This is a genomic window from Luteibacter sp. NPDC104163 (assembly GCF_055584245.1).
Genome location: NZ_JBVJMK010000025.1, coordinates 1 through 48,093 on the forward strand (window position 1 = coordinate 1; position 48,093 = coordinate 48,093).

The window sequence follows — 48,093 nt, forward strand, 5'->3', positions numbered from 1 at the left end:
CAGAAGTGAAACGCGCATGCGCCGATGGTAGTGTGGCTCAAGCCATGCAAGAGTAGGTCACCGCCAGGGGCTTTATCCCAAAAACCCGGTCTCATTCGAGACCGGGTTTTTTCTTTGTCCAAAATCAGGCCGTTCGGCTACTCTAGGCCCATGTATCTACAGACCTTTGGGCTTCGCGAGCCGCCATTTGGCGACGCACCGGATCCGCGATTCGCGTGCCTGTTCACGCGCGAGCGTGAGATCCTGGCGCACGTCGAATACGAACTCGGCGCCAGCGACCACAGCGTCACGCTGATCACCGGTGAAGCCGGTATCGGCAAGTCCCTCCTCTGCATGTTGATCGAAGCCGATGCGCCCCAGCACGGCGTGCGTCCGGTGCGCCACGGTGCCGGCGATTACGCCCTGGAAACCGTCGCCTGGTTGCGCTCCATGTACGCTGGCTTTGGCCTGCCGCTGCCGCTCAGCGCGGAGGCGAATACCGAAGCCCATCTCGTCGACGGCCTGGCCGCGGGCCTCGGCCGTCTGGCCCACCACGTCAACCATCGTTTCCTCCTGATCCTCGATGACGCGGAGCAGCTCGACAACGAAGGACTGGCCATCGTGGAGCGGCTGCTCGTCGCGAGCGAGAAAGCCCAGGCACCGTTCCACCTGGTGCTGGCCGGGCGACCCGAGCTACGCGAACGCCTGACCGATCCGGGTGCACCGGCGCTGGCCCGCCACGTGCGCAGCCGCCTGCCGCTCGGTCCGCTGAATGAGGAAGAGAGCGAGCGTTACGTCCGCCACCGCCTGCATGTCGCCGGCAGCGCCCAGATGCCGTTCAGCCGGCTCGGCCTGCGCTCGCTCCGTGATGACGGCAAGGGCAATCCCGGGCGGCTGAATGCGCTCGCTCATCGCGCGCTCGAGCGAGCCGCCGAGCGTGGCGAGCAGAACATCGGCGAGCGCGCACTCGGCTTCGTCGCGCGCGAAGTGCTGCCGCAGCATGCCCGCTACTGGCTGCGCCGTTACCGCAAGCCGATCCTGGCGATCGGCGCGATGCTGGCCATCGTGTTTGTCGGCGGCTTCGCGGTCTGGGTCTTCACCGGGCACAGCCCATCGCGCCCGAAGAGTTTCGTGGCCGTCACGCCCGAGCAGGCACTGGCGAAACTCCAGGACGCGCTGCCACCGCCTGAGACCGGTGGTGTACGCGTATGGGGTGAGCTCCTGGCGCGCTGGCAGGTGACGTCCAAGGAGACATCGGTCGCCAACGCCATGAACTGCGACGCCCTGATCTTTCCCGGGTTCGCCTGTGTCAGCGGCCGCGGCTCGCTCGACCAGCTGCGTCGCTTCGACCGGCCGCTTGTGCTCGAGCTCGACGACGCGCACGCAAAACAGCAGGTGCTGCTCGTCGGTGCCGGTGACGAAGCCGTCCGCCTGTACCTGGGTGGCAAGTACGTCGAGCTGACCCGCGATGCCTTCGATCGCGTCTGGAACGGCCGGTTCTATGCCGTATTCCGCGTCGACCCGGCCATGCCCAGCAAGCTCTCGCGCGGTGACAGCGGCGAGGGCATGCACTGGCTCGTATCGCACCTTTCGCCGAGCGATCCCAAGGCGGCGGATACGACCACCTTCGATGCGGCGACCGAAGCCCGCGTGCGCAACGTGCAGCAGCGTTTCGGCATCGCCGCCGATGGCGTGGTCGGCCCGGAGACCATGTTCGCGCTCTCCTCACTCGAGACCGATGGCCCGCACCTCGCTCGCGGCGTTCCCTGAGCATGTTCGTCCGGGTCGATACGCGTCGCCGCTCGCGGCTTTGCTGGGCCACGATCCTCATCGTGGTCGTCTGCGTCGTCATCTTCGTGGGCCTTGCCCTGGCCGGTCACACCCAACGCCTGGCCATCATGTCCCAATGGGGCACCGTGCCCGCGCATTTGTTCGGTACGGGGCTGCCGCTCCTCGAGCAGGTGAGCGATCCGGCGCTCTTACGCCTGATCACGGCGATCTTCATCCATGGCGGCTGGCTGCACCTGATGAGCAACCTGCTCTTCCTGGTGATTTTCAGCCTCCCGGCAGAACGCAGCCTGGGCTCGCCACGATTCCTCCTGCTGTTCCTGCTCGGCGGCGTGGTCGCCAACGTGATTGGCGCGATCTCGCTGACCGGCTCGCGCATCCCGATCATCGGCTGTAGCGGCGCGGTGTCGGCGGTCGTCGGCGCTTATGTCACGCTGTTCCCGCGCGCCCGTCTCGGTTTGGTCGTACCGCTCGGCCTGTACCTGGAATTCGTCCGCGTGCCGGCCTTCGTGCTGATCGGCATCTGGGCGCTGGTGCAGTTGCTCTTCAGCTACGCCGGGCCAAGTTATGGCGCCGTCGTGTGGTGGACCCACATCGGCGGCTTCCTGTTCGGCATCGTGTTCGCGCTGTTCTCGCGCGGCGCGATCGTGCGCCGCTTACGCGGCTGAGGCTTCCCGCGCCGCAAGGATATGCGTGCGGACGAACCCGCGCAGCAGGGCGGTCGCATGCGGCGTCGCCACCACCGCATCCAACAGGCCGGCGGGCGGCGTCCCTTCGCTGGCCAGTACGTCATGCTTGCGGCGGATGTAGGCACGCATCACTTCGGCAGAGAACTCCGGATGGAATTGCGTGCTGATCGCATGCTTGCCGTAGCGCACGAGGTGGTGCGGATCGCGCACCGAATGCGCCAGCGTCACGGCACCGCGCGGCAGTTCCAGCACGCTCTGCTCATGCGTGGTATGCGCGTGGAACACGGCAGGCAGCGCCCCGCCCAGCGCGTCACTGGCGGCATGGCCATGCGTCGTCAGCGGAACCGTGCCCATCTCGCGGCCACCCGGCAGGTAGTCCACGCGGCCGCCCAAGGCATGCGACATCAGCTGGTGCCCGTAGCAAACGCCCAGCATGGGCAGGTCGATATCCATGGCATCGCGGATCCAGCCCGCCGTGCGTTCACTCCACGGCAGGCGTTCCGTCACCATGGACGCCGACCCGGTGAGGATCACACCGGACACGTCTTCGGGATCGGGCAACGCATCGCCGCGCTCGACATCCACGACCTGCAGCCGTGGCGTGCGCAGCCGCAGGCCGAGCTGGAACCAGCGCGGAAAATCACCATGGCGTTCGCTGATGACTTCCGGTGCGCGCCCGGTGCGGACGATAAGAACAGGCTTCATGTATTCGTGACTTCGTCGATATCGGTGGGCGGCAGCACGTTGAGTACTTCGCGCACCGTGGTGAGGCCGGCGGCGACCTGCGCCGCCGCGGAGATGCGCAACGGCTTCATGCCTTCGCGCAGCGCCATGTCATTGAACCGGGCCAGGTCCAGCTGGGCGGTGATCTGTGCGCGCAGGCGCGGCGAGAGCGGCATCATCTCGTACACGCCGGTACGGCCCATGAAGCCGGTCTTGCGACATTCGAGGCAGCCCACCGGCGCGAAGACGCGCTCCGGCATGGGCACGTCCCAGCCGTGGGTCAGCACGCGCCACTCGTCCGCATCCTGCTCGGCGGGCTCCTTGCAGTGCGGGCAGAGCGTGCGCACGAGGCGCTGGGCCACCACGCCGGCAAGCGTCGACTGGATGAGGTAATGCGGCACGCCCAGGTCGAGCAAGCGAGTGACCGCGCTGGGCGAGTCGTTGGTGTGCAGCGTGGAAAGCACCATGTGCCCGGTGAGCGACGCCTGCACCGCCATCTGCGCGGTCTCGAGGTCGCGGATCTCGCCGACCATGATGATGTCGGGGTCCTGGCGCAGCAGCGTACGCACGCCCGCCGCGAAATCCAGGTCGATCGACGGCTGCACCTGCATCTGGTTGAGTTCCGGAGAGACCATTTCGATCGGGTCTTCCACCGTGCACACGTTGAGCTCGGGCTTCGCGAGATGCTTCAACGTGGAGTAGAGCGTCGTCGTCTTGCCCGAACCGGTCGGACCGGTCACCAGCACGATGCCGTGCGGCCGCTCGACCATCGCGCGCCAGATCCGGTCTTCTTCCGGGGCGAAACCGAGCTGGCTGAAATCCTTCATCACCAGGTCGGGATCGAAGATACGCATCACCACTTTCTCGCCGAACGCGGTGGGCATCGTGGAGATACGCAGCTCCACTTCGCGTCCGGCCGCCGAACGGGTCTTGATGCGGCCATCCTGCGGGCGGCGCTTCTCGGCCACGTCCATGCGGGCGAGGATCTTGATGCGCGAGGTCACCGCGGTCATTACCGGCGGCGGCAGCTCGAACACCTTCTGCATCACGCCATCGATGCGGAAGCGCATCTGGCCTGCATCACGGCGCGGCTCTAGGTGGATATCCGATGCGCGTTGCTCGAACGCGTATTGCAGCAGCCAGTCCACGATATGGACGACATGCCGGTCGTCCGCGCCGAGCTCGCCGCCCTTGCCCAGTTCGAGCAGCTGCTCGAAGTTGATGATCTTGGCGGAGGTCGCATCCTGGCCCTTGGCATCCTGCGCGAGCTGGATGGAACGCTGCACGCCGTAGAACTCGAGCAGGTAGCGATTGATATCGACCGGGTTCGAGACCACCCGGCGGATCTCCCGCCGCAGCATGTGTCCAAGATCCTGCGCCCAGGCGGCATCGAACGGCTCGGCGGTGGCGAAAGTGACCTCGCCCGGCGACACCGCGACCGGCAGGATCCGGTGGCGCTGCGCATACGCATTGCTGACCACCTGGGTGACCTGGGCCACGTTGACCTTCATCGGGTCGATCTTCAGGTAGGGCAGGGACGCCTTGCCAGCCAGCCATTCCACCAGGAGCTCGAGGCTCAGCGGTCTGCCGTTCTCACGGCGGTTCTCCAGCTTGCTGTTGGCGATGAGCACCAGCGGATGCAGCTCCACCGCGCTTTTGCCCGATCGCGAGCCGCCACGGACGCGCTTCGCGTCCTCTCCGGTCAGGTACCCGTCCACCACCAGCGAGGCGAGGACTTCCTCCAGCTCCAGCCGGCCCCGGCGGCCCAGTACCGCAGCGTGTTGTGGATTGACTGCCATGTGCTCCAACCCTGTAAATAGGCTACGCCGTTATACTAGCCCGCTTTCTCAAGGACCCGGGAACCATGTCCGCGCCCACCTTCCAAGACGTGATCCAGACCCTGAACCGCTACTGGGCGGAGCAGGGCTGCGTGCTCATGCAGCCGCTCGATACCGAAGTCGGCGCAGGTACGTTCCACCCGGCCACTTTCCTCCGCTCGCTCGGACCGGAACCGTGGGCTGCCGCTTACGTGCAGCCCTGCCGCCGCCCGACGGATGGCCGCTACGGCGACAACCCGAACCGCCTGCAGCACTACTACCAGTACCAGGTGGTGCTCAAGCCGAATCCGGACAACATCCTGGAGCTGTACATCGGCTCGCTGAAGGCGCTGGGTATCGATCCGCTGGTCCATGACCTGCGCTTCGTCGAGGACAACTGGGAATCGCCCACGCTGGGCGCCTGGGGCCTCGGCTGGGAGGTGTGGCTGAACGGGATGGAAGTCACCCAGTTCACCTATTTCCAGCAGGCGGGCGGCCTCGAATGCCGTCCGGTCACGGGTGAGATCACCTACGGCCTCGAGCGCCTGGTGATGTACCTGCAGAACGTCGACAGCATCTACGACATCGTGTGGACCCACGCGCCGCACGGCGTGGTCACCTATGGCGATGTGTTCCACCAGAACGAGGTGGAGCAGAGCACGTACAACTTCGAATACGCCAACGTGGCCGAGCTGTTCCACTGGTTCGACGTGTGCGAAGCGGAAGCCGGCAAGCTGATCGCCGCGGGCCTGCCGCTGCCAGCCTATGAGCAGGTCTGCAAGGCCAGCCACTCGTTCAACCTGCTCGACGCCCGCCGCGCCATCAGCGTGACCGAGCGCCAGCGCTACATCCTGCGCGTGCGCACGCTGGCCCGCAGCGTGGCCGAAGCCTACGTGGCGCAGCGCGAGAAACTCGGCTTCCCCGGCCTGAAGAACGACAAGGAGGCCGTCCATGGCCGATAAGAGCCTGCCGCTCATCATTGAGCTCGGCACCGAAGAACTCCCGCCGAAGGCGCTCGATGATCTTGCCGGCGCTTTCGCGCGCGGGGTCGTCGAAGGCCTGGATAAGCGCGGCGTCGCGGGCGATTACGCCGCGGCAAAGACCTACGCATCGCCGCGCCGTCTCGCCGTCTACATCCCGGCGGTCGCGGTCGCCCAGCCGGAACAGAACGTCGAGCGTCGCGGTCCCGCGGTGAACGCGAGCATCGGCGCCGATGGCACGCCGTCGAAGGCGCTGGTCGGCTTCGCCCAGTCGTGCGGCGTGGACGTTTCGGCGCTGGAGAAGCTCGAGACCGACAAGGGCGCCTGGTTCGTGTTCCGCGCCGTGAAGCCCGGCCAGCCGACGGCCGCGTTGCTGCAGGAGATCGTGGTCGAGGCACTGAAGGCCCTGCCGATCCCGAAGGCGATGCGCTGGGGCAATCGCGAGGAATCGTTCGTGCGCCCGGCGCACACGTTGCTGATGCTGCACGGCACCGACGTGGTCGATGGTGAAGTGCTCGGCCTGAAGAGCGGGCGCAAGAGCCTGGGCCATCGCTTCCATCATCCGCAGGCCGTCGAGGTCGCCAGTGCCGATGCGTGGCTGGATACCCTGCGCGCCGCCCACGTCATCGCCGATCCGGCCGAACGCCGCGAGCGCGTGCGTGCCGAGGTGGCCCGCGTCGCCACCGGTGGCACGCCGAGCCTGGGCGATGGCCTGCTCAGCGAGATCGCCAACCTCACCGAATGGCCCGTGGGCATCGCCTGCACCTTCGAGCGCGCCTTCCTCGAGGTGCCGCCCGAGGCGCTGGTCACCACCATGGAGACGAACCAGAAGTTCGTCCCCGTATTCGATGCCGGCGGCAAGCTGACCGAACATTTCATCGGCGTGGCCAACGTCGAGAGCCGCGACCCGGCCGAGATCCGCAAGGGTTACGAGCGCGTCATCCGCCCGCGCTTCGCCGATGCCCGGTTCTTCTGGGACGAGGACCTGAAGACCCCGCTGGCCGACTACCAGGACGCGCTCAAGAACGTCACCTACCAGCAGTCGCTGGGCAGCCTGTGGGACAAGACCGTGCGCGTGGCCGAACTGGCCCGCGTCGTCGCCAACCGGGTCGGCGTCGATGCCGGCCAGGCCACCCATGCCGCCGCGCTGGCCAAGTGCGACCTGCTGACCCGCATGGTGGGCGAGTTCCCCGAGCTGCAGGGCGTCATGGGCCGTTACTACGCGACCCGCCAGGGCATCGCGGCGGACGTGGCCGATGCGCTGGACAGCTTCTACCAGCCGCGCTTCGGTGGCGACGCCATCGCCCCGGGCAAGGTCGGCCAGGTGCTCGCCGTGGCCGAGCGCCTCGACACGCTGGCCGGCATCTTCGCCGTGGGCATGAAGCCCAGCGGTAACAAGGATCCGTTCGCCCTGCGCCGCGCCGCGCTCGGCCTGGCCCGCACCCTGATCGAGGGCGGCCTGGACATCGACCTGCGCGCCGCGCTCACCGAGGCCTTCGAGCTCGTGCCCGAGGCCGCTTTCGTCGCCGGCGTGAAGCCGGGCAAGGACGGCAAGGTGCCGAACATCGATATCGGTGCGCGCCGTCGCGAACTGGGCGATGAAGTGAACAGCTTCGTGCTCGAGCGCCTGCGTGGCTACTACACGGAGCAGGGCTTCAGCACCGATCAGTTCGAATCGGTCCTCGCTGTCGCACCGGCGACCCTGCCGGACTTCGACCGCCGCCTTCGTGCCGTCGCCGGCTTCGCCCAGCGCCCCGAGGCTGCCAGCCTGGCCGCCGCGAACAAGCGCGTCGCGAACATCCTGCGCAAGCAGGCGGAAGAGCCGAACGCCGCGCCGATCCCGGCACAGGTCGATCCGGCCCATTTCGAGCTCGATGCCGAGCGCGACCTGCACGCCGCACTCGAGGCGGCCCGCGCGGATGCCCGCGACATGCTGGCTCGCGCGGACTACACCGGCACGCTGGAGCGCCTCGCGGTGCTGCAGTCGCCCGTGGATCGCTTCTTCGACGATGTGCTGGTGAACGCGGACAACCCGGCGGTGCGTTTCAACCGCCTGGCGTTGCTCGCCCAGCTAAAGGCGGCCTTCGGCGCGATCGCCGATATTTCCCGCCTCTGAAACCAGAAGCCCGGCCATATGGCCGGGCTTTCTTCTTTCAGGCCGCTGCCGCGTTCGGCTCGTCGCCGATGCGCGACATCACCGTGCGGCGGAACGCGATCACACGGTCAGCGTATTCCGGCTCGGACGAGCGGCCCAGGATCGCGTACATCTCGGCGACGAGGTCGGCGTGGCGCACCGGCGAGAAACGGTGGCCGGCCAGCTCGATGTCGGACTGCAACAGCTTCATGGCCGCGGCCAGCCGCGACGGATCCAGCGGGGCCGGAGCGGCGGACACTTCGTGGCGGTCATCGCGGCCGCGCATCGAATCCGAGCTTTCGGCCCGGCCGGTCGGTTCTTCCGACGACCCGTCCAGCATCATGGGGCCCTCGCCAGCGGCCAGCCACACCAGGGAAATCCCCAGCGTCCTCGCCATGGTCACGCAGCGGCCCCGCGAGGGGTCGGTGTTGCCATCGCGCCAGCTGCGCACCACGCCTTCGGAGAAGCCGCAGCGGCGGGCGATATCGCTGACGCTGCCGTTCAACTTGATGACCTGGCGGACCCGGCTCGCGAACGAGGACGCAGGCACTTCGCCACCGGCGCGCCCGCTCTCGAAGCCGCCCCCGGGCGCGTCCGCGCGGATGGATCCCCTCGAATTGTCGTTCATGCCTGTGCAACCTCTTCTATTTGGTTTAGCCGCCCCCCGGCGTCTTAGCGCAACAACGCGCGAGCGCCGTTACGGTGTACACGAAAATACCTTCGACGGCCTTTCGATTGAGAAGTTTCGTAGGTCGGAACTCAGCGCTTCTTCGTAAGAACTTTTCCTAGTTACGTAATAACACACGTGCCGGAAGTCATGCCCGGGCGAAGGTACAAGTGATTGATATGACGAAAGAAACATTGACATTCGGCCAAAACTACCCGCGCGACACTGCATGATGGCCGTCATGGTTCCGTTATTTTCCCGTTGTGAATCGCAAATTGCTGCGGTATACGTCCGTAACACGCGGCACCACGCGGTACGCGTGTGAGGGGTACGGCCCGGCACGGGCCCTGCGTTCCGAGGGGGAACGGCAGGCTGCCGCTGCAGGGGTAGGGGAACAAGACATCGTCGAAAAGCAACCTGGCCACAGGCCGGGGCAGGTAGATGCGCGTCATTTTTCGGGCCGCACCACGACGTGCGGCATCACTTGGGGAGATATTGATGAACGTCATGCATAACGGCCGCCAGCTGCGTCGCAGTGCGCTTGCTGTCGGACTAGGGCTGTGCCTGGCCGGCGGAGCCGTCCACGCGCAGTCGAACACCACCGGCGGTATCGCCGGTAACGTTGAAGGCGGGCAGGGCAACAAGGTGCTGGTCTCGAACCCGCAGACCGGTTTCAGCCGCGAAGTTCCGGTCGAGAGCGACGGCCGCTACCGCGTCACGTCGCTGCCGCCGGGCACCTACACGGTGACCCTGAAGAACAACGACACCGCCGTCAGCACCCGCGAGAATGTCGCGGTCACGATTTCGAGCAACACGGCCGTGCCGTTCGGCGCCGCTGCCAGCGCCGCCCAGGCCAGCACGCTCGAAGGCGTGTCGGTTACCGCGACCGCGCTGCCCTCGATCGACGTGTCGTCGGTCGATACCCGCACCGTGCTCACGGCCGAGCAGCTCAACAAGCTGCCGATCACCCGTGACGTGCTCGCCGCGGCGCTGCTGGCGCCGGGCGTCATCGCCAACTCGTCGTACAAGGATGCCCTGGGCAATCCGGTGCCGAGCTTCGGCGGTTCCGCTTCTTCGGAAAACGCATACTTCATCAACGGCTTCGCGGTCACCAACCCGCTGACCTCGATCGGCCTGACCCAGCTGCCGTTCGATGCGATCGACCAGCAGCAGGTGCTCACCGGCGGCTACGGCGCGGAATTCGGCCGTTCCACCGGCGGCGTCATCAACATCGTGACCAAGCGCGGTACCAATGAGTGGCACGGTGGCGTGTACACCATCTGGGAGCCGCAGGGCACGCGCGCCAGCCCGAAGAACTCGAACTACCCGGATACCGGCAATTTCCCGGCGACCGACGGCACGCTTTACCAGTATCAGAAGCGGAACAGCTACTGGCGTTCCACGGTTGGCGCATACGCCAGCGGCCCGCTGATCAAGGACACCCTGTTCTTCTACGTCGATGCCGAAATGAACCGCCGTGAAGGCGAGGGCATCGCCACCTCCACCACCGCCGGTGCGATCACCTCGGCCAGCGTGGGCCAGAACGGCTGGAACGAATACAAGTACAAGATCCCCCGCTGGTTGGCGAAGATCGACTGGAACATCACCGACGATCACCACCTCGAACTCACCGGCGTCTCGGATAAGACCGAGTACAACTCCAAGACCTACGGCTTCAGCTACGCCGACCTCGGCCATGGCGACAAGCAGAACGGTGGTGTGTACACGAAGGACGGTGGTGACCTGTATGTCGGCAAGTACACCGGCTACATCACCGACGCGCTGACGGTCTCGGCCCTGTATGGCCAGCAGCGCCTCGACCACGTGCAGACGCCGTTCAACTACAACCCGAACTGCCCGCTCGTCGTGATCTCCACGGCCGCTTCGCGCGCACCGGGCATCAACTACGGCTCCTGCCAGACCACGTCGACCGCGGTCCGCGTCCCGGGCGCCGAAGACAAGACCGACGGCTACCGCTTCGACGTCGAATACCGCCTGGGTGACCATGACATCCGCGCTGGTATCGATCACCAGAAGGCCGAGTCGTTCACCGGCACCTCGCTGCCCGGCGGTTACAGCTGGACCTACAGCCAGCAGAACGGTGCGAACGCGCCGATCGATGCAGGCCACGGTGTCGGCGCACCGGGTGCCGCGGGCGGCCTCGGCACGCAGGGCTACTACGTCATCAAGACCTACACCACCACCTCGGCGAAGGTGAAGACGGTGCAGGAATCGCAGTACCTCGAAGATCACTGGCAGGTCACCGACCGCTGGATGGTTTACGCCGGCCTGCGTAACGAGCAGTTCAAGAACTACAACGGTGCCAACGAGGTGTACGCCAAGCAGCGTCACCAGCTCGCCCCGCGCCTGGGCGTGTCGTGGGACGTCTTCGGTGATTCGACGCTGAAGGTGTACGCCAACGCCGGCCGTTACCACCTGGCCATGCCGAACAACGTGGCCGTGCGCGCCGCGTCCGGTTCGCTCAACACCACCGAGTACTTCACCTACACCGGTGTCGATGGCCAGGGTAACCCGACCGGCCTGGCGTCCGTGCCGGTCAACCCGGGCCTCGGCTATACGTGTAACGGCACCAACGCCGTGTCCGCCAACCTGGAATGCGGCAATGCGCCGGATCCCCGTACGGTGGCCGCGAAGGGCCTCAAGTCCCACTACCAGGACGAGTACATCGCCGGCTTCGATCAGCAGATCACGCCGAACTGGAACTGGGGTGCGAAGGCCACGTGGCGCCAGCTGCGCAGCGCGATCGACGATACCTGTACGCCGGCCCTCGGCGGTGCCTGCTTCCTGTTCAATCCGGGCCAGGGCAACACGTTCCTGCAGGAGCAGGATGATGGCAGCTTCGTCGAGCGTCGTTACTCGAAGGATGAACTGGGCCTGGGCAACCTTAAGCGTAAGTACTACGCGCTGGACCTGTACCTCGAGCATCCGTTCGCCGACAAGTGGTACGGCCGCATCGACTACACCTGGTCGCGCAGCTACGGCAACACGGAAGGCCAGCTCGCTTCCGACCTGGATACCGGTAACGGTGGCCAGCCGGACGTGTCGGTCACGCAGGACTGGGATCTCCCGCAGCTGATGGTCGGCGCCAACGGCCGCCTGCCGAACGATCGCACCCACCAGCTGAAGTTCTTCGGCTACTACCAGGCCACGGATGACCTGCGTTTCGGCGTCAACGCGAACATCGCGTCGGGTCGCCCGAAGAACTGCACGAGCTTCTACCCGACCGCGGACAAGGGCCTCTACAACGGTTCGTTCTACTGGTTCTGCGGCCTGCCGGGCCAGCCGGGCTACGAGTTCTCGCCGCGCGGTTCGCATGGTTCGGCGCCGTACACGTACATCGTCAACCTCAACGCGGCCTACACCCCGTCGTGGTTCGATCGCCACCTGACCTTCCAGGTCGACGTGCTGAACGTGCTCAACAAGCAGGAACCGACGACGTACAACTTCCGCTATGCGGCAAGCCGTACGACGCCGAGCCCGACCTACCTGCGCGAACTCAACTACACCGATCCGCGCACGGTCCGCTTCACCGCCCGCTACGACTTCTAAGCAGGCGCGCAGTACAGGTAACGCTAAAACAAGAAAAAGCCAGGCGGTCGACACGGATGTCGGCCGCACGGCGGAAGGATTCACTCCCCAGATCGCCCCCGGTGCCCGCCGGGGGCATTTTTTTAGGAATTTTTCGTAGGGAAAAGTCCTAAAAAATGCCTGTCTTGTCAGTTAATTACGAAGTAAGACCTTGATATTCCTGAGGCATGGGTAGCCTTGTGAATAGTTGCTACGTAAGTAATTACCGAAATTGCGGTCTTTATGTGAAATTTTCATGTTGTATGTAGGGTTTTTCTTACGTATACATGACGCACGTCACGGACAGTGGCGTACTTCGGGGAGCGGCACCGTTTCGGCGATGTCGTTGTTTAAAGGGGATTTCTAACCGCCGATCCATTTAGAACCTGGTACGTACCGGGTCGGGGTCGGCTTGCCGCGATTTATTGCGGTAGTGATATTTCACTGGGGAGAGTATTTGATGAGTTCGCGTATTTCTCGCGCAGGCGTCCTGAGCCGCCGTTCCGCGCTGGCCCTTGCCATCGCCCTCGGCACTGCCGCGCCGGGCGTGGTCCTCGCGCAGGCCACCACCGGTACCATTTTCGGTTCGGCCACCGCCGGCCAGACCGTTACCGCCACCAGCGATACGGGCGTGACCCGTACCGTCAACGTCGACCAGTCGGGCCGTTACACCATCGGCCAGCTGCCGCTCGGTAACTACAAGGTCACCCTGAACCAGGGCGGCAACGCCGTGGACACCCGCTCGAACGTCACCCTGCGCGTCGGCGCCGGTACCGACGTTTCGTTCGTCGCCGCTGCCAGCGCCGCCAACGCTTCCAGCCTCGAAGGCGTCACCGTCTCGGCCAACTCGCTGCCCTCGATCGACGTCAGCGCGGTCGACTCGCGTACCGTCATCACCTCGCAGCAGCTGGACAAGCTGCCGCTGGCCCGCACCGCCGAAGCCATCGCGCTGCTGGCGCCGGGCGCCGTCGCCGGCAGCTCGTTCTTCACGGGCCCGACCGGTAACGCGCTGGTCTCGATCGCTGGTTCGGCCGTCACCGAGAACGCGTACTACATCAACGGCTTCAACACGACCGATCCGCTCAGCGGCTTCGGCGGTATCACCCTGCCGTACGGCGCCATCGACCAGCAGGAAATCCTGGCTGGCGGTTACGGCGCGGCTTACGGCCGTTCGTCGGGCGGCGTGATCTCGCAGGTCGGTAAGCGCGGCACGAACGATTGGCACTTCGGTGCGCAGGTCCTCTGGGAGCCGAAGGGCACCAAGGCCAGCCCGATGAACTACTACCAGCAGGTTGGCGCGAAGGCCGGCCAGCTGTATGACTACAACGCGAAGGACAAGCTGGACCGCCAGACGTACTCCGTCTACGCCGGTGGCCCGCTGATCAAGGACACCCTGTACATCTTCCTCGCTGCCGAACAGGAGCGTCGTTCGGGTGACCAGATCACCAGCTCGGCCGCACCGTTCCTCTACAGCCAGAGCTACCGCAACCCGAAGCTCTACGGCAAGATCGACTGGAACATCAACGACAGCAACATCCTCGAAGTCACCGGCGCGTCGAACAAGCAGAACTACGACGCTTCGATCTACGAGTATGACTACGCGACCAAGACCCGTGGTGATTACACCGGCAAGGACAACGCCGGCGCGCCGCTGAACAAGTCCGGTGCTGACCTCTACACCGCCAAGTTCACCAGCTACATCACCGACGACCTGACCCTGACGGCCCTGTACGGCAAGATGAAGGGCACGTACTACACCGCCCCGGGCGGTGACCAGTCGCTGCCGTCGATCATCCAGGCCAACCAGCAGAATCCGGCACTCGGCAATGGCATCACCAATGCCAACCCGGCCGCGACCACCGCGGATCCGAAGCACAAGTCGACCAACACCAACCTGCGCATCGACCTGAGCTGGCACATCGGCGACCACACCATCGTGGGCGGTATCGATAACCAGAAGGTGCTCGACAAGGACGATGGTGACTCCACCACCGGCCCGGGCTACGCCTGGGAATACACCGCCGGCAAGCCGAACACGCCGATCATTGGCCTGTCGCCGACCGACGCTGCCTACGTGGCGCCGCCGGGTGGCCAGGGCTACTACGTCGCGAAGTACATCTACCGCACCGCTTCGTCGGTGCGTACCACGCAGCGCGCCCAGTACCTGGAAGACACCTGGCAGGTCAACGACCGCTGGATGGTGAAGGTCGGTATCCGTAACGACCAGTTCACCAACTACAACCAGAACGGCGAGGCCTACCTCAAGCTGACCTCGCCGCAGTGGGCCCCGCGCCTCGGTGCGACCTGGGACGTGAACGGCGATTCGACCCTGAAGATCTACGCCAACGCGGGCCGTTACTTCCTCGCGCTGCCGGCTTCGGTCGCACTGCGTTCGGCAGGTTCGTCGCTCTACACCCGCGAGTACTACACCTACACCGGCATCGACGGTAACGGCATCCCGCAGGGCCTCACCCCGATCTTCAGCAGCACGGGTGGCGCCATCTCGGCCAACGGCGAATACGGCCAGCCGCGTGACCCGAAGACCGCGGCGTCGACCACGATCAAGTCGGAGTACCAGGATGAGTTCATCCTCGGTTTCGATGCGGCGCTGACCGACAAGTGGACCTACGGTGCGAAGGCCACGGTGCGCAAGCTGCGTAACGCGATCGACGACGTCGGCGACAGCGGCAAGATCCTGGAAAAGATGGAGCGCATGGGTATCGATCCGGACACGATCGGCACCGTCGAAGGTAGCTACCTCTTCAACCCGGGTCGCGCCAACTCCTTCAAGATCCCGAACGTCAACGGCGGTTACTACGACGTCCCGATGAACAACCAGGACTTCGGCTTCCCGCACTCCAAGCGTAACTACTACGGCCTTGAGCTGTACCTCGACCACGCGTGGGACGGCAAGTACCAGGTCCGCTTCGACTACGTCTATTCGAAGAGCTACGGCAACTCGGAAGGCCAGGTCCGCTCGGATATTCGCCAGGACAACGTCTCGGCGACGGTGGACTGGGATTACGCCGAAGTCATGCAGTACTCGAACGGCGAACTGGCTAACAGCCGTAAGCACAACTTCAAGATCTACGGCTCCTACCAGCTGGCTCCGGAGTGGATGGTCTCGGGCAACATCAACCTCGCCTCGGGCGCGCCGAAGAGCTGCCTTGGCTTCTACGGCCCGGACGAAACCAACCCGAACCTCGGTTACGGCTCGTACTACCACTGGTGCGATGGCCAGCCGTCGCCCCCGGGTGAAGCGGGTCACAACCCCTGGACCTACATCGTCACGGGTTCGGTCGAATACCGTCCGGAGTGGGCTGACAAGAAGCTTGCCTTCAACGTCACGGTCTTCAACCTGCTGAACCAGCGCAAGGAAACGCAGGTTTATCCGATCCACGGTGCTTCCGACGCGCTCAACCCGCGTTACAACGTGCCGCTGTACCAGACCACCCCGCGTTACGCCCGCTTCGGCATCAGCTACGACTTCTAAGTCGTAGCCGCCAAGGCGACCCCGGGCCTACGGGCCCGGGGAAATGCGAACCCATAACAAGTAGATCACCGCGGCCGGTCTATCCACCCGGCCGACGGAGCGAAAAGGCAACTCCCCAGATCGCCTCTCGTCCTACCCGGGATGGGAGGCGTTTTTTAGATCGAAACGATTGCAAAATAAGAAAAATCCAGCCTCTTCCGCGATTTGGGCGCACTCGTCTCAGTAATCACTGAGTCGTGGAAACGCCCACCCCGTGTAAATAATTTGTTGACACGGTGGACCGCGTCCGCCTAGATTCGGGTTCGGCGAAATCCGGGTTTGTTTTTCGTAGATGCGAAAGGCACCCCGGAGACCGTTGACGGACTTGTCGGGAGCAGGTCTCGAGGGGGCCGACCCACCACTCTGGGAGGAGCAAGGTGGGGCGGACGTAATACCCCCCGGAAACATGCACCCCAAGGCCGAACCTTTTTTCTGGCCTTTGGCTGGTTTTGCACGTTTTCAGGCCCGTTGGGCCGATCTGGGGAGATTTGCACATGAGTTCTCGCAGCACCCGGCAGGCTTCTGTCCTGCGTCATTCCGCGTTGGCGCTTGCCCTTGCACTCGGCATGGGCGCGACCGGCGCAGTTCTCGCTCAGTCCACCGCGGGTTACCTCTTCGGTACCGCCCAGCCGGGCGACACCATCGAAGTGAAGAGCGGCGGCGGTATCAACCGCGAAGTGCCGGTCGACGCCAATGGCCGTTTCCGCCTGGATAACCTCCCGGTCGGTTCCGCCTATGACGTGAACCTCAAGCGCAACGGCGCCGTCGTCGATTCGCGCAAGAACGTGAGCCTCACCGTCGGCAAGGGCACGGACGTTTCGTTCGCCGCCGCTGCCACGGCTGCCAGCGCCCAGTCGCTGGAATCGGTCACGGTCACGGCCAACTCGCTGCCGCCGGTCGACGTCTCCACGGTCGACTCGCGCACCGTCATCACGTCCGAACAGCTGGCCAAGCTCCCGCTGGGCCGCACCGCCGAAGCCATCGCGCTGCTGGCACCGGGCGCCGTGTCGGGCAGCGGTTACTTCCAGGGACCGACCGGTAACGCCCTCGTCTCGATCGGCGGCGGCTCGGTCACCGAGAACGCGTACTACATCAACGGCTTCAACACGACCGATCCGCTGTCGGGCTTCGGCGGCATCACCCTGCCGTACGGTGCGATCGACCAGCAGGAAGTGCTCGCCGGTGGTTACGGCGCCGCTTACGGCCGTTCGGCCGGTGGCGTGATCTCGCAGGTCGGCAAGCGCGGCACCAACGAGTGGCACTTCGGCGCCCAGGTGCTGTGGGAGCCGCGCGGCACCCGTTCGACCTCGCCGAATGATCTGTACCAGATCAACGGCAAGTCGACCCAGGCCGGCGAGATCTTCAACTACAACCGCAAAGACACCCAGATGCGCCAGGTCGAGTCGGCCTACGTGGGTGGCCCGCTGATCAAGGACAAGCTGTACATCTTCCTTGCCGCGGAACAGGAAAAGGTCAACTCCGACCGTTACACGTCGCAGGACTCCCCGGCTTACTACGATCGCTCGTACCGTAACCCGAAGTACTACGGCAAGATCGACTGGAACATCAACGACAGCAACATCCTCGAAGGCACGTACGCGTCGAACAAGCAGAACTACGACGCGAACATCTACAGCTTCGACTACGACACGCTGTCGCGCGGTAACTTTGTCGGCAAGGACAACGGTGGCGTGCCGCCGACCAAGTCCGGCGCTGAGCTGTACAGCTTCAAGTACACCAGCTACATCACCGATGACCTGACCCTCACGGCCACCTACGGCAAGATGAAGGGCACGTACTACACCCCGGTGCCGTCGTCGGAAAACCCGCACATCATCGGTCCGGCGAACCAGGATCCGGACGTCCTTGCTGGTCGCAGCCCGATCAACAACGACAACCCGAGCACCCGCGTTTACGATCCGCAGCACAAGTCGACCAACCGCAACCTGCGCATCGACCTGAGCTACCACGTTGGCGACCACACCATCACGGGTGGTATCGATAACCAGGACGTGAAGGACACGAAGGACGGCCAGAAGACGTCCGGTCCGGGTTATGCCTGGGAATACGGCCAGGTCGAGCCGGGCGCGGACATCCAGGGCGATGGCCCCGGCAGCTCGACGTACGTTGGCCCGGGTAATGCCAACGGTTACTACGTCGACCGCTACATCTACCAGGCCACGGCGTCGGTTCGCGTGAAGCAGCGCGCCCAGTACCTGGAAGATTCCTGGCAGGTCAACGACCGCTGGCTGGTGAAGGTCGGTATCCGTAACGACCAGTTCACCAACTACAACGGCCAGGGCCAGGCTTACCTCAAGCTCACCAGCCCGCAGTGGGCCCCGCGCCTCGGTGCCACCTGGGACGTCAACGGCGATTCGTCGCTGAAGGTCTATGCCAACGCCGGTCGTTACTACCTCGCCCTCCCGGCGAGCGTGGCACTGCGTTCCGCCGGTTCGTCGCTGTTCACCCGTGAGTACTACACCTACACGGGCATCGATGCGAACGGCATCCCGCAGAACCTGACCCCGATCGCGTCCGCCACGGGCGGCCCGATCTCGGGCAACCGCGAATACGGCCAGACCCGCGATCCGAACACGGCCGCCTCGCGCAGCCTGAAGTCGGAATACCAGGATGAGTTCATCCTCGGCTTCGACAAGACCCTGGGCGACAAGTGGGTCTACGGCGCCAAGGCGACCGTGCGCAAGCTGAAGAACGCCATCGATGACGTGGGCGATGCCGACACGATCCAGGCCGCGCTGATTCGTCAGGGCGTGGATCCGGCAACGATCGGCGACATCCAGGGCAGCTACCTGTTCAACCCGGGTCGCGCTTCGGACTTCCTGGTGCCGAACACCAACGGCGGCTACTACACCGCGCACGTGTCGAACGCCGATTTCGGCTTCCCGCACCTGAAGCGTAACTACTACGGCCTCGAGATGTACCTCGAGCATCCGTTCGATGGTAAGTGGTACGGCAAGGTCGACTACCTGTACTCGAAGAGCTACGGCAACTCCGAAGGCCAGGTCCGTTCGGACATCGGCCAGGAAGACGTGTCGGCCACGGTGGACTGGGACTTCCCGGCCCTCATGAGCTACTCGAACGGCGAACTGTCGAACAGCCGCCGCCACACGCTGAAGGCTTACGGTTCGTACCAGCTGACCGAAGAGTTCCTGCTTTCGGGTAACCTGACGATCCAGTCGGGCGCCCCGAAGGATTGCCTCGGCTTCTTCGGTCCGGACCAGACGGATCCGGTGGGTTACGGCTCCTACTACCACTGGTGCGATGGCCAGCCGTCGCCCCCGGGCAAGCAGGGCCACCTGCCGTTCACCTACCTGATGGACCTGAGCGCCGAGTACCGTCCGGTTTGGGCGGACAAGAAGCTCGCCTTCACGGTGTCGGTGTTCAACGTGTTCAACAAGCGCGAAAAGCTTGCGATCTACCCGCAGGCTGGCCAGACCAACGCGGTCGATCCGGATTACAAGACCACGCTGTTCCAGACCACCCCGCGTTACGCCCGCTTCGGCATCAGCTACGACTTCTAAGGAAGGGAGTCGGTGCCATGCCACCGCCCGCGAGGGCGGTGGCTGGGATAAAGACGCCACCTTCGGGTGGCGTTTTTTTTAGAAGCGCTTGGATCGATCTAATCGCGAATAGGTTTGAGATTTCCTAGGAATCAGTCACTTAGCGTTTTCGGCAGGATGCCTTCCCAAGTTGCGACCCCGGCCACGGATTTGAACCGACCGGACGGTGTTGCACTTGACTTTGCCAGCGGCCCATTTGCCGGTATGCTCCATCGTTCCCCCCGGAAGTCCTTGCGGGCCATGCGCTTGCGTATCTTCCGTGACCCACACACATTTCCGTTTCAAACGAGGCTCGACCATGCGCAGGATTCTCTTGTCGCTCGCATCCGCATCTGCCCTGGCGCTTGCCGGCTGCGGCGGCGGTTCGGACAACAACGGCCAGCAGGCCGCCGCTGGTGGCGACAGTGCTCCCGCCGCTCCCGCTAATGCCGTCACTGGCACCGTGACCCTGCGCGACGCTGGCGCCTCGCTGTCGCCGGACGCCAAGCTCGAGCTGAAGCTCGTCGACGTCTCGGCCGAGGGCTCGCAGCCGCTCGCCACCAAGTCGATCGCGCCGGTGACCCTGCCGCAGCAGTTCCAGCTCGACTTCAATGCGTCGGACGTGAACCCGAACGACATGTACATCGTCGAGGTCTCCCTGCAGGACGGCGAGCGCCACTACTCGTCGCCGCTGAAGACCCCGGTGCTGACCAAGGGCGCCAAGAACCAGGCCAACATCCAGCTCGTCGGTGAAGCCACCCCGGGTGAGAAGGAACTGGCTGGCTACGAGTCCGTCAAGAAGAACATCGGCGGCATGAAGATGACCCAGGGCACCGCGCTGAAGGAAGGCGAATCGCGCGGCTGGCAGATCTTCAAGAAGGGCAACGACGTCCTGTTCGTCATCGAGCTGGTCGACTACGGCGACAAGGGCTTCACCTCCACGAACTACGCTTACAAGAACGGTAAGCCGTGGGTTATCGTGCAGGAGAAGAAGCCGAGCAAGGATGCCAAGCCGACCTCGACCAAGCGTGCAGGCTGGAACGACGCCGGCGAACTCGTGCTGAAGCAGAACCAGGCTGGCAGCAAGGTCGATGAACTGAGCGAAGGCGATGCCAATACGCTCAAGAGCCAGGCGGAAGCCATGTACTCGAAGGCTGGCGGCAAGAAGTAAGCCGCAGCTTCATGGATAAAGAAAAACGCCGGCTTTCGCCGGCGTTTTTTTATGCCTCGAATGGGCTAGCCATATAGGCCAGCCCATGTCGGGCGGCCTTAGAGCGCGAGCTTCACGCCCACGCTAAGGCTGTTGAGGCGCTGGCTGTCGTCGCTGAAGCGGCCGCTGTAGCTGGCCCAGCCGCTCCAGCTCTTGCTGAAGTCGGCGGAGACGCCCACGTCGGCGGTGACCCAGGTCTTGTCGGGCGAGAAGCCCTGCAGCTCGAACTTGCCGCTCATGTTGGTCAGGCCAGCGGTGACGTAGCGATCTTCCGCGCGGCCATCGTGGTTGTAGGCGACTTCCGCGAACGGATGCACCGTGGTGTTACCCGCGGCCCACGAACCCTGCAGGCGCCAGCCGCCGGTTTCGATGCGCGCGTTGCGCACCTGTCGGCCGAAGGTCATGGCGGTGCTGGTGTTGTTGCGCTCGGAGTAACCGTCGACGCGCAGCTGCTCCACTTCCACCGTAACGAACGGACCGGTCTTCAGCGTTTCGGTACCGAACCACCAGCCGCCGGTGAGGCCGCCGCCGACATGCGAACCCTGGGTCTTGCCGGATTCAGTGCGGCGCGCGGCGCCGAGGTCGATGCGGCGATCGATATCGGTGAAGCTCAGCTGGCCGAAGCTCGCGAAGGCACCGACGTAGCCGCCACCCTGGTGATAGAAGGCGTAACCCGTGCCGGCGATGTCCTGCACCTTGTAGCCGCCACCGCCCTTGAAGTCCGCGTTGGCCTGGGTGAGACCCAGGGCGACGCCGGCGTTGAAGTTTTCGTTGATCTTCGCGTCGGCGCCGACGGTGAGGTTCACGTTGTCGCTGTCGGTCTTCGGCGAGGTGCCGGTGTCCTTGTACTTCTGCTGGCCGTAATCGACCGACGCGAAGAAGCGCGAATCGGCGCCCAGGTTGTCGGCCATCATTTCATTGCGCAGTGCGCGCATGTGCGCGGCATCGGACGCGAGGCCGGCTTCGCCAAGCAGCGAGATCTGGCGCGGGGCTTCCAGCACCGAGATCGCGTACTGGCTGAGCAGCGCGTGCGCGGCGGTGGTCGGGTGGATGCCGTCGGCGAACAGCCAGGTGGCCGCCGCGTTCGGATCGCGCAGCGTCGCCGGCGAGCAGGTGATCGAGCTGGCGGTGGTGCAGGCCGGCACGGTGACGTTGGTGAAGCCGTACGCCGACGGGTTGGCGATGACTTCGTTCAACAGGCTGTAGGTATCGATCGGGACGATGCCCTTGTTCGCCGAGGCCAGGCCGCCGGAGAGGACGCCGTTGTAGAGCTGCGCGAGAGAGGTCACGCCCGCGGCAGCCGCGGCGCCCTGAGACTGGGCGGCCGGCGTCTTGCCGATATCGGGCAGGTTGAAGACGACGATGGTCTTGGCGCCGGCAGCCTGCAGGGCCTTGATCTGGCCGACTTCCTGCTGGGCGGCGGTGCCCACGACGACCTGCGCGGTCGCCGGGTTGGCCGTGGCGGCGAGGATGTCGTTGGCGCCGATCCACATGGTGTACAGCGCGTTCGGGTTGGCCTTGCCGCCGTTGGCAGTGAGGTAGCCCTGGACCTGCGCTGACGTGGCCGGGACCGGGTTGGCGATGCCCGCGCGGGCGCCACCGAAGGCGTAGTCCGTGCCGCCCTGCAGGGAAGGCGTCAGGGAGAGGTTGAAGTACTTCGCGATGTTCTCGACCGCGACGGTACCCGGGTTCGTGGTGAAGCGGGTGATAACCGGCGAGCCGGAAAGGATCGCGACGTTGCCGTTATCGCTCAGGCTGTCACCGAACGAGACGACCTGCTGGAACCCGTCGGCGTGCGCCCCGGCACTGAACAGAAGGGCGGCACCGATGGCGCCTGCGAGTTGACGAATACGCATTTGGAATCACTCCGTGTGTGGGGCGTTAGAGAATCGTTACGGTAGCCGAAGCCATACGGCGGCGCATGCTGCGCCGCCGCAGGTTTTTGCAAATGGAGAAGGGCTATCGCGCGCAAGCGCGCTCTCACAGGAGAGCGCCCCCCGGACCTACGCGGTTGTGGGAGCGCGCTTGCGCGCGATCCCGGTTGCCTCAGCGCTTGAGCGCTTTCGAAAACGCGTCGGCGAACGCGCTGTTGGCGGGTGCGGGCGTCGCCTTCGGCGGCTGCGGCCCACGGCCGCCACCGCCGCCCGGACCGCGGCGGTTGCCGCCACCGGAAGCGTCATCACGCGCGCCGCCCGGACGGCCGGTGCGTGCTTCGCCCGGCACGTCATCCAGGCGCATGCTGAGCGCGATGCGCTTGCGCGGGAGGTCTACTTCCATGACCTTCACCTTGACGATGTCACCGGCCTTCACCGCATCGCGCGGGTCCTTGACGAAGGTGTGCGACAGCGCCGACACGTGGACCAGGCCATCCTGGTGCACGCCGATATCGACGAACGCGCCGAACGCGGCGACGTTGGTGACGCGGCCTTCCAGCACCATGCCGACCTTGAGGTCCTTCAGGTCTTCGACGCCCTCGGCGAAGCTGGGCGCAACGAATTCCGGACGCGGATCGCGGCCCGGCTTTTCCAGTTCCTTGAGGATGTCGCGCACTGTCGGCACGCCGAACGATTCGTCGGTGAAATCTTCTGCCTTCAGCCCGCGCAGGAACGACGTGTCGCCGATGATCTGCTTCACCTCGCGGCCGCACTGCTTGAGAATTCGCTCAACGACCGGGTAAGCCTCGGGATGCACCGAGCTCGCATCGAGCGGGTTCGTGCCGCCGGTGATGCGGAGGAAGCCGGCGCACTGTTCGAAGGCCTTGTCGCCAAGGCGCGGCACCTTGAGCAGGTCCTTGCGGCTGCCGAAGGCACCGTTGGCGTCACGGTGCTTCACCACGTTCTCGGCGACGCTGGCGGAGAGGCCGGCGACGCGGGCGAGCAGCGGGGCAGAGGCCGTGTTCACGTCGACGCCCACGGCGTTAACGCAGTCTTCCACGCGCGCATCGAGCGCGCGCGCCAGCTTCACCTGGTTCACGTCGTGCTGGTACTGGCCCACGCCGATCGCCTTGGGTTCGATCTTCACCAGCTCGGCCAGCGGATCCTGCAGGCGGCGCGCGATGGAAACGGCGCCACGGATCGACACGTCCAGCTCCGGGAATTCCTTCGCCGCGAGTTCGGACGCCGAATACACCGACGCGCCCGCTTCGCTCACCACCACCTTCGACAGGTTGAGGTCGGCGTGCTTGCGCATGACATCGCCGGTGAGCTTGTCGGTTTCGCGCGAGGCCGTGCCGTTACCGATCGCGACCAGGTTCACGCCGTGCTGCTTGCACAGCTGCGCGATGCGGGCGACGGACTGATCCCACTGGTTGCGCGGCTCGTGCGGATAGATGGTGTCGTATGCGAGCAGCTTGCCCGTGGCGTCCACGATGGCCAGCTTGCAACCCGTGCGGATGCCCGGGTCCAGACCCATCACGGTCTTCGCGCCGGCGGGCGCGGCGAGCATGAGGTCCTTCAGGTTTTCGCCGAACACGCGGATGGCTTCGTCCTCGGCGCCTTCGCGCACGCGGCCGAACAGGTCGAGCGTCAGGTGAAGGTGCAGCTTGACGCGCCAGGTGAGGCGCACGGTCTCGCGCAGCCATGCATCGGCGGGGCGGCCGCGGTCGCTGATGCCGGCGCGTGCGGCCACGCGGCCTTCGCCTTCGGCGTGGCCCTGGTCAGGGTCGAGCGCGGGATTCAGGTCGATCTCGAGGACGCCTTCGTTCCGCGCGCGCATGAGGGCGAGCAGGCGGTGCGAGGGGATCTTCGAGAGCGCTTCGGTGTGGTCGAAGTAGTCGCGGAACTTCGAGCCTTCGTTTTCCTTGCCGGGGACGACCACGGCGCGGATCTGGCCCTTGTCCCACAGCCAGTCGCGGAGTTCGCCCACGAGGGCGGCGTCTTCGGCGATGACTTCCATGAGGATGGCCCGGGCGCCGTCGAGGGCGGCCTTCACATCGGCGACGCCCTTTTCGGCGTCGACGAAGCCGGCGGCGACCGTTTCCGGATCCTGCGAAGGATCCTCGCGGAGACCGGTGGCCAGCGGCTCGAGCCCCGCCTCGCGGGCGATCTGCGCCTTGGTGCGGCGCTTGGGCTTGTAGGGCAGGTAAAGGTCTTCCAGGCGCGCCTTGGTGTCGGCGGAGAGGATGTCGGCCTTGAGGGCGTCGGTCATCTTGCCCTGCTCGACGATGCTCTCGACGATGGCCGCGCGGCGGTCTTCCAGCTCGCGCAGGTAGCGCAGGCGCTCTTCAAGCAGGCGCAGCTGGGTGTCGTCGAGGCCGCCGGTCACTTCCTTGCGGTAGCGGGCGATGAACGGCACGGTGGCGCCGCCGTCGAGGAGATCCACCGCCGCGCGCACCTGGTCGGGCTTGGCGGCGATGTCCTGGGCGATACGTTGTTCGATGCTCTGCATGTCTTTCCTGTGCTTGCTCGGCCGGCCGAAGCGAGGGCCGGGCCGCCGATGATAGCAAGCAGGGCCGCCCGGCCGACCCCCGGGGCCGGCCGGCGGCATGCGTCAGGCGTCGAAGCTGCCGCTCGCGCCGTTGCGTGGGGCCGGGGTGGCGCGGGTGTCGGCACGCCCCGACAGCACGTAGGTGCCCGCCAGCATGTCGTGGACGCCCTGCTTGCGCTCGGAGAACGCCGCCGTGACGTAGAACACCATGGGCAGCAGGACCGAGAGGAAGGGCACCGCGTTGGCCAGGCGGATGAGGTTGCGCCCGGCGGCCCGGGCCACGGTGAGGCGCTGGCCCGAGGTATCCGTGACGCGGATGCCCACGGCGAGCTTGCCGGGGGTCGCCTGCCACTTCGAGGCCTCGAAGAAGACGTAGTAGGCGAAGCCGATCAGCAGCACGACGTAGCTGATCGGGCGTGCCTGCTCGAGGTACGCGCTGACCGCGGCGGTCTGGTCGGTTTCCATCTGCGAGAACAGGGTGGTGATCGCGTGCTGGAAGCCCATGGCCATGGCCACGAAGGTGGCCGGGATGGTGATGAGGATGTAATCGATCACCCACGCGCCGAAGCGCAGCCAGAACCCGGCGTACTCCGGCGCCACCGCGTTCTCGGTGATGCCCATGAACGGCGGCGGGGGCGGCGGCACGGCACCTGGCGCGGCCTCGGCCGGGGCCGGGCGGTCCTCGGGGAAGAGCTCACCGAGCGGGCGCCAGTCGGTCATGCCTTCATACCAGCCCAGTTCCTCGGGACGGCAGGTGCCGTCGCGCAGCCACTGGCGGATTTCGTCATCGCGGTAAGGGCCGAAGCGTTCGCCGTTCCGTCCGATCCAGACTTGCATGGTGTGTCATCCGTTAAATCGCCAATCTCAACAGATGATGCCAGATGACCGCGGGCCCGCCGAGGGCCAGAGGTCAGGCGGCGCGGCGCTTGAGGTGGACCAGCAGCAGCGAGATGGCGGCGGGGGTGACGCCACTGATCCGCGAGGCCTGGCCGATGGTGGCCGGCAGCGAACGCTTCAGCTTGGTCAGCACCTCGGCCGATAGCCCGCGCACGCGGTCGTAGTCGAAATCCCCGGGGATGGCCGTGGTCTCGTGGCGGCGCTGGCGCTCGATCTCTTCGCGCTGGCGCTCCAGGTAACCCGAATACTTCGCCTGCACTTCGACCTGCGTGGCGACCTCGGCATCGGCGACCGCCGGGCCGAGTTCTTCCACGGCCATGAGCGCGGCGTAATCCAGTTCCGGCCGGCGCAGCAGGTCCAGCGCATGGGTTTCCCGGCTGACAGCGATGCCGAGCGCTCGCTCGACGGCGGCGCCAAGCGTGTTGGTCGGGGCGGCCCACAAGCCACGCAGGCGGGAGGTCTCGCGTTCGGCCGCTTCGCGCTTGGCTTCCAGGCGACGGAACTGCTCCTCCGGCACCACGCCGCGCGCGTAGCCGGCCGGCGTCAGGCGCAGGTCGGCGTTGTCTTCGCGCAGGTGCAGGCGGTACTCGGCGCGCGAGGTGAACATGCGGTACGGCTCGATCGTGCCGTTCGTGGTGAGGTCGTCGATCAGCACGCCTACGTAGGCTTCGTCGCGGCGCGGGTACCAGGGGCTTTCGCCACGTACGGCGAGCGCCGCATTCATGCCCGCGATAAGGCCCTGCGCACCGGCTTCCTCGTACCCCGTCGTACCGTTGATCTGCCCCGCGAAGTAAAGGCCCGGAATGCCCTTCGTTTCCAGCCACGGATGCAGGCCGCGCGGATCGAAATAGTCGTATTCGATGGCATAGCCGGGCCGCGTGATGTGCGCGTTCCCGAAACCGGGGATCGAGCGCACCAGGGCGTACTGCACGTCGAACGGCAGCGAGGTCGAGATGCCGTTCGGGTAGATCTCGAAGGTATCGAGTCCCTCGGGTTCCACGAAGATCTGGTGCGAAAGCTTGTCGGCGAAGCGCACCACCTTGTCCTCGATCGAGGGGCAGTAACGCGGGCCGACGCCTTCGATCTGACCGCTATAGAGCGGCGAGCGATCCAGCGAACCGCGGATGAGGTCGTGGGTGGCCTCGGTGGTATGCGTGATCCAGCAGCTCACCTGGCGCGGATGGTCCGCGGCCGAGCCCATGAACGAGAAGTGCGGCATCGGGTTATCCCCGGGCTGCTCCTCGAGCTTGCTGAAGTCGATGCTGCGACTGTCGATGCGCGGCGGCGTGCCGGTCTTCAGGCGGTCGGCGGCCACGGGCAGTTCGCGCAGCTTGGCCGCCAGCGTGGAGGCCGGCGGATCGCCCGCGCGACCACCAGCGTACTGCGCCGGGCCGATGTGGATCTTGCCGGCGAGGAACGTGCCGGCGGTGAGCACGACGGCGGGCGCATGGAAGTCCAGGCCCATCTGCGTACGCACGCCGATGACCCGCCCATTCTCAAGCAGCAGGTCGTCCACGGCCTGCTGGAAGAGCTGCAGGTTCGGCTGGGTCTCGACGATGTGGCGGATGGCTGCCTTGTACAGCGTGCGATCGGCCTGGCAGCGCGTGGCGCGCACGGCCGGGCCCTTCGATGCGTTCAGCGTGCGCCACTGGATCCCCGCCCGGTCCGCCGCGCGGCCCATGGCGCCTCCCAGCGCATCGATCTCCTTCACCAGGTGGCCCTTGCCGATGCCGCCGATGGCCGGGTTGCAGCTCATCTGGCCGATCGTCTCGATGTTGTGGCTGAGCAGCAGCGTGCGCGCGCCAGTACGCGCCGCGGCAAGCGCGGCCTCGGTACCGGCGTGACCGCCACCGACCACGATCACGTCGTAGGTTTCTTTATGCAGCATGGGAAGGGCTAGGGGCGAAGGACCAGGTTGGTCATTTTAGCGCCAGTTACAGTTGTAACGGTTGGCACGATCGGTGCTTTGCTTACAGCGCACTTCCACCGGGCAGACGCAGCGCGATATCCGCGCGCCGAGATCGAGCGACAGGGGCTTGATCGAGTGCCGGGGGAAGGAAGCGGGATGTGGGCAAGGATGCCCCATTCGGTTCTAAGAATGAGATCTGGCGCCCAGCGGTCTCAGGAACAGGGGGAATCCAGGATGACCGTGCTGCTGGGCGCCAGAAACCGAAGTGATTGGCACGAATAGCCGCGGCCCCTGCCGCGGCTTTCTTCGTTGAAACGTACACTACTCTGTTCCGATGAACCGTGTGTGACTTTTTCGTCAACGAATGACTCTAATTCGGCAATTGGTGACGCTGAGCGTCAGTTTTTGATAATCACGTCACCCCAGCGCAACTCGCGCCAGGATGTCCGTGAGGTCGCGCGAGAGATCTTTTCGCCCGGCCAGTTCAGCGACGACCGCGTGCGCGGCTTCCCGGCGGACCGGCTCGAGACGCTTCCAGCCATTGAACGCCGTGGCGACGCGCGCCGCGACCTGTGGATTCAGCGCATCGATGGCGACCAGGCGGTCGGCCAGCCAGCGATAGGCGGCACCGTCGGCGCGATGGAAACCGGTCGGGTTCATCCGCGCGAACGAACCAATGAGCGCCTGTACGCGGTTCGGGTTTTTCAGCGTGAACGCCGGATCGCCCTCGAGCGCCTGGACCCGGGCCAGCGCAGCGTCGCCCGGTAGCTGCGCCTGGGTCGCGAACCACTTGTCCAGGGCGAGCGCATTGCCGTCGTACTGCTGCCGGAAAGCGGCCAGCGGCGCGTCGGCAGCGGCGGGATCGGCGATCGCCAGCGTGGTCAATGCCGCCAGGCGGTCGGTCATCGAAGGCGCGCCGGCGTACTGCGCGGCGGCTAGCGCCACGGCGTCCTTCGTTACCGCGAGGGCGAGCAGGTCGAGCACCCGCCGCTTCAGCTGGCGCCGTGCCTGGTCGGCCGCGGTCAGGCCCGCATTCGCCTGCGCGCGCAAGGCGTCGTACCGCGTGCGCAAGGCATCGGCGCCGATGGCATTGGCCAGCGCGCGCAACATGCCCTGGCGGACGGCGCGGATGCGCTCGGGATCGCGCTCGGCCTGGCGCTCCACCAGTTCGATCTCGCCGGGCGGCGTGAGCAGTTCGGCGAGCAGCGCATCATCGATGCCGTCCTCGCTGAACAGCCCGGCCAGCGCGCCGGTCCATGCCTGGACGGCCGCGCCGTCCGGGTTGCCGTCACGGAATGCATCGTAAGCCAGGCCGGCGAGTTGCTGCCCGGCGTCCCAGCGATTGAAACCATCGGGGTCGTGGCGGAGCAGCAAGGCCAGCTCGGCCGGCGCGTACTCGCATTCCAGGATCACGGGTGCCGAGAAACCGCGCAGCAACGACGGGACGGGTGCGACGTCGACATCCTCGAACACGAAGGCCTGTTCCGTGCCGGTCAGCACGAGGGTGCGCTCGCTGGCGCCGGCGCTTTCCTCGCCCTCGAGGCGCAACGGCAGGGCCTTGCCGCTCGGGTCGAACAGCGAAAGGCGCACCGGCACGGGCAGGGCCTGCTTCTCCGGCTGGCCCGCACTGGCCGGCGTGCGCTGGCGCAGCAGCAGGCGGTAGCGGCGCTTCGCGGCGTCGTGGCGGCCCTCGGCGCTCAGTCGCGGCGTGCCGGCCTGGCCGTACCAGGCGAGGTACGGCGAGAGGTCCACGCCGTTCGCGTCGCCCAGCGCCTTCAGGTAGTGCTCGATCGTCGCCGCTTCACCATCGTGGCGCGAGAAATACAGGTCCATGCCCTTGCGGAAGCCCTCGCGGCCCAGGTGGCCGGCGATCATCCGCACGAGTTCGGAACCCTTCTCGTACACCGTGGCGGTGTAGAAGTTGTTGATCTCGGTGTACTGCGACGGCCGCACCGGATGCGACAGCGGGCCGGCGTCTTCCGGGAATTGCGCCCGGCGCAGCAGCGCGACGTCTTCGATGCGCTTCAACGGCGCCGAATTCATGTCAGCCGAGAAGCTCTGCTCGCGGAAGACGGTGAGGCCTTCCTTCAGGCTGAGCTGGAACCAGTCGCGGCAGGTGACGCGATTGCCGCTCCAGTTGTGGAAATACTCGTGCGCAACCACGGCTTCCACGTGGCGGTATTCGTCGTCGGTGCTCGAATCCGGGTCCGCCAGCAGGTACTTGGCGTTGAAGATGTTGAGACCCTTGTTCTCCATCGCGCCCATGTTGAAATCATGGGTGGCGACGACGTGGAACACATCCAGGTCGTAGTTGCGGCCATAGGCCTGCTCGTCCCAGCGCATGGAGCGCTCGAGCGAGTCCATCGCGTAGTCGCAACGGTCGATGACATCGGCTTCCGCCCAGATGTGCAGCGCCACCTTGCGCCCATCGGCGGTGGTGTAGTCCTTGCTGATCCGCTCCAGGCGGCCCGCCACCAGCGCGAACAGGTAGCTCGGCTTCGGGTGCGGATCGACGAAGCGCGCCCAATGCCGGCCGTCGGGCAGTTCGCCGGTGCCTTCGGGGTTGCCGCCCGCCAGCAGCACCGGGAAACGGGCCTTGTCGGCGCGCAGGGTCACGGTGAACTTCGAGAGGACATCCGGGCGGTCGGGGTACCACGTGATGTGGCGGAAACCTTCGGCCTCGCACTGCGTGAGCAGGAAGCCCTTGTCGCGGCTGCCGGAGAGGTACAGGCCCTCGAACGCGGTGTTCTCCGCCGGGCGGATGGCCACGCGCGTCGTCAGCGTGCAACGGTCGCCATCGACGCCGACCTCGAGCACGCCGTTTGCCAGGATGTATTCGCCATCGCCCAGCCGCCGGCCATCGACCTGGAGTTCCAGCAGTTCCAGCCCTTCGCCGTTCAGGCGGATCGGCTCATCCGCCTGGCGGACCATGGCGAGCGTCGCATGCACCTCCGTCCGATCGATGCCGAGATCGAACTCCAGCGCGACATGCTCGACGGCCCATGCCGGCGGGCGGTAATCGGCGAGGCGGATGACGGCGGTCGGGGTCTCGGAACGGTCGCTCATGGCTTCAGGAACTTCGTGGTGCGGGCTCAGGCAGGCTAACATGCGGCCTGATTCGTCAAAAGGAACCCTTTCCATGTCCCGTTTCACCGTGACACGTTCCTCGATGGGCACGCAGGAAGTGCTCGTCCTCCGCGATAGCCAGGCCCAGCGCGAGATCCACATCGCCCGCCGCGGCGCCACCGTGCTGTCGATCAGCCTCCCCACGGGCGGCGGTACGCGCAACATCGCGGATGCCTTTCTTAACGAACAGGAACTGGTGCCGCACAAGGGCTCGCGCTTCGCCGTGATGACGCCGTTCGCCAATCGCATCAACGACGCGCGTTACACGTTTGAAGGAACTTCCTACGATTTGCAGCCGGGTGTCACGGGTGCCGATCGCGCCATCCGTCATGGTTTCGTGCGTGGCGTCATGTTCGACGTGCCGCACGAGGAGGCGAATGACGATCACGCGCAGGTCACGTTCGCGACGCAGGCTATCCGCCCCGATGCTTATCCCGGCTACCCGTTCGCGCTGAACTTCAGCATCACGTTCACCCTTGATGCCAAGGGCCTGTCCATCGAGACCCATACGCGCAACGTGGGCGACCATGCGGCACCGGTGTTCTTCGGCTGGCACCCGTACTTCCGCATCTCGGATAACTCGATCGATACCTGGGAGTTGCAGGTGCCGGCGCAGACGGTGATCGCGACGGATCCCGGCTTCATTCCGCTGCCGGGTCGCGAAGCGTGGAAGTCGATCGACGACGTGGATGCGTCCCTCGATTTCCGCCAGACGCGCAGCATCGGTGCCACGGAACTCAACACCACCTACACCGATCTCCAGGTGGATGACGATGGCAAGGCGCGCACCTACCTGAGCGATCCGAAGACGGGCACGAAGATCGCGGTGTGGCAGCAGCGTGGCGTGATGCTGGCGTTCACTTCGGATACGAACGAGCGGGACCCGCGCAAGTCGGTCGCGCTGGAGCCGATGGAATGCATGGCCGATGCATTCAACCGCGAGGACTGCGCCGCGCAGCTCCGCCTTGCACCCGGTGAGGATCGTCGCTTCGTCTGCGGGGTGGAGTTCATCGCGTGATGCTTCCTTCGTTCGCTGATGTGCGTGACGCGGCGGCGCGCATCGCGCCGTATGCGCGAGTGACGCCGGTCATGCGCACCGACCTGATCGATGCGCGCACCGGGGCCACCGTCTGGTTCAAGTGTGAAAACCTGCAGCGTGGCGGTGCCTTCAAGTTTCGCGGGGCGACCAACGCCGTATGGTCGCTCAGCGAGGAAGAGGCCGCGAGCGGGGTGGTGACGCATTCCTCGGGTAACCATGGCAATGCGCTCGCCATGGCGGCGCGCACGCGGGGCATCGTGGCACACGTGGTGGTTCCCGATGGCGCGGTGAAGGCGAAGGTCGACGCGATCATCGCGGCTGGCGCGACCGTGCACCGTTGCGCGGCGACGACGCAGGCGCGCGAAGCGAAAGCGGCGGAAGTCATGGCGGCGACGGGTGCGAACCTGGTGCACCCATACGCCGATTCGCGCGTGATGGCCGGGCAGGGCACGCTCGTGCCGGAGCTGCTGAAGCAGGCGCCGGGCATCGATACGATCCTGTTCCCCGTCGGTGGGGGTGGCCTGGCCGCAGGTTGTTCCATTGCCGCGCACGGCATCGATCCGGGCATCAGGCTGTTTGGCGCCGAGCCCGAAGGCGCCGATGACGCCGCGCGTTCCCTGGAAGCGGACGAGCGCGTCGGCCCGTTCACGCCGGACACGATCTGCGACGGCCTGCGCACGCTGGTGGGTGAACCCAACTTCCATGCGCTGCGTGACCACCAGGTGCGCGTGCTGCGCGTGAGTGATGACGAGGTGGTCGCGGCCATGCGGCTCATGTGGTCGGAACTGCGGATCATCGTGGAACCCTCGAGCGCCACGACGCTGGCAGCGTTGCTGCGTTATCCGGATGAGTTCGCCGGGCGCACCGTGGGTGCCGTCATCACTGGCGGCAATGTCGATCTGGATGCCTTGCCCTGGTGAAGCAACGCGCGGGCGCCGCTGATCGACGTGTCAGCGGCGCACCGCCGCATGACGGCCTCGCCCGCGGCGTCGTCGACGGTTAGCCCCACGCTCTTCGCTTAGCTCCACGGACAGCGCTCCGCCTGTGCGGTTCCTAACCTAGTCGCCTATCCAAGACGACGAGGTGAGCCATGCGCTGTCCCTGGGCCGAGCAGACCGATATCGAGCGTGAATGGCACGACATGGAATGGGGGCGGGTGCTGCACGATGACCGCCAGCTGTTCGAACTACTTTCGCTGAAAGGCGCGCAGGCCGGCCTCGCCTGGCGTACCGTGCTGCGCAAGCGCGACGCCTACCGCCGGCTGTTCCACGACTTCGATATCGCGCGCGTGGCCGCCATGGATGACGACGAGCTGGCCCTGGCCACCTGCGACCGCGGCATCATTCGCCACCGCCTGAAGATCGCCTCGGTGCGTGCCAACGCGCGCATCATCGTGGCCATGGCGGGGAAGGGGGAGTCGTTCGCCGACCTGCTCTGGTCATTCACCGGAGGCAAGATTATCCGCAACACGCACGTCCTGCCGGCCGACGTGCCGATGCGGTCCGTCGAATCGGATGCGATGAGCCACGAATTGCAGCGCCGCGGCTTTCGCTTCGCCGGTACGGCGATCTGCTACGGCGTCATGCAGGCGGCGGGGATGGTCAACGACCACCTCGTCACCTGTGACTGCTACCGGCGTCCGCTCAGGTGAACGGATTCTTCCGGCGCGAACCGCGCAGCTTGTCGATCGAGAAGCTGGCGATCTCGCCCGAACCCTCGCGACGCGACTGGCCCTCCGGCGGGCCCCACGCGTGCGCGGTCACCACTTCCCAGGTGGAAGGAATGGTGCCTTCGGTGCGCAGCGCTTCATACGCATCGAGCATGCGCTTGTAGTGCTGCTTGCCGGTCAGGCCGCGCAGGCGGCCCGCGTCAGCATTGTTCGCACCGAGGCCGCGCAGCTCGTCGAGCAGCGCGCGTGGCGTCGGGTAGGTCAGCGTGTAGCGTTCGGCGAACAGCACGGGGTCCTTCAGGCCCTGGGCCAGCATCGCATCGCCCACATCATGCATGTCGAGGAAGCGGGCGACGTGGGCATGCTGGTCGGCGCTGGCCCAGGCGGCACGCAGTTCGCTGAGCGTGTCCGGGCCAAAGGTCGAGAACGTGAGCAGTCCGCCCGGCTTCAACACGCGTGCGCATTCGGCGAACAGCCGCTGCAGGTCCTCGCACCATTGGAAGCAAAGGTTGGAAAACAGGATGTCGACGCTGTTGTCCGGCACGGGCAGCGTGTACGCATCGGCCTGCACGCGCGCGAACGGCTTCAGCCAGCCGGCATGCTGCTTCGCCTGCTTCAGCATCGGCAAGGCGAGATCGACGGCGATCACCTGGGCCTTGGGGTATTTCTTCTTCAGTGCGGCGGTGCCGCGGCCGGTGCCGGCGCCGACATCCAGCACCACCTCCGGCACCTGCGGAAATACATCCAGGCGTTCGATCAGCGTGGCCTGCACTTCGCGCTGGAGTGCGTCGTGCTTTTCATAGGTGTCGGCGGCGCGCCCGAAATTGCGGCGGACCTGGCGGCGGTCGAAATGGAAATCGCTCATGCGTCGGAACCGGTGAACTGCGTGAGGACGGCCGCCAGTTCGGCGGCGTGTCCAATGAAAGGGGCGTGGCCGGCGTGTGCCAGCTCCACGAAACGTCCGCCCGCGGCCTCCGCCGCCGAGCGCATGGCCTCCGGGTGCACGATGCGGTCGCGCCGCCCCGCTATCCAGAGGCTTGGCATGGTCAGCTCGTGCAGGCGCGGGCGCAGGTCGGTCTCTTCGAGCAGGCGCAGGCCTTCGAGCAGCACGCGCGGGTCGGGCTCGCCGTGCTCATAGGCCTCGGCCATGAGCCGCCGGGTCTCGGCGCGCGGATCCTGGCTGCCCATGGCTTCGAGGGCGATGAAGCGATCGACCGTGGCCTTGTAGTCGGTCTCCAGGTCAGCCGCGAGCTTGCGCACCATGGCCGGATCGTTGCCGTGCGGCCAATCCTCGCTACGCACGAACTTCGGCGTGGAGCTCACCGGCACCAGGCGTTGCACGGCATCCGGGAAATCCAGCGCCGCTGTCGTTGCGACCAGCCCGCCCAGCGACCAGCCGAGCCAGTTGGCGGGCGGCGTCTCGCGGATGATCGCCTCGGCACAGGCGTGCGGATCGAACGGGATCGACGAGTTGCGCGAGTGGCCGTGCCCGGGTAGGTCCACCAGGTACATGTCGCAATGTGCCTCGAGCGCTTCGGCCAGCGGATGCAGGATGCCACCATGCATGGCCCAGCCGTGGAGCATCACCAGCGGCGTGCTGCCGCTGCCGCGTCGCTCGATGTAGAGGCCGCTCACGGCGCCTCGCTCGGGGCGAGGGCAGGATCCACCGCGCCACGGCCGTCGAACACGAAGCAGTCGCCGCGCCAGTGCGCGCCACCGACTTCCTCGAAATACTTGAGGATGCCGCCTTCCAGCTGGAACACGTGTTCGATGCCGATCTCGCGCATGTGGATAACGGCCTTTTCGCAGCGGATGCCGCCCGTGCAGAACGACACCACCGTCTTGCCGTCGAAGCGCTCGCGATCGGCGGCGACCGCGCCGGGGAAGCCGGTGAAGGAGGCGAGGCCGTATTCCACGGTGTTTTCAAACGTGCCCGCGGCGACTTCGTAGTCGTTGCGCGTATCGAGCAGCACGACTTCGCGGCCGGCATCGTCGTGGCCCTGGTCGAGCCAGCGGCGCAGGTCGGCCGGCAGCACATGCGGAGCGCGGCCTGCCTCGGGGCGGATCGCCGGCGCGTGCATGGTGATGATTTCTTTCTTCAGGCGCACGCGCATGCGGCCGAACGGTACGTCGTCCGACCAGCTTTCCTTCGGCGCGATGTCGGCGAAGCGCGGATCCTCATGCAGCCATGCCATGAAGGCATCGATGGCCTCGCGCGGCGCGGCGAGGAACAGGTTGATGCCCTCGGGCGCAAGAAGGATGGTGCCCTTCAGTGCCAGCGCCTCGCAGCGCGCCACGATCCGCTCGCGCAGGGCGGCGAGATCGTCGAGGCCGACGAACTTGTAGGCGGAAATGTTGAGGATGGACATGGGCATGGGGCGAAGCGCGGGGCCGCCCATTATACGGCGAGGGCCTGCGCTGGCAGGGGAACCCGGCCCAGGGCCTCCAGCAGGGCGTCGATCCGGGCCTCCGTATGGGCCGCCGAGAGGGTGATGCGCAGGCGGGCCGCGCCCCTCGGGACCGTCGGCGGGCGGATCGGCACCACCAGGAACCCGGCTCGCTCCAGCATCCGGGCGGCGGCCAGCGCCGCGCCGGCATCGCCCAGGACCAGCGGCTGGATGGCCGTCTGGCTCGGCAGCAGGGGCAGGCCCAGCTGGGCCGCGCCGGCGCGGAACCGGGCGATATGGGCGGCCAGCTGCTCGCGGCGCCCCTCGGTGTCTTCGCGCACCAGGCGCACCGCGGCGCGGGTGGCTGCGGCCAGCGCGGCGGGCATGGCGGTGGTGTAGATGTAGGGCCGGGCGAACTGGACGATGGCGTCGATCACGTCGGCGTCGCCCGCGACGAACGCGCCCGCGCAGCCCAGCGCCTTGCCCAGCGTGCCCATCAACACCGGGGCATCGGCGCTGCCGAGCCCTGCGGCGGCGAGGGAGCCGGCACCGTGCCGGCCGAGCACGCCCAGGCCGTGGGCGTCATCCACGTAAAGCATGGCGCCGCGGTCGCGGCAGAGCGACGCCAGCGCCGGCAACGGCGCGATGTCGCCATCCATGCTGAACACGCCATCGGTGGCGAGCAGGGCTGGCGCGTCGGGCTGCGCATCCAGCTGGCGCGCCGCCGCAGCCACGTCCGCATGTGGGTAACGGCTCAGCGCGGCACCCGCGAGCTGGGCGCCATCGATGAGGCTGGCGTGGTTGAGCTTGTCCTGCACGCACAGCGCGGTATCGCGCCCGGGCATGGCGCCGGCACCGAGCAGTGCCTGCAGCGCGCCGAGGTTGGCCATCACGCCGGTGGAAAAGAGCACCGCGCGTTCGCGGCCCGTCCAGTCCGCGAGCTCCTCCTCGAGCGCGGCATGCTCGCCGCGATGGCCGGAAACCAGATGGGCCGCGCCGGTGCCGACACCTTCGACGGCGGCAGCGCGCGTCAGCGCCGCCACCAGGTCGCGGTGGCTCGCCAGGCCCAGGTAATCATTACCGCAGAAGTCGGCCAGGACCCGTTTGCCAACGAGGCGTCGTCCGGCCGGCAGCACATCGCACGTACGCACGCGGCGAAGCAGGCCTTCGCGCTCACGTTGCGCGCGCGCGGCGGCGATCCGCGCGCGCAGGTCCGGCCGCGTGCTCACGCCGCGTCGGCGGGTTCGATGATGTCGGCGTGGACCGTGCCGGGTTCGACTTCGACCTCGAGCGGTTTCAGGCCGAGGCGCTCGAACAGGCGGCGGTCATGCTCGACGTCGGGGTTGCCGGTGGTGAGCAGCTTTTCCCCGTAGAAGATGGAGTTCGCGCCCGCGGCGAAACACAGCGCCTGCAGTGCGTCGTCCATGGTTTCGCGCCCAGCGGAGAGGCGCACGACGGAGGCCGGCATGAGGATGCGCGCAACCGCGATGCTGCGCACGAACTCAAACGGATCCAGCGCCTCGGTGCCATGCAGCGGCGTGCCCGCAACTTGCACGAGCCGGTTGATCGGCACCGACTCCGGGTGCTCCGGCAGGTTCGCCAGCGTGCGCAACAGCCCGGCGCGCTGCGCACGGGATTCGCCCATGCCGACGATGCCGCCGCAGCAGGTCTTCATGCCGGCGTGGCGCACGTTCTCGAGCGTATCCAGGCGGTCCTGGTACTCGCGCGTGTGGATGATCTCGCCGTAGAAATCCGGCGAGGTATCGAGGTTATGGTTGTAGAAATCGAGGCCGGCGCCTTTCAGCGTCTCGGCCTGCGACTGGCTCAGCATGCCGAGCGTCGCGCAGGTCTGCAGGCCCAGGCCCTTCACCGCGCTGACGATCTCGGCCACCTTGGCGACATCGCGATCCTTCGGCGCGCGCCAGGCGGCGCCCATGCAGAAGCGGCTCGCACCCGCGTCCTTCGCGGCCTGGGCGCGGGCCAGCACGGCCTCCACGCTCATCAGCTTCTCGGCCTTCACCCCGGTGGCGTAACGCGCCGCCTGCGGGCAATAGGCGCAATCCTCCGGGCAGCCGCCCGTCTTGATCGAGAGCAGGGTGGAAACCTGAACCGCATTCGGATCGTGGTGCTGGCGGTGGACCGACTGGGCCTGGAACAGCAAGTCGTTGAACGGCAACGAAAACAGGCGTTCGACCTCGTCGACGGTCCAGTCGTGGCGGAGGGCTGCGGTCATGGAAGGCTCCCGTGGCGAAGGCGCGCAGTGTCGGCGGCCGCTTACGCACTGTCAACCTTAACGGCGTGCCACTGGTTTACGGCTGACAGGCCCCGTGCTGCCGTACGATCAGGCCGTCCCCCTCCCCAGGAGTCACCCCCCATGAGTGCAGCAGGTCAGGGCAGTTCCGGTAACGTCATCGCCGCGGTGTGCAGTTTCTTCATCCCCGGCCTGGGCCAGCTCGTACAGGGGCGCGTCTTCAAGGCGCTGATCATGTTCGTGCTCGCCGCGGTGCTCTGGATCATCTGGCTGGGCTGGCTCATCCACCTGTGGTCGATCGTCGACGCGGCGATGTACCGGCCGGGTAACTAACACCCACCTCAGGAAAGGATGCATGGATGCACTCCCCTGGCTGGCCCGACTGGGCCGGTTCCTCCTGCCACTGCGTTGCCTGCTCTGTGGCGCGGATGGCCACGATGGCATCGAGCTGTGTGCCGGTTGTACCGAAGCGCTGGTGTTGAATCGCGTCCATTGCGATCGCTGCGCGCTACCCCTCGCGCGTACGATGGAGCGTTGCACTGACTGCACGAAGACCGCGCGCCCCTGGCAACGCGCGTGGGTGCCTTACCGCTATGCGTGGCCGCTGGACTTGCTGGAGAAGCGTTTCAAGTTCGGTGGCGATCTGGTCGCGGGGAAAGTGCTGTCACGCCGCTGGATAGCCGCCGGAAGCCCGCCGGGCCTGCCGCAGGCCATCGTGCCGGTGCCGCTGCACGCTGCACGGCTGCGCGAACGCGGCTTCAACCAGGCGCTAGAACTAGCCCGGCCACTGGCGCGGCACCTCGGTATACCGCTGCGGCCTGAACTGCTGCAGCGCGTGCGCAGTACCGATGCGCAGAGCGAGCTTGATGCCGAAGCGCGGGCGACGAACATGCGCGATGCGTTCGTGGCGTCCGTACCGCCGGGGCTCGATCACGTGGCGGTCGTGGACGATGTGATGACCACCGGCGCCACGTTGGAGGCCTGCACGCTGGCGTTGCAGCGCGCAGGGGTGGCACGGGTGGATGTGTGGGCGTTGGCGCGTACAGCAAAACCCGGTTTCGCCGACCTGTAGGAGCGCGCTGTGGGAGCGTGCTTGCACGCGATGGGTGCTTGCGCCACCGTCGATCGCGTGCAAGCACGCTCCCACAAGTGCGCTCCTACAGTGGGTTTGCGTAGACGGGGTTGCCGAGGAGAAGGAGCTTGCCCTGCGCATCGCGGATATCGACGCGGAACCAGTGCGCCTTGCCGTCGCTCTTCCAGTCGAAGGAGGCGCTGCCGTCGCTGCCCAAGGCCTTGTCACCGACGCGTTTGCCGTCGACGGTGGCGATCGCCTGCATGCCGGTCACCGCCGTCGTGGCGACTGCTACATGCATGCTCGAGCCTTTCGCGACAGCCAGCGTATCGCCCATGTGGGCCGTGGCGTTGCCGGCCGTGGCGGTCACGTCCAGCGTGCGGTCTTTGGTCCCTTCGGCATCGACGAACACATGCCCGGCGCGGATGCCGTCGAGGATGCCTTCCATGGAAAGCTCCCTGGCATGCACCACCGTGGTCGGCACGCCGATCACGCCAGCGAACTCGTCGCGTGCGCCATCGCTGCCATCGTGGCTGTCGCCGCCGCCGATACCGGTGATGCGCACGCCCGCATTGAGCTGCTTCTCCCAGAACGGGATACCGGTCTCGGGACGGCCAGGATCACGGCCGTTGATGGCCTCGATCGCCTGGAAGCCGTGCATGTCCACCGGCTTCCGCGGCGTGAACCCGCAGCCCATGCAAGTTTCGTCGTTAGGCCGGCGCGGGTGGTTGATCGAGATCAGCCCGTGCGCCTTCGCGACATCTGCAGTGAGGGCGTTCCAGTCGGGCACGCTCGTGCTGCCCACGCGGAAATCCAGCGGCCGGGCCACGCCGAAGAGGTTGGCGTGGCCTTCGAACGTGGTGATCTCGCGCGCGGGGATCATCAGCATGCTGTCGAAGTACGGCTGCAACTCACGCATCTCCGACACCTGCGACATGGTGTTGTGTTCGGAGATGGCGATGAAGTCGAGTCCGCGCTTCGCCGCCGAGACCACGGTGAGGAACAGCGGGCAGGGCACCTTCGCCGTGCCGCTCGCATTGAGGCAGCCGCCGTCGCTGTGCGCCGTGTGCATGTGCAGGTCGCCGCGGTACCAGCCGTCCACCGTCTTCAGCGGTGGCGACAGCCCGTGCTCGGGACCGAAGCCCTCGTCATCACCGGAGAACCAGACATCCGCGGTGAAGGACGCGGTGGACGTCGGGCGGATGTTGGGAATGCCCAGCAACAGCCGCCACTGCCCCGCACGGATCTCACCGGGCAGGAACGAAGCCGTCGCATCCGTCGCCGACACCGTGAAGCGCCGCTTGCTGCCACCGCTCCATCCGCGGAAGCCATCCTGCTCCGCGAAGCCACCGGGGCCCAGCAGGCCCAGGTCGATGGTGGTGCGCTCTTCGCGCCCGGTGTAGGTCACGTCGATAGTGATCCGCCGCGTGCCGGCCGGTACCTCGAACGGGATCTCCCGGTAGGTGTGGATGTCCTTGCCGGAGAGGTCGCCGACGAGCACGACATCGGGTGCACGCTCCGCCGCCGCTACGCTGGCGACGGCGAAGCAGGCCAGGAGGAAGGCGATGAGGCCGCGCATCAGAAACGGTACATCGCGGCAGCACGGAACGAGCGGCCGAGCAACGGCCGGGCGATGAACGTGGTGGCGCCCACATCGGAGCTGGCCAGCTCGCCGGCACGTGGATTGCCTTCGGTGAGGCCCAGCGAGTTGAACAGGTTGTCGGCGTAGAAATACAGCGACAGCTGCTGGGTGGCATCGTAGCGGGCACTGAAGTTCACCACGTGATACGCCGGCAGGCGCACCGAGTTGGCCGTGTCGACGTAGCGCATGCCCTCGTGCTCGTACGAGAACTGCAGGCGCAGGCGGTTATCCATCAGGTTCACGCCCGGCACGATCCGGTAGCTCACCTTCGGCACGCGGATCAGCTGGTTGTCCTCGTAATCGCGAAGCACCGGCGCATTGTTCACGGCCTCGGTATAGCGCAGGCCCTTGTACTTCGGATCCTGCAGGGTCGCATTGAACTGCACGTCGAACCAATTGCTCGGGTACACGGTGCCCTCCAGTTCGAGACCGTAGGTCTTGCTGCTAGCGTACCCGGTCTGCGGCGTGGAGGTGTTGTTGTTCCGATCGAAGACGTAGTTCGAGAAGCTGACGTTGTCGTACTTGGTATAGAAGGCCGTCGCGTACAGGTCGACGAAGCGGTCGCTGTACTTCCACCCCGCCTCGCCCAGGTCCATGGTCTGGAGCACCGGTGTCGCGGTGGGGCTGGTGATGTAGGTGCTGAGGTTCGGCAGGCGGAAGGTCGAGGTCCAGCGGGCGAACACGCCCTGGCGGGGCGAGAACTGCCAGTTGGCGCCGAGGGTCCAGCCGGTCTTGTCGAAGCTCTGGTCGTAATGGGTGAACTGGCCGTTACCGGTCAGCACGCTCGCCGCTGCCGGTGAGCCGCCCAGGTCGACCTTGGTCTTGCCCTCGGTGTAACCCTGCACGGTGACCTTCTCCCAGCGCGCGCCGCCGTCGATGCGCAGCTCCGGGGTGACCTGCCACTCATCGGACAGATAGAGCGCGTTCGTGTTCGACTTGCCGCTGGCGTGTTCCCATTCGTAACCGTAGCCGTAGTAGCCATGGTCGGTGAGCGAGCCGACGACATTGCCATTCGCATCCACGCCGACGAGATCGAGCAGGCGCGCGTTGTCCTTGACGTCGAGCAGCACGGTGGAGGAGTAACGATCGAAGTCCTGCTCGAAGTTGGCGTGGTAGTAGCCGAGCGTGACGTCATGGCTCTGGTCGCCGAACTCGAACTTGCGCAGGACGCGCGTGTCATTGATGAACTCGTTCACCGGCATGGTGACGCCGCGGATACCGCCCGTGACGACCAGGCCGTTGCCGTTCTGGCCGTTGACGTTGAACACCTGCGACGGGTTGTCGACGTAGCGCAGCTGCAATGCCGTGGCGCCCGGCACGAGGCCGAGGCGCTTGGCGCTGTCTTGCTGGATCAGCGAGGCACCGGTCTGCACTGCGTTCGGGAACACACCGTTACGCTGCGTATCGGTGGTGCTGTAGCGCATCGCTTCGGCGAGCTTCCAGTCATCGCCCAGGTCGTGGTCGAACTTGAAGGACACCTGGGTACGCTTGACGTGCGTGCCTTCGCTGTTGTCGAAGTGGTACGTGCCACCGCCCGCCTCGCGCATGTCGAGGTTCTCCGTTTCCGGACCGGCCAGCGTGCCGTAGTTACCGTTGAAACCGGGCGCGGGACGGATGTCGCCGTGCGGATCCGTGTACATCGGGATGCCGAGATACAGGGCGACCTTGTCGTCCATGTGCTTCACGTCGAAGCTGATGTTGCCGTTCTCCAGCTGCTTCGACAGGGTCGCGCGAAGCTGGCCGCCATCATCGGCGTGGAACTGCGGGCGGCGCACGCCGTCGTCGACGCGCCAGAAGCCGCCGACGCCGAGCTTCCAGCCACCGCCGATCGGCGTGCCGTACCAGAAGTCGAGCCGGTTGAGCGAATAGTTGCCGACGGTGTACTTCACGAGGCCTTCGGCGGTATCGCCGACCTGGCGCGGGATGAAGTTGATCGCACCGGCCGGCGCGTTCGAATAGAACACGGAGGACGGGCCACCACGGACGACTTCGACGCGCTCGATCGTTTCATCGAGGCGGAACGCCTGGTCGGCGTTGAGGTAACCCAGTGCGGGATCGTGCTGCACGGGGATGCCGTCTTCGAGCAGCGTCACCGAGCCGTAGCCGTCCACCGGGATACCACGGGCGCGGATGTTGCCCGAGGCTTCGCCACCGGAGGATTCGACCCAGAAGCCGGGCACGGATTTCACGGCTTCGGTCACGCTGGTCGGGGCCTGCATGCGCAGGCGGTCCTCGTCGATCGTGGTGATCGAATAGCTGGTCTCGGCCTTGGTCCGCGTCTCGACGCCCGAGCGGGCGGTGACGACCACGTTGTCGAGATCCGTGGTTTTCTTTTGTGGTTCGGCATCCTGCGCGTGGGCGGCGGCGGAAAACGCGAACGCGGCGACGATGGCCGTGCGCAGCGCACGACAGAGCTGGGTATGACGCATGGTGGGGTGGAACTCCGGGATGGGTAGTACACGTGCCCACCCCGCCGCCCGGCAGGGGTTTGCCGGTACGCCGGCCTCTCCCTGGGCGCGTGATCCGGAAGAACTTATGCGTCAGTGGTGACGGACAAGTTCATGCGCGATGTCCGTGGGATGTCACGATGACCGCGAAGTTTTCCGAACGGTGACGAACGTGATGCGCATCACAGGGCCAGCGCGACGACGATGCCGACCCACAACGCAAGGCCTACCCAGTTGTTATGCCGGAACGCCGCCAGGCACGCATCCCGCGCACGATCGCGCATGATCCACTGCTGGTAAGCGAACAGGCCGGCGGTGATCGCCAGGCCAAGCCAGTAAGGCCAGCCTAGCGCCGAGCGCGTGCCGACCATCAGCATGGCGAGCAGGAACGTGCCCATCAGCACGCCGATGATCACGAGGTCGGCATCGGCGAACAGGATGGCCGTGGACTTCGCGCCAGCCTTCAGGTCCTCCTCGCGATCGACCATCGCGTATTCCGTGTCGTAGATCACCGACCAGAGGATATTCGCGATGAACAGCAGCCACGCCACCGGCGGCACCTGGTTCGTGACCGCGGCGAAGGCCATGGGGATCGACCAGCCGAACGCCGCGCCCAGGACCACCTGCGGCAGGTTGGTGTAGCGCTTGGTGAAGGGGTAGAGCGCCGCGAGTCCCGCGCCCGCGAAGGAGAGCAGGATCGTGAGCTTGTTCGTGAACAGCACAAGCACGAACGAGAACACCAGCAGGGCGGCAAAGGTGATCAAGGCCTCCTTGGGCGTGATCCTGCCACTCGCGATCGGGCGCCCCGCCGTGCGCGCCACCTGCGGATCGAGCTTGCGATCGGCGTAGTCGTTGATCGCACAGCCGGCCGAGCGCATGGCGAACACACCGAGGGTGAAGATCACCAGGGGGCCGACCGGCGGGAAATCCTTCGCGGCCAGCCACAGGGCCCACCAGGTAGGCCACAGGAGCAGCAACGCCCCGATGGGGCGATCCATGCGGGTGAGCTGGAGGAACGCGTAGATGCGCTCGCGGCGGGCGGCAGGCGCGCCCCGCAGCAGGAACGCCAGGACGCGCTCGGCCGTCGTCGACGCATCCGCGGGCCGCACCCGCGCTGGGGCGGGGGCTGCGACGGGCTTGCGCGCCATGGTCGGCACCTTGCGGCGCGGCGTGTTCTTCTTGGATGCGGGGCTCATGGCGGGGAGTCTAACCGGCCGGCCCGCGAGACCACAGGGCCCGAAAAGGGCCGGTTGGCTTAGACTCCCGCATTCCCTTGCGATCACCCGGCCGCGCCTTGCCTACAGACAAGATCCCCTACCGACGCCTGTTGCTCGTGCTGGCTGCCGCCTGGCTGGCGCTGAACTTCACCGTGCTGGTGCGCGGCAAGGTCTTGCCCTGGGACGCGATCTACCAGTTCTACCCCACCGTGTACTTCAACGCGCACAGCCTGCGCACCGGGGTGGCGCCGTGGTGGAACCCGTTTATCTACGGCGGGTTCGCCCAGCTGGGTGACCCGCAGGGCATGCTCTTCTCGCCGCTGCTCATGGGCTGGATGCTCCTTCCGCCGGATCCAGGGGCCGTGTGGTTTTCCTGGGGCGTGCTGTTGCACATGCTGATGGGCGGCGCGGCCATGCTCGGCGTGCTGCGCCGGCATGGCGCGAACCCGCTGGGCATGCTGCTCGGCGCCATCGTGTACATGGCCGGCGGCGTGGCCGCCTCGCGGCTGGAGCACGTGCCCATCGTCATCGCCTATGGCTACGTGCCGGTGGTGTTGCTCGCGTTGCGCCGCGCCCTGGAACGGCCGGGCCTGGGGCGCGGGTGCCTGTTGGGCCTGGCCGCCGGGGCGATGGTGACGCAGCTCACCCAGGTCACGTATCTGTTCGTGCTGGTCGTGCTTGCCTATGGCGTGGTCGCCGTGGCGACGGAAGGGCGCGCCATGGATGGTCGTGGACGGGTTCGTACCGCCCTGGCCCTGGGTATCGCGCTGGTCCTGGCGTTGTTGGTTGGCCTGCCCCAGCTCATCTTCAGCTGGGCGACGCTGCAACTTTCCACTCGCTCCGACATGGCGCTGGCGCTCGCGGCGGGCGGTTCGCTGGACCCGCGCGCCCTCTTGTTCCTCGTGTATCCCAATGCCTATGGCGGCCTGTCGGATTTCATCCACGCACCCATCGATCCGGTGCAGTCCTTCCTGTACATCGGTGCCGTGCCAATGCTGGCCCTGGCAGGTCTCGTGCGCGCATGGCGGATGCCGCGCCGACGACGCGGCATCGTGTGTTTCGCGACGCTGGCCCTGTTTGCCACCGTGTACATGCTGGGCACGCGCACGCCCGTCTATGGCTGGCTGTATACGTGGCTACCCGGCCTCAATCACTTTCGCCGCCCCTCGGACGCGGCGTATGTCCTCAACTTCGCCCTGGCGTTCCTGGTGGCCGCTGGCGCGACGCAGCTGGACCTGCGTTCACGGCGGGAGACAGCGTGGCTGGCGGGGATGGCCTTGCTATGGCTGGTCATCGCCGGAGCATGCTCGCGGTTCGCTCCGCATGGTGCCCCGGGCATCGCCGTTATCGTGGGCGCGCTGGTGCTATGGCAGCTGTGCCGCCCCGGCAGCGCATGGCGTGTCGCGCTATGGCTCGTCGTCCTCGTGGTCGCGGACTACCGGAGCTACAACTTCAATGGCCGGTTCAACGCGTCGTACAACGACGTCAGGCACTACCGGCGCGATCCCGCCGCGCTCTACCTCGCGGACCGGCTGCGTAGCCATGAACGCATAAGCGTCGAGTCGACCTCAGCGGCCTGGGACAACATGGGCATGCTGCTGGGCATCCGCTCAACGCAGGGCTACAACCCGCTGCGCGACGCGTTGTACGAGTCCTGGTACCAGCCCCGCGAGAACATCAACGTGGCCAGCGCGCCGGCACCGTATAACGCGCGGCCCGACGCCCGCCTGGACGATCTCCTCGGCGTGCGTTATCTCGCGATCGGACATGGCGATGAGCCGGCTACCTATGTGCCGCCACCCGATTACACGAAGGTCGATTCCTTCCCCTACGTCGATCTCTGGCGGAATGACGGCGCGTACGGTCGCTTCCTGCGGCCGGTCGACGTGCGCTGGTTGGCAGTGGGCGAGACGCCATCCGTCGCCGACTTCAACCAGACGGATTTCGCGCAATCCGTCTGGCTCACGCCTCGCGACGACGAGGACCGGGCGACGGCCCGCGCTCGCGCGACGAAGTGCACGGGGCGCGTCGAAGCCGATGTCCAGGGCTCGACCTATTCGCGCGTGGATCTCCATGTCCACTCCGCGCAGGGCGGATGGCTGGTCGCCGGCGATGTGGATCATCCGGGGTGGGGCGCCACGCTCGATGGCGTGCCGGTTCCCATCCATCGCGCGAACGGCATGTTCCGCGCGGTTTGCGTTCCGCCGGGGGATCACCAGCTCACGTTCGCTTTCGATCCTGTCCGCCTGGTGAAGTACGCCTGGAAACACCGGGGTGATGGACGGGTGTCTGGCACCTGAGGTGCCCTTGGCGAAAGAAGGGTCACTTCGGTTCCAACGGCTCTACCGGATCGTTATCTTCCGGCGGCTCGGGGTCGGCATCGCGTTCCGGGCGGTAGCTTCCCGGCTTGCGGATCTCGTCCTCCGGGCGGTTCTTGCCCGGTTCGGCGAAGGGAGGCTGGGGATTCGTAGGGGTGAGAGGCATGGGCTGGCTCCACTCGGCTAGGTTGGATCCCAACGTAGGTTCGCGGGGGTGAAGCCTCCGGGTATGCCCCATGAAGCCCCGGTCGACGCCGGCGGGACAGTTCATGCGCCGGGGCGTACCCTTTCCCGTTGGCCACTACCCTGGAGACCCTTTCATGAAGATCCTTATCGTTGGCGCCGGCGGCACGCTGGGCAAGGCCGTTGCCGCCGAACTCGGCCAGCGGCACGAGATCATCCGCGCCGGTCGTAGCAGCGGCGATGTGCAGGTGGATCTCCGCGACGGCAAGAGCGTCGAGGCGATGTACGACAAGGTGGGAGAACTCGACGCCGTCGTATGCACGGCGGGCAAGGTCCCGTTCGCGCCGCTGGATGAACTGACCGAAGACAAGTACCTCGAAGGCATCAACGACAAGCTGCTCGGCCAGGTCCGCCTGGTCCAGGCCGGCATGGACAAGCTGCGCGAGCGTGGTTCGTTCACGCTGATCACCGGCATCCTCACCGAACAGCCGATCCTGGCGGGCGCCTGCGCAAGCATGGTCAACGGTGCGGTCGAGGCATACGTTCGCGCCGCCGCCATCGAGCTGCCGCGCGGCCTGCGCATCAACGTCGTGAGCCCGAACGTGCTGACCGAATCGATGGCAGGTTACGGCCCGTTCTTCCGCGGCTTCGAACCCGTCGACGCCGCGCGTGCCGCGCTGGCGTTCTCACGCTCGGTCGAAGGCCTGCAGACCGGCCAGGTCTACAAGGTCTGGTAACACCCTTGTGGGAGCGGGGGGGGGGGGGGGGGGGCGCCCACCCCCCCCCCCCCCCCACCCACAAAATTAAAATCAGGACACCCCCAAAAAACCTGGTTAGCCCAACC

Annotated in this window: 32 protein-coding genes; 15 read left to right on the top strand and 17 right to left on the bottom strand. The window is 66.2% G+C overall.

The window, feature by feature from the left end; translation table 11 throughout:
* Positions 1-150: 150 nt before the first annotated feature.
* Positions 151-1,749, top strand: coding sequence for an ExeA family protein (locus tag ACZ6YI_RS20415; RefSeq protein WP_465780223.1), 1,599 nt, complete (start codon positions 151-153; stop codon positions 1,747-1,749).
* A gap of 2 nt (positions 1,750-1,751) precedes the next feature.
* A complete protein-coding gene (locus ACZ6YI_RS20420; RefSeq protein ID WP_440326596.1) occupies positions 1,752-2,435 on the top strand; it encodes a rhomboid family intramembrane serine protease in 684 nt (227 codons plus the stop codon).
* Here the strand turns inward: ACZ6YI_RS20420 and ACZ6YI_RS20425 are convergent.
* Both ACZ6YI_RS20425 and tfpB read right to left on the bottom strand, forming a co-directional pair.
* Positions 2,424-3,161, bottom strand: a complete 738-nt coding sequence (locus ACZ6YI_RS20425) for a glutamine amidotransferase (RefSeq protein WP_465780224.1) — start codon at positions 3,159-3,161, stop codon at positions 2,424-2,426. The two genes, ACZ6YI_RS20420 and ACZ6YI_RS20425, sit on opposite strands and share 12 nt — an antisense overlap.
* Entirely contained in the window at positions 3,158-4,978 is a 1,821-nt protein-coding gene (gene tfpB / locus ACZ6YI_RS20430) for a type IV pilus assembly ATPase TfpB (RefSeq protein ID WP_465780225.1), read from the bottom strand. Before tfpB ends, ACZ6YI_RS20425 begins: the two co-directional genes overlap by 4 nt.
* Before the next feature lie 65 nt (positions 4,979-5,043).
* Between tfpB and glyQ the strand changes: the two genes are divergently transcribed.
* Both glyQ and glyS read left to right on the top strand, forming a co-directional pair.
* Positions 5,044-5,958: a glycine--tRNA ligase subunit alpha gene (glyQ, locus tag ACZ6YI_RS20435; RefSeq protein WP_440326592.1), complete on the top strand. Its 915-nt coding sequence runs from the start codon at positions 5,044-5,046 to the stop codon at positions 5,956-5,958.
* Positions 5,948-8,092 (top strand): glycine--tRNA ligase subunit beta, encoded by a 2,145-nt coding sequence (gene glyS / locus ACZ6YI_RS20440; RefSeq protein ID WP_465780226.1) that lies wholly within the window; start codon positions 5,948-5,950, stop codon positions 8,090-8,092. The genes glyQ and glyS overlap by 11 nt, the downstream gene beginning before the upstream one ends.
* A 37-nt stretch (positions 8,093-8,129) precedes the next feature.
* On the opposite strand, the gene ACZ6YI_RS20445 is transcribed toward glyS, so the two are convergent.
* Positions 8,130-8,738 (bottom strand): helix-turn-helix domain-containing protein, encoded by a 609-nt coding sequence (locus tag ACZ6YI_RS20445; RefSeq protein WP_465780227.1) that lies wholly within the window; start codon positions 8,736-8,738, stop codon positions 8,130-8,132.
* 537 nt (positions 8,739-9,275) lie between these two features.
* Between ACZ6YI_RS20445 and ACZ6YI_RS20450 the strand changes: the two genes are divergently transcribed.
* The 4 genes from ACZ6YI_RS20450 to ACZ6YI_RS20465 all read left to right on the top strand — a co-directional run bounded on the left by ACZ6YI_RS20450 (position 9,276) and on the right by ACZ6YI_RS20465 (position 20,628).
* Complete coding sequence (locus tag ACZ6YI_RS20450; RefSeq protein WP_465780228.1) at positions 9,276-12,347, top strand: TonB-dependent receptor; 3,072 nt, start codon at positions 9,276-9,278, stop codon at positions 12,345-12,347.
* Between the two features lie 478 nt (positions 12,348-12,825).
* Positions 12,826-15,858 (top strand): TonB-dependent receptor, encoded by a 3,033-nt coding sequence (locus ACZ6YI_RS20455; protein WP_465780229.1) that lies wholly within the window; start codon positions 12,826-12,828, stop codon positions 15,856-15,858.
* Positions 15,859-16,391: 533 nt separating this feature from the next.
* The gene (locus ACZ6YI_RS20460) at positions 16,392-19,439 is read left to right on the top strand and encodes a TonB-dependent receptor (RefSeq protein ID WP_465780230.1); all 3,048 of its coding nucleotides are present in this window, start codon (positions 16,392-16,394) and stop codon (positions 19,437-19,439) included.
* 337 nt (positions 19,440-19,776) lie between these two features.
* A complete protein-coding gene (locus ACZ6YI_RS20465) occupies positions 19,777-20,628 on the top strand; it encodes a YbaY family lipoprotein (protein ID WP_465780231.1) in 852 nt (283 codons plus the stop codon).
* Positions 20,629-20,726: 98 nt separating this feature from the next.
* On the opposite strand, the gene ACZ6YI_RS20470 is transcribed toward ACZ6YI_RS20465, so the two are convergent.
* From ACZ6YI_RS20470 to pepN, 5 genes are all read right to left on the bottom strand, one after another.
* Positions 20,727-22,523: an autotransporter domain-containing protein gene (locus tag ACZ6YI_RS20470; protein ID WP_465780232.1), complete on the bottom strand. Its 1,797-nt coding sequence runs from the start codon at positions 22,521-22,523 to the stop codon at positions 20,727-20,729.
* A 190-nt stretch (positions 22,524-22,713) separates the two neighbouring features.
* The gene (locus ACZ6YI_RS20475) at positions 22,714-25,053 is read right to left on the bottom strand and encodes a Tex family protein (RefSeq protein ID WP_465780233.1); all 2,340 of its coding nucleotides are present in this window, start codon (positions 25,051-25,053) and stop codon (positions 22,714-22,716) included.
* 102 nt (positions 25,054-25,155) lie between these two features.
* The gene (locus ACZ6YI_RS20480) at positions 25,156-25,929 is read right to left on the bottom strand and encodes an RDD family protein (protein WP_465780234.1); all 774 of its coding nucleotides are present in this window, start codon (positions 25,927-25,929) and stop codon (positions 25,156-25,158) included.
* 73 nt (positions 25,930-26,002) lie between these two features.
* Positions 26,003-27,877: a tRNA uridine-5-carboxymethylaminomethyl(34) synthesis enzyme MnmG gene (mnmG, locus tag ACZ6YI_RS20485; protein WP_465780235.1), complete on the bottom strand. Its 1,875-nt coding sequence runs from the start codon at positions 27,875-27,877 to the stop codon at positions 26,003-26,005.
* 438 nt (positions 27,878-28,315) lie between these two features.
* Positions 28,316-30,964 (bottom strand): aminopeptidase N, encoded by a 2,649-nt coding sequence (gene pepN, locus ACZ6YI_RS20490; RefSeq protein ID WP_465780236.1) that lies wholly within the window; start codon positions 30,962-30,964, stop codon positions 28,316-28,318.
* Between the two features lie 73 nt (positions 30,965-31,037).
* Between pepN and ACZ6YI_RS20495 the strand changes: the two genes are divergently transcribed.
* From ACZ6YI_RS20495 to ACZ6YI_RS20505, 3 genes are all read left to right on the top strand, one after another.
* Positions 31,038-32,042, top strand: coding sequence for an aldose epimerase family protein (locus ACZ6YI_RS20495; RefSeq protein ID WP_465780237.1), 1,005 nt, complete (start codon positions 31,038-31,040; stop codon positions 32,040-32,042).
* Positions 32,042-32,983, top strand: a complete 942-nt coding sequence (locus ACZ6YI_RS20500) for a threonine ammonia-lyase (protein WP_465780238.1) — start codon at positions 32,042-32,044, stop codon at positions 32,981-32,983. Before ACZ6YI_RS20495 ends, ACZ6YI_RS20500 begins: the two co-directional genes overlap by 1 nt.
* Positions 32,984-33,153: 170 nt before the next feature.
* Positions 33,154-33,714 carry a DNA-3-methyladenine glycosylase I gene (locus ACZ6YI_RS20505; RefSeq protein WP_465780239.1) on the top strand — a complete coding sequence of 187 codons (561 nt, stop codon included), beginning with the start codon at positions 33,154-33,156 and terminating at the stop codon, positions 33,712-33,714.
* Here the strand turns inward: ACZ6YI_RS20505 and bioC are convergent.
* From bioC to bioB, 5 genes are read right to left on the bottom strand one after another with little or no spacing between them, the layout of a single operon-like run.
* Positions 33,707-34,597 carry a malonyl-ACP O-methyltransferase BioC gene (bioC, locus tag ACZ6YI_RS20510; RefSeq protein WP_465780240.1) on the bottom strand — a complete coding sequence of 297 codons (891 nt, stop codon included), beginning with the start codon at positions 34,595-34,597 and terminating at the stop codon, positions 33,707-33,709. The genes ACZ6YI_RS20505 and bioC overlap by 8 nt on opposite strands.
* A complete protein-coding gene (gene bioH / locus ACZ6YI_RS20515; protein WP_465780241.1) occupies positions 34,594-35,367 on the bottom strand; it encodes a pimeloyl-ACP methyl ester esterase BioH in 774 nt (257 codons plus the stop codon). The genes bioC and bioH overlap by 4 nt, the downstream gene beginning before the upstream one ends.
* Entirely contained in the window at positions 35,364-36,107 is a 744-nt protein-coding gene (locus tag ACZ6YI_RS20520; RefSeq protein WP_465780242.1) for a sulfurtransferase, read from the bottom strand. The genes bioH and ACZ6YI_RS20520 overlap by 4 nt, the downstream gene beginning before the upstream one ends.
* A 23-nt stretch (positions 36,108-36,130) precedes the next feature.
* A complete protein-coding gene (gene bioF, locus ACZ6YI_RS20525) occupies positions 36,131-37,348 on the bottom strand; it encodes an 8-amino-7-oxononanoate synthase (RefSeq protein ID WP_465780243.1) in 1,218 nt (405 codons plus the stop codon).
* Complete coding sequence (bioB, locus tag ACZ6YI_RS20530; protein WP_465780244.1) at positions 37,345-38,352, bottom strand: biotin synthase BioB; 1,008 nt, start codon at positions 38,350-38,352, stop codon at positions 37,345-37,347. Before bioB ends, bioF begins: the two co-directional genes overlap by 4 nt.
* Positions 38,353-38,493: 141 nt before the next feature.
* Here bioB and ACZ6YI_RS20535 point away from each other — a divergent pair, with 141 nt between their 5' ends.
* Complete coding sequence (locus ACZ6YI_RS20535) at positions 38,494-38,703, top strand: hypothetical protein (protein ID WP_465780245.1); 210 nt, start codon at positions 38,494-38,496, stop codon at positions 38,701-38,703.
* A 22-nt stretch (positions 38,704-38,725) separates the two neighbouring features.
* Positions 38,726-39,442: a ComF family protein gene (locus tag ACZ6YI_RS20540; RefSeq protein ID WP_465780246.1), complete on the top strand. Its 717-nt coding sequence runs from the start codon at positions 38,726-38,728 to the stop codon at positions 39,440-39,442.
* 85 nt (positions 39,443-39,527) lie between these two features.
* On the opposite strand, the gene ACZ6YI_RS20545 is transcribed toward ACZ6YI_RS20540, so the two are convergent.
* The 3 genes from ACZ6YI_RS20545 to ubiA all read right to left on the bottom strand — a co-directional run bounded on the left by ACZ6YI_RS20545 (position 39,528) and on the right by ubiA (position 44,640).
* On the bottom strand, positions 39,528-41,021 hold the full coding sequence (locus ACZ6YI_RS20545) for a CehA/McbA family metallohydrolase (protein ID WP_465780247.1): 1,494 nt from the start codon (positions 41,019-41,021) through the stop codon (positions 39,528-39,530).
* Positions 41,021-43,513: a TonB-dependent receptor gene (locus ACZ6YI_RS20550; RefSeq protein WP_465780248.1), complete on the bottom strand. Its 2,493-nt coding sequence runs from the start codon at positions 43,511-43,513 to the stop codon at positions 41,021-41,023. Before ACZ6YI_RS20550 ends, ACZ6YI_RS20545 begins: the two co-directional genes overlap by 1 nt.
* A 200-nt stretch (positions 43,514-43,713) precedes the next feature.
* Positions 43,714-44,640 (bottom strand): 4-hydroxybenzoate octaprenyltransferase, encoded by a 927-nt coding sequence (gene ubiA / locus ACZ6YI_RS20555; RefSeq protein WP_440328187.1) that lies wholly within the window; start codon positions 44,638-44,640, stop codon positions 43,714-43,716.
* Positions 44,641-44,825: 185 nt separating this feature from the next.
* Here ubiA and ACZ6YI_RS20560 point away from each other — a divergent pair, with 185 nt between their 5' ends.
* Entirely contained in the window at positions 44,826-47,048 is a 2,223-nt protein-coding gene (locus ACZ6YI_RS20560) for a hypothetical protein (protein ID WP_465780249.1), read from the top strand.
* A gap of 22 nt (positions 47,049-47,070) precedes the next feature.
* Here the strand turns inward: ACZ6YI_RS20560 and ACZ6YI_RS20565 are convergent, their stop codons facing one another.
* Entirely contained in the window at positions 47,071-47,232 is a 162-nt protein-coding gene (locus tag ACZ6YI_RS20565) for a hypothetical protein (protein ID WP_465780250.1), read from the bottom strand.
* Positions 47,233-47,386: 154 nt separating this feature from the next.
* Here ACZ6YI_RS20565 and ACZ6YI_RS20570 point away from each other — a divergent pair, with 154 nt between their 5' ends.
* Positions 47,387-47,986 carry a short chain dehydrogenase gene (locus ACZ6YI_RS20570; protein WP_465780251.1) on the top strand — a complete coding sequence of 200 codons (600 nt, stop codon included), beginning with the start codon at positions 47,387-47,389 and terminating at the stop codon, positions 47,984-47,986.
* Positions 47,987-48,093 lie beyond the last annotated feature (107 nt).

Excerpts from the sequence above, each read along its gene's own strand:
- ACZ6YI_RS20415 (WP_465780223.1), top strand. The coding sequence starts at position 151 with ATGTATCTACAGACCTTTGGGCTTCGCGAGCCGCCATTTGGCGACGCA.
- ACZ6YI_RS20420 (WP_440326596.1), top strand. The coding sequence starts at position 1,752 with ATGTTCGTCCGGGTCGATACGCGTCGCCGCTCGCGGCTTTGCTGGGCC.
- ACZ6YI_RS20425 (WP_465780224.1), bottom strand. The coding sequence starts at position 3,161 with ATGAAGCCTGTTCTTATCGTCCGCACCGGGCGCGCACCGGAAGTCATC.
- tfpB (WP_465780225.1), bottom strand. The coding sequence starts at position 4,978 with ATGGCAGTCAATCCACAACACGCTGCGGTACTGGGCCGCCGGGGCCGG.
- glyQ (WP_440326592.1), top strand. The coding sequence starts at position 5,044 with ATGTCCGCGCCCACCTTCCAAGACGTGATCCAGACCCTGAACCGCTAC.
- glyS (WP_465780226.1), top strand. The coding sequence starts at position 5,948 with ATGGCCGATAAGAGCCTGCCGCTCATCATTGAGCTCGGCACCGAAGAA.
- ACZ6YI_RS20445 (WP_465780227.1), bottom strand. The coding sequence starts at position 8,738 with ATGAACGACAATTCGAGGGGATCCATCCGCGCGGACGCGCCCGGGGGC.
- ACZ6YI_RS20450 (WP_465780228.1), top strand. The coding sequence starts at position 9,276 with ATGAACGTCATGCATAACGGCCGCCAGCTGCGTCGCAGTGCGCTTGCT.
- ACZ6YI_RS20455 (WP_465780229.1), top strand. The coding sequence starts at position 12,826 with ATGAGTTCGCGTATTTCTCGCGCAGGCGTCCTGAGCCGCCGTTCCGCG.
- ACZ6YI_RS20460 (WP_465780230.1), top strand. The coding sequence starts at position 16,392 with ATGAGTTCTCGCAGCACCCGGCAGGCTTCTGTCCTGCGTCATTCCGCG.
- ACZ6YI_RS20465 (WP_465780231.1), top strand. The coding sequence starts at position 19,777 with ATGCGCAGGATTCTCTTGTCGCTCGCATCCGCATCTGCCCTGGCGCTT.
- ACZ6YI_RS20470 (WP_465780232.1), bottom strand. The coding sequence starts at position 22,523 with ATGCGTATTCGTCAACTCGCAGGCGCCATCGGTGCCGCCCTTCTGTTC.
- ACZ6YI_RS20475 (WP_465780233.1), bottom strand. The coding sequence starts at position 25,053 with ATGCAGAGCATCGAACAACGTATCGCCCAGGACATCGCCGCCAAGCCC.
- ACZ6YI_RS20480 (WP_465780234.1), bottom strand. The coding sequence starts at position 25,929 with ATGCAAGTCTGGATCGGACGGAACGGCGAACGCTTCGGCCCTTACCGC.
- mnmG (WP_465780235.1), bottom strand. The coding sequence starts at position 27,877 with ATGCTGCATAAAGAAACCTACGACGTGATCGTGGTCGGTGGCGGTCAC.
- pepN (WP_465780236.1), bottom strand. The coding sequence starts at position 30,964 with ATGAGCGACCGTTCCGAGACCCCGACCGCCGTCATCCGCCTCGCCGAT.
- ACZ6YI_RS20495 (WP_465780237.1), top strand. The coding sequence starts at position 31,038 with ATGTCCCGTTTCACCGTGACACGTTCCTCGATGGGCACGCAGGAAGTG.
- ACZ6YI_RS20500 (WP_465780238.1), top strand. The coding sequence starts at position 32,042 with ATGCTTCCTTCGTTCGCTGATGTGCGTGACGCGGCGGCGCGCATCGCG.
- ACZ6YI_RS20505 (WP_465780239.1), top strand. The coding sequence starts at position 33,154 with ATGCGCTGTCCCTGGGCCGAGCAGACCGATATCGAGCGTGAATGGCAC.
- bioC (WP_465780240.1), bottom strand. The coding sequence starts at position 34,597 with ATGAGCGATTTCCATTTCGACCGCCGCCAGGTCCGCCGCAATTTCGGG.
- ACZ6YI_RS20520 (WP_465780242.1), bottom strand. The coding sequence starts at position 36,107 with ATGCCCATGTCCATCCTCAACATTTCCGCCTACAAGTTCGTCGGCCTC.
- bioB (WP_465780244.1), bottom strand. The coding sequence starts at position 38,352 with ATGACCGCAGCCCTCCGCCACGACTGGACCGTCGACGAGGTCGAACGC.
- ACZ6YI_RS20535 (WP_465780245.1), top strand. The coding sequence starts at position 38,494 with ATGAGTGCAGCAGGTCAGGGCAGTTCCGGTAACGTCATCGCCGCGGTG.
- ACZ6YI_RS20540 (WP_465780246.1), top strand. The coding sequence starts at position 38,726 with ATGGATGCACTCCCCTGGCTGGCCCGACTGGGCCGGTTCCTCCTGCCA.
- ACZ6YI_RS20545 (WP_465780247.1), bottom strand. The coding sequence starts at position 41,021 with ATGCGCGGCCTCATCGCCTTCCTCCTGGCCTGCTTCGCCGTCGCCAGC.
- ACZ6YI_RS20550 (WP_465780248.1), bottom strand. The coding sequence starts at position 43,513 with ATGCGTCATACCCAGCTCTGTCGTGCGCTGCGCACGGCCATCGTCGCC.
- ACZ6YI_RS20565 (WP_465780250.1), bottom strand. The coding sequence starts at position 47,232 with ATGCCTCTCACCCCTACGAATCCCCAGCCTCCCTTCGCCGAACCGGGC.
- ACZ6YI_RS20570 (WP_465780251.1), top strand. The coding sequence starts at position 47,387 with ATGAAGATCCTTATCGTTGGCGCCGGCGGCACGCTGGGCAAGGCCGTT.